This window comes from Streptomyces sp. NPDC026515, assembly GCF_055567595.1.
On the sequence record NZ_JBVHQD010000004.1, the window covers coordinates 464,733 to 521,114 of the forward strand.

The following is a 56,382-nucleotide window of genomic DNA, read 5'->3' on the forward strand; positions in this document are numbered from 1 at the left end:
ACCAGCTCTCCGCGTTCGCCGACGAGGTCACCCGGGTGGCCCGCGAGGTGGGCACCGAGGGCAACCTCGGCGGGCAGGCGATCGTGCCGGGCGTGTCGGGGACCTGGAAGGACCTCACCGACAACGTCAACGTGATGGCGTCCAACCTGACCGGGCAGGTCCGGTCCATCGCCCAGGTCGCCACCGCGGTCGCCCGCGGCGACCTGTCGCAGAAGATCACCGTGGAGGCCAAGGGCGAGGTCGCCGCGCTCGCGGACGTCATCAACACCATGGTCGACACGCTGTCCGCGTTCGCCGACGAGGTCACCCGGGTGGCCCGCGAGGTGGGCACCGAGGGCCGGCTGGGCGGCCAGGCCCATGTGCCGAACGTGGCCGGGACCTGGAAGGACCTGACGGACAACGTCAACTCCATGGCCAACAACCTCACCGGGCAGGTCCGCAACATCGCCCTGGTGACGACCGCGGTGGCGGGCGGCGACCTGTCGAAGAAGATCGACGTCGACGCCCGGGGCGAGATCCTGGAACTGAAGACCACCATCAACACGATGGTCGACCAGCTCTCGTCGTTCGCCGCCGAGGTCACCCGCGTCGCCCGCGAGGTCGGCAGCGAGGGCCGGCTGGGCGGCCAGGCCGAGGTGGAGGGCGTCGAGGGCACCTGGAAGCGGCTCACGGAGAACGTCAACGAGCTCGCCGGGAACCTCACCCGGCAGGTGCGGGCGATCGCCGAGGTCACCAGTGCCGTCGCGGAGGGCGATCTGACCCGCTCCATCACGGTGGTGGCCTCGGGCGAGGTCGCCGACCTCAAGGACAACATCAATTCCATGGTGGAGTCGCTGCGCGAGACCACCCGGGCCAACCAGGAACAGGACTGGCTCAAGACCAACCTCGCCCGCATCTCCGGTCTGATGCAGGGCCACCGCGACCTGCCCGTGGTCGCCGAGCTCATCATGGACGAGCTCACCCCGCTGGTGTCGGCCCAGTTCGGTGCCTTCTACCTGGCGGAGGACACCGAGCGCGGCCACGAACTGCGCCTGGTCGGCTCGTACGGCTATCCCGACGACACCGACCGGCCCACCCGTATCCCGGTCGGGCGTTCGCTGGTCGGACAGGCCGCGCGCAACCGCCGGATCATCACGGTCGAGGAGCTGCCGGAAGGCTACGTCACCATCTCCTCCGGTCTGGGACAGGCCGTGCCCAGTGCCCTGGTCGTGCTGCCCATCGTGGTCGAGGAACAGGTCCTCGGCGTCATCGAACTGGCCTCGCTGACCCGCTTCACCCAGATCCACCAGGACCTGCTCACCCAGCTGGTGCCGACCATCGGTGTCAACCTCAACACCATCGTGGCCAACGCGCGCACCGACGAGCTGCTCGGCGAGTCCCAGCGGCTCACCTCCGAACTGCAGGCCAGGTCCGAGGAGTTGCAGGTGCAGCAGGACGAACTGCAGCGCTCCAACGCCGAGCTGGAGGAGAAGGCGTCCCTGCTGGCCTCGCAGAACCGCGACATCGAGGCGAAGAACCTGCAGATCGAGCAGGCGAGGCAGGAACTGGAGACCCGCGCCCAGCAGCTGGCGCTCGCCTCCAAGTACAAGTCGGAGTTCCTGGCCAACATGAGCCACGAGCTGCGCACCCCCCTCAACAGCCTGCTGATCCTGGCCCAGTTGCTGGCCCAGAACCCCTCGCGCAACCTCACCCCGAAGCAGGTCGAGTACGCGGGCATCATCCACTCGGCGGGCTCGGACCTGCTGCAGCTGATCAACGACATCCTCGACCTCTCCAAGGTGGAGGCCGGCAAGATGGACGTGGCTCCCGAGCGGGTCCCGCTGCGCCAGCTGCTGGAGTACGTCGAGGCCACCTTCCGGCCGATGACCAGCCAGAAGAGCCTCGAGTTCACGGTGGCCACCGCGCCGGGCACACCCGCCGACCTGCTCACCGACGACTCCCGGCTGCGCCAGATCCTGCGCAACCTGCTGTCCAACGCGGTGAAGTTCACCGAGCAGGGCGGCGTCGAGCTGCGCATCGAGCCGGCCGCCGACCGCGAGGTGCCGCCGGGCGTGCTGCGCGGTGGACCGGTGGTGGCCTTCCGGGTCGTCGACACCGGCATCGGCATCCCCCACCAGCAGCTGGAGACGATCTTCGGCGCCTTCCAGCAGGCCGACGGGACCACCAGCCGCAAGTACGGCGGCACCGGTCTCGGCCTGTCCATCACCCGGGAGATCGCCCATCTGCTCGGTGGCGCGGTCACCGTCGACAGCGCCCCCGGCCAGGGCAGTACGTTCACGCTGTACCTGCCCGTCGCGCGCGCCGACTTCGAGGACCTCCTGGAGACCGGCGGCCGCTCGGTGGAGCAGCCCCGCGCCCTCACCGCGTCGTCGCAGGTACCGGCGCCCCGGCTGCTGCCCGCTTCCGTGCCGGCCCCCGAGCACCGCAGGCGCCGGCTCCTGGTGATCGAGGAGCGCCCGCGCGGTCTGCTGGCCCTGGTCGCCGAGCGGGCCGTGGCGGACCTCGCGCACGACCCGGGCGACCCGCACGGGGCGATCGACCTCATCACCGCCGTAGGGGCGCAGGAGGCGGCCAGTACGCTGGCGGCCGAGCCCTGCCACTGCGTCGTCCTCGAACTGGGCATGCCCGGCAAGGAGGGCGCGGACTTCCTGGAGGCCATGCGCGGCGACTCCGCGCTGGCCAGCGTGCCCGTCCTGGTGCACACCGGGCACCGGGTGGATCTGGCACAGGAGCAGGCGCTGCGTGCCCTCGCGGGCGGGCGGCCGCTGGACTTCCTGTCCAGTCTGGACGAGCTGCGCGAGCGCATCACCCTGCATCTGTCCGCCGAACAGCCCGGTGACGTGCTGTCGCTGGTGCGTGCCGAGGAGCCGCACCGTCCGGCCGCGCAGGTGGTGGACGACGCCTTCCTCGGCCGGACGGTCCTGGTGGTCGACGACGACGCCCGCAACCTCTTCGCCCTCAGCGGCGTCCTGGAACTGCACGGTTTCCAGGTCCTGCACGCCGACAACGGCCGCAAGGGCATCGAGATGCTGCTCGCCCACCCGGACGTCTGCCTGCTGCTGATGGACGTGATGATGCCGGAGATGGACGGCTACGCCGCCACCGCCGAGATCCGCGCCATGCCCCAGTACGCGGAGCTGCCCATCATCGCCGTCACCGCCAAGGCCATGCCGGGCGATCAGGAGAAGAGTCTCGCCTCGGGGGCCAACGACTACATCACCAAGCCCGTCGACACGAACGACCTCATCGCCCGCGTCCGTCGCTGGCTGGCCGTGTGACCACGCGCCGCCGCCACGGCGTCCACCAGCAGGCCGCACAACGCCCCGGGGCGTTCCAGCCCAGCCGAGAACAGGCCCACCGTGAGTGATCTCCGTCCATCGCCCGACCCCGCCGAACCGCCCGGTGCCGCCGACGGCACACGGCAGGCCGTCGCCGGTGAGCCGGACGAGCCCGGCCCGTCGTCCCCCCTCGGCAGGCTGGCGGCGACCGTGGAACGGCTGCGCCGCGAGGTGCGGGCGGCCCACGCCGAGGCGGACGGGCGGGCCCTGATCGAGCTGGCCAAGGGCATCCTCGTCGAACGGCTGGGATGCGGCCCGGCGCAGGCGGCCCGGCAGCTGGCCGAACTCGCCGAGCAGGCGGGGGTGACACCCCTGGAGCTCGCGGTCGACGTCATCAACCAGGCCGCGCGGGACCGCATGTCGGAGGTGACCGCCGCCTTCTTCGCGGCCACCGCGGCCGGTACCGAGGCCGTCGACCCCGCGGACAGCCACTCCTCCGCCGTACGGCTGCGGGCCGCCGAGAGCGGCGCGCTGGCCGCCCATGACACCCAGGCCGTGGCCGAGTCCCTGCTGGAGCACGCGCTGGCCCCCCTGGGGGCGGAGGCGGTCGCCATCTGGGCCCTGGGCGCCGACGGCTCGCTCACGCTGGCGGGCCACGCCGGTTTCTCCTCCGCCGAGGCGGGGCGCTGGCGGCATGTGCCGCCGGGGGTCGCGACGGTGGGCCGCCGCGGCCTCACCGAGCGCTCGGGGCACTGGATCAGGAGCCTGGCGGAGACCGGGCTGCCCTCCATCGGCCAGCACCACCATCCCGAGGGCGGCCGGGTGGCCGTGGCCGCCGGCACCGGCGGACGCATCCACGGTGTGCTGGAGATCGTCTGGCCCGTGCCGCTGGACACGCCTCCCGCGCCCGTCGTCCGGCAGGTCGAGGCCCTGGCCGAGCTGTGCGCGCACACCCTGGACACCGGATCCCCGGACCAGGCCCACGGCGGCACCGGCAGGACCGTCCTGCCCGGCGTCTCCGAGCTGATGGACCTGGCCGACGGACTCCACGACCCCGCGCTGGTGCTCGTGCCGCATCTGGACGCCGGCGGCGACCTCGTCGACTTCCGCGTCCACCACGTCAACGGCCGCTTCCTGGACCCCGGAGGCAGACCCCGGGCCGCCATCAACGGCGCCCTGCTGCTGGAGGCCTATCCGATGGCCGCCGGTCACAGCGAGCTCTTCGAGCGGATCGAGCGCGTCTACGCCACCGGGGAGCCCTACCGCGCCCACCGCATGCGGCTGACCGCCCTGGTCGACGACGTCCCCCTCGCGGCGGTCGCCGACATCAACATCAGCCGGCACGGGGCCTGCGTCCTGCTCATCTGGCGTATCGAGGACGAGACCGCCCGGCTGGCCAGCCTCCTCCAGCACGCCCAGCGACTGGGCCGTATCGGCGGTTTCGAGGAGAACCTCCTCACCGGCGAGATCACCTGGAACGGCCAGCTGTACCACCTCTACGGCAAGCCCGACTCCGGCGCCCCGGTGCCGCTGGAGGACCTGCCCGCCCATGCCCACCCCGACGACGCCGTCACCCTCGGCCGCTTCCTGCGTACCGTGCTGCACCACCAGCGGGCGGCGTCCACGGCCTTCCGCCTGCAGCGCCCCGACGGCGTGACCCGGCACATCCGGGTGGTGGCCGAACCGGTCCTCGACTCCGGCGGGCAGCTGTACGTCGTGCGCGGTGCCTACCAGGACATCTCCGCCCATCACTGGACCGAGGTCGCTCTCGCCGCGACCCGTGACCAGCTCGCCCACACCGAGCAGCAGGCCAGTGAACGCAACCGGCTCACCCTCCAGCTCCAGCACGCCATCATGCCGCCCGCGCAGGCCCCGCTGGCGGTCCCCGGGCTGAGCCTGGCCGTGCGCTACCGGCCCGCGGAGACCCAGCACCTGGTCGGCGGCGACTGGTACGACACGGTCGTGCTGCCGTCCGGGCTGGTGCTGGTGTGTGTCGGCGATGTCGCGGGACACGGCATCGAGGCGGCCACCAGCATGGTCGTCCTGCGCAACGCGCTGCGCGGGCTCGCCGTGACCGGCGCCGGACCGGGGCAGCTGCTGTCCTGGCTGAACATGGTCACCCACCATCTGACCGGCGCCGTCACCGCCACCGCGGTGTGCGGTCTCTACGACCCCGACCGCCACACCCTGCGCTGGGCGCGGGCCGGTCATCTGCCGCCGGTGCTGGTCCGCGGCGGTGAGGCGGAACCGCTGCCGCTGGTCAAGGGGCTGCTGCTGGGCGCCGTACCGGAGGCCGGGTACCAGGAGCACGAGGTGCAGCTCGCCGTGGACGACACGCTGCTGATGTACACGGACGGCCTGATCGAGCGCCGTGACCGGTCGGTGGAGGAGTCGCTGGCGCACATGCTGACAACCGCGCGCACGGTTCCCTCGACCCTTGACCAGCAGCTCGACCGTCTGCTGACCCACAGCAGGTCCGACACCGACGACGACACCTGCCTCGTGGGCATCCGGGTGGCGCAGCACTGACCGTCGACCTCGCGGCGGCCCACGGGCCGGACGGCGTCAACCGCCCGATCAGGGGTACCCGACCCGGTGGAGGTATCTGATGATCGAAGCAGGCGATATCCGAGAGTGGCGCGGTCACGACGTGGTCGACACCGGCGGGCACAAGGTAGGCGCCCTGGAGTCGGTCTACGTCGACACCGCGACCGACCTGCCCAGCTACGCGACCGTGACGGTCGGCCTGCCCACCCGGCGGCGCCTGGTGTTCGTCCCACTCGCGGACGCCACCGTCGGTCCGGGGTACCTGAAGGTCGCCTACGACAAGGACACGGTCAAGAAGGCTCCCGCGATCGACACGGACGGCGAACTGCCGGCCGAGCAGGAGCCCGCGGTCTTCGCGCACTACGCGATCGAATACACCCCGGGCGCCGGCGGTGAGCGGCGCCTGGCGCGCCGCTGACCCGGCGAGCCCACCCTCGATGGGAGAGCCGATGAGCCTGTTTCTGCTGCTGATCCTCGTGGCCCTCGTGCTGGGCATCATCGGGTTCACCGCCCACGGACTGTTCTACCTGCTGGTCATCGGAGCGGTGGTACTGCTCGCCGACCTCGTCTACGCCGGAGTCAGACTCCGGCACAGGGGACGCCGCGTGGTCCGCTGACTCTCACCCGCCGGTCTCCGTGACGGTGAACAGCCGGATGGCACCGGTGATCGTCAGGAGCCGGTGGACGGCCGGCCGCAGGGGGCCGACGAGCACCAGGTCGCGCCCGGCGGCCCGGTGGCGCAGCCGGGCCTCGATGAGGGCGTTGAGGAGCATGCTGTCGGCGAAGGTGACCTGCGTCAGGTCGACCGCCGTCACGGGCATCGCGGCGCGGTCGGCGGCCTCCCACGCCTGCTCGAAGCCCTCGGCCTGGGCGTAGTCGACATCGCCCCGCACGGTGATCACAAAGATCTGCTCGTCGCGGTCGATATGCGCTCTCAGTTCGGGAGCCGCGGGCATCGCGCCGTCCTCGTGTCACAGGGGTCCCGGAATTTTCGAGACATGTCGCACAGTTACCGCGAATCACGCCAGAACTAGGGTAGTCGGACGGGATGAGAGCGATATCCGTGACTGTTGTCGTTTGACAATAATAGCCATGAGGCAACAGAGTAGCCGAGTCGGGCGTACGCGTGGAAGGACCTGGAGCGGTGGTGGATCGGTGCCGTGAGGGTTTTTCAGGCGGTCCGGCTGTCGGCCTCGGGGGTCTCGTCGAGTATCTGTGTCGCCGCGGTGGCGCAGAACGCCTCGAGCCCCTCAAGGAGGGCGACCCGCTTGGCGACGGGCATGTCCGCCAGCACCTTCTGCAGCTCGCTCTCGCGGCGGACACGCAGATCGGCCAGGAAGGAGCGGCCTCGGCCGCTGAGATGCAGCCGTACCTCACGCCGGTCCTCCGCGCCCACCACACGCTCGATGAATCCCGCGGCCTGTAGCCGGTCGCACAGCCGGCTCGTGGACGGCGGGGTGGAGGCGAGGGACTCGGCGAGAGTGCGCAGGTTGATGCCGTCGTGGTGCTCCAGGATGTGCAGCACCCGCAGCTGGGAGGCGGAGGTGGGCGCGGTCGAGGCGCGGCCCCATACGACTTCCAGCAGCTCGACGGCCTTCGTGGTCACGCGTGCGACCTCATCGGGCTCTGGGCGGCGGCGGAAGGCAGTCACGATCACACTCTCGCAGGCACTGGGGCTTCTTTCAGCCTACTAGGAGCGCTCAGCCCACACGGACCCTCCTCGGAACGACCGACGCGGCTCTTCGCGAGCCCCCGCCTCCTCGGCCGGGCCCGCACGTTGGCGGGAGAAAGAATGGTGCATTCCTCATCGTGAACAGATTCCAGACCGCTGAGCGCGCCGTGCGCACGGCGGCTCCCCACGAGTTGCTCGACGCCGTCCGCGCCGTGCTGACGGAGCAGTACGGCGCGGAGGCCGTCGAGCTCTACATGGCCGACTACGGCCTGACGGCGCTGCAACCGGTGTCGGTGCGGCCTCACAACCTGGTCGCGGTTCCGGTGCACGGCAGCCCTGCCGGCCGGGCGTTCGGCTCGCAGGAGCCCTACTGCCAGGAGGGCCAGGACGGGCGGACGCGCGTGCACCTGCCGGTCAGCGTGCGCGGCGACCGGCTCGGCGTGCTGTCCGTGACGCTGCCCGGCGGCGACGCGGCCCGCGGATACGTGTCCGAACTGGCCGAGATCGCCGAGGTGCTGGCGCACGAGGTGCTCGTGGCCGAGCGCGACACGGACCTGTACCTCCAGGCCCGGCGCAAGGACCGGCTCACCCTGGCGGCCGAGATGCAGTGGCAGTTGCTGCCCGGCCGCTCCTGCACTCGGCCCGAGTACGACCTCGGTGGTCAGCTGGAGCCCGCCTACGCCGTCTTCGGCGACAACTTCGACTGGTCCGCGACCGCCGACCGTCTGATGCTCTATGTCACCAACGGCATGGGCGAGGGCATAGAGGCGGCACTGCTGACCAGCCTCGCCGTCAACGCGCTGCGCAACGCGCGCCGCGCCGGCATCTCCATCGCCGACCAGGCGGCCCTGGCCGACCAGGCTGTCTACGCCCACTACCGAGGCGACCGTTATCTGTCCGTCCTCATGCTGGACTTCGACCTGGACACCGGGCTGGTGAGCGTGGTGGACGCGGGCTCCCCGCAGCTCCTGCGGCTGCGTGGCGGCACCGTCGAACGCGTCCCCTTCGAGGCCCAACTGCCCCTGGGCATGTTCGAGGAGACGGACTACGTGGCGCAGGACTTCGATGTCGAGCCCGGGGACCGGCTCGTCTTCGTCAGCGACGGCGTCCACGCGGTGCACTCCCCGAAGGGCGAGGTGTACGGCGACCGGGCCCTGGCCCGCGCCATCCACTCCACCCGGCTGTTGCCCGCCGCCGAGGTACCCCGCGCCATCCTGCGTGAACTGTCGGGCTACCGCGGTGAGGCCGTCATGGCCGCCGACGACGCCGTGGTCGTCTGCGTGGACTGGCGCGGACGCTCCCTGTCGGCGTGAATCGCATCCCGTCGCGGCGGCGCCCACCACAGGAGCGCTGCCGCGACCGGCACCGCCGCGTTCCGGCCGACGGGTAATCGGGCCGTCCTGGTCCCGTTCGCCTTGCCCCACCGGTGCCGCCCGCCGGTGTCCCGGCGGCGCGCCGTCACCCGGCTGCGCGGTGGCGACGGGTTCAGGCTGCGGAGGGGCGCTGCGGCCGACCGGTGCTGACGCGTTCCGGCCGACCGGGGAACCGGGCCGTCCCGGCCCCGCGCGTCTCGTGTCTCACCGGCGCCGCCCGAACGGTGTCACGGCGGCGCGGGATGTCGGCCGGACGCGCGCCGTCACCCGGCTGCGCGGTGGCGCCGGTCAGGTGGCGCCGTCCGGGCGTTCTGGTGTCCCGCGGGCATGGGCGGCCAGAAACCCCCGGAGCCCCTGCCCGAGAGCCTCCCGCTCGACCGGCTCCATGGCCCCGAGCGCGACGGCCAGGGCGTGCGCTCTGCGCGAGGCCACCTCGTCGAGAATCCGGCGGCCCTGCTGGGTCAGGAGCAGCCGCACCTCACGTCGGTTGCGCGGATGCAGCTCGCGCTCCAGCAGACCGGCCGCTTCCAGCCGGTCGCACAGCCGGCTCGCGGTCGGCGGCCCGGTCCGCAGGGCCAGCGCCAGGGCGGTGAGGTTGAGCCCCGGATCCTCCCGCAGAATCCGCAGCGCCCGCAGCTGATGCGACGACAGGCGCGGGTTCGCGCTCTGCGCGGCTTCCGACCACAGATGGGCCAGACAGTCCACGGCGTCGTCCAGCGCCGACGCGAGGGGGAGGGGGCCGTCGCGCGGCCCGCCTGATCGGCCGTCCCCGGAGCCACTGAGACCAGTCACGGAGGCATCGCTTCCCGAATCCGAATCCGACTGCCATTGCAGGTACCACCTATCCAGACGCCGTACCCGAAGAGCCGCGGTGCAAGCACGTTCGACCAGCCTGGCCCGGCCCGGCAGTGGCCGCCGGCCCGGTTCAGGGCAGTCTGCTCCATGTGAGTTCAGCCGTGCGGTCCGCGCCCCACAGGCGGGTGGGGGTGGTGACGCGGAGCACGAGCAGGGGGCCGTCGAAGCTCACCTGCCGGACCTGGGACCGTCCGATCCAGTTCGGGAAGAGGCTGGTGGTGACGTGGTGCGCGACGGTGGTCGGCCCGAGGACCTCGAACGGGCCGCCGTAGGCGAGATAACCGGCCGCGGCCCGGGCGAGTTCGTCGTCCGCCGCGTCCTCCAGGCGCACCGACCGCAGGGGTGGTCGGTCGCCGCGGCCCAGTTGGGCGGACATGTATCCCTGGGGGGTGTAGACGATCAGTCCGTACGGCATGGGGCCCAGCGGACTGATGACCTCGCCGTCGGTGCTCGTGGCGGTGTACGACACGAGCCGCCAGGCGCCGAGCAGCCTTTCCCGGACCCGGTCACGCGCCGTGCGCGGGTTCTCCGTCCCCGTTCGGTCGGTGAGGGACATGGCAGGCCGCCTTTCGTTTCGGGAGAGCGGACGGGCTCCGCCTGGGTGGGTGGACGGAGCCCGTAGGGGGTTGGTCAGTGCCGACCGGGTTCGCCGTCGACGAGCCGCCAGACACGCAGCGGGTTCGCCTGGCGCAGCGACTCAGGCAGGAGGTCGTCCGGGAAGTTCTGGTAGGTGACCGGGCGGACGAACCGTTCGATCGCGCCCATGCCCACGGAGGTGAACCGGCTGTCGGAGGTCGCCGGGAACGGGCCGCCGTGGGTGGTGGCATGGGAGACCTCCTGCGGGATCGAGAAGGCGTTGAACACGATGCGTCCGGTGCGCCGTTCCAGGATCGGCAGGAGCCGTTCGGCCGCGGCGCGGTCGGCGCCGTCGGCGTGCAGGGTGGCCGAGAGCTGCCCGCGGAAGGCACGGGCCACCTCGAGCAACTGGTCGGCGTCGGTCAGCCTCACCAGCAGGACCGCCGGGCCGAAGACCTCCTCGCGCAGGGCGGGTTCGGCCAGCAGCCGCTCGCCGGTGACCTCGTACAGCAGGGCCTGGCCGTCCCCGGCGCGGGCCGGGTCCGTGCCCGTGCCGATCAGGGCGGCGCCGCCGTCCTCCATGCGCCGCGCGTTGCGGGTGTAGGAGTCGTGGATGCCGGGCGTGAGCATGGTCCGTGCAGCCGCCTTGCGCACCTCGGCGGTCGCGGCGTCCCGCAGTTCCCGGAAGCCGGGTCCGTCGACGGCGAGGAGGACGGCGGGCTTCAGGCAGGCCTGCCCGACGTTGTACATCGCGCGCTGCACCAGGCCGCCGCCGATCTCCGCGCCGCGGGCCGCCAGGGCCGCGGGCAGGACGAACGTCGGGTTGACGCTGGTCATCTCGGTGAAGACGGGAATGGGGTCGGGCCGCCGCTGGGCCCGGCGGTACAGGGCCATCCCGCCGCCCTCGGAGCCGGTGAAGGTGACCGCCCGGACCAGAGGGTGGTCGACCAGCGCCTCGCCGATCTCGTTGCCGGCGCCGCGGACGAGGGAGAAGACGCCTTCGTGCAGGCCCGCCTCGGCGACCGCCTGCTGGATGGCCCGGCCCTGGATCTCGGATCCCCCGGGGTGGGCGTTGTGGGCCTTGACGACGACGGGGCAGCCGGCGGCGAGAGCGGAGGCGGTGTCCCCGCCCGCCACGGAGTAGGAGATCGGGAAGTTGCTGGCGCCGAAGATCACCACCGGGCCGAGGGCCACCTTCTGCAGCCGGTGGTCCATGCGCGGCGTGGGCCGGCGGTCCGGCTGGGCGGTGTCGACGGCCGCCTGGAGGAAGCGGCCCGCACGGACGACGTCGGCGAACCTGCGGAAGACGCCGGCGGTCCGCGTCACCTCGCCTTCCAGCTGGCCGGCCGGCAGACCGGTCTCCAGCGCGGTACGGGCGGCGAGCTCGTCCCTGACCGACTCCAGTTTGTCCGCGACGAGGTCGAGGAACGCGGCCCGCTCGGCGAGTGAGGTGTGGCTGTAGCTGTCGAAGGCGTCGTCCGCGAGGCGGACCGCGCGGTCGACCTCGGCCACGCCGCCGAAGGCGAACTCGGGCTCGACGAGCCCCCCGGTGGCGGGGGCGAGCGCCTTCATGGTCCCGGCCGTGGCGGACACCCGGGCCGCGCCGATCAGCAGTTCTCCGGTCAGGGTCATGCGTGTGCTCCCTCGAACGCGGCGGTGAGCTCGTCCGCGGTGGTGATGGCGTGGGCGTAGGTGGGGCCGTTCAGCTCGTGCGCGGCGTGCATCATCTCGGCCTTGAAGGCGGCGGTGGCGTCGCGCACCAGCGTCACGTGGTAGCCGAGTTCCATGGCGAACCGGCCGGTGGACTCGATGCAGGTGTTCGCCAGGAGCCCGACCAGCACGACGTGGGTGATGCCGTGCTGCTTGAGCTGGAAGTCCAGGTCGGTGTTGGCGAACCCGCTCTGCCCCCAGTGCTCCGCGACGACGACGTCCGCCGCCTGCGGCTGGAGATCCGGGTGGAACTCACCGCCCCAGGTGCCGCGGGCGAAGCTGTGCCGCTCCATGATGCCGAGCTGGGTGGGGTTGGGGTGGTCCCACGTCTCGTAGTCACCCGGCTCCCAGCGGCGGTGCGGAACGAACACCACGCGTACGCCCGCCTCGCGGGCGGAACCGATGACGGAGCGCAGGTGGTCCAGCAGGCCGGTCTCGTGCGCCATGGACTCCAGGCGTGGCCAGATCTGGCCGCCCTCGGACAGGAAGTCGTTGTAGGGGTCGATCAGGAGAACGGCCGTGCGGTGTGGGTCGTAGGTCTGGGACATGGCTCCAGCTCCAATCTGGCTTATGGCTGACATCCAGATTCAGGATTATGTTCGTCATCCTGAAAGTCAAGTGAATGGCCCCCCACCTAGCCTTCGAGGTGCTGGCGTATGATGGCCGTCATCCAGATGTGTGAGGCGCACCGCGTCGATCCACGAGAGGCGGGGACGGCATGGGCCACTCCCAGGCGGAGAAGGCGGCGAGCCGCGAGCGAGTCCTGCGGATCGCCGCGCGCAAGGTCCGCACCGACGGCATCGGCGGCCTCGGCATCGCGGACCTCATGAAGGAGGCCGGGCTCACGCACGGCGGCTTCTACAAGCACTTCGCCTCTCGCGACGACCTCGTCACCCAGGCCGCCGCCGCTGCCCTCACCGAGGGCTCGGCGAAGATGGAGCGGGCCGCGCGGAAGAACGACCAGGACGCGCGGGCCGGCCTCGTCGACGCGTATCTCGGCAAGCAGCACCGCGACACACCGGCCACCGGCTGCGCGCTGGTCCCCCTCGGCGCCGCCGCGGGACGTGACGGCACCGGGGGCGACCTCCACCTCAAGGAGGCCTACGAGCGGCAGGTCCGCGCCTACCTGGACCTGATCGCGGGCCTGGACGATGACGCCGACGACGCCACGGACGCCAGGGCCGAGGCCGTGCTCACGCTCAGCGCCCTGGTCGGCGCCGTGCTCATGTCCCGGGCCGTCGCCGACGAGGGACTCTCCGACGAACTCCTGGAAACGGTCAACGCCCAGCTCAAGCGGCGCGGCAGGCCCCTGCCCCCGTCCGCCTGACCCGTCCGCGGGGACCGGCTCGCTCCGTTCGCGTGCGACGTGCTGAGGCGGTCCCCGAGGGGGACGCTCTCCACCGGCCGGTGAGGCGACGTACTCCCTGGACAGCGCCCTTTACCTGCAAGAGCGGGCAGGGGTCCGCTTTGCGGGGGACGTGCGATGCTGAGCCGGCGGCCCGGGGCGTCCCGGCCCGCCGACCGCGGCGGCGGACCTGAGCGCGAATGCCCGGCTCCCGCCCGGAGGCTGTCGGCACGGATCGACAACCCGTCCACGGTACGGGGGCGTTCGCCGAGAGCCGTGACGGCACCAGACCGACACGGTGCCGGGACTGCGTCTGACGGAGACGACGTACGGGAGCCGGACGTCCGGCTCCCGTGAGTCCCTCGCTCAAGTGCCTCATCGCCTGGCGAGTCCCTGGTCCGGTCGCCGCCGGGCCCCCGCAAGCGCGCCGACGACCTACTGCGCCGTCTCGTCGACGAGGAGCTCGGCGTCGGTCGCCGCCAGGACCTCCGCCACGGTGACTCCAGGAGCGGTCTCGACCAGTCGCAGACCCTCGGCCGTGACATCGATGACGGCCAGGTCGGTGATCACCCGGTCCACCACGCGGCGCCCCGTGGCGGGAAGGCTCAACTCCTCGACCACCTTGGGGCTGCCGTCCCTGGCCACGTGCTCCATGACGACCAGCAGCCGGCGAGCGCCGTGGACCAGGTCCATCGCGCCGCCCATGCCCTTGACCATCTTTCCGGGGATCATCCAGTTGGCCAGGTCACCGCGGGCCGAGACCTGCATGGCGCCGAGCACGGAGACGTCGATCCGGCCGGCCCGGATCATGCCGAAGGACAGCGCAGAGTCGAAGTAGGCGGTGCCGGGGACGATGGTCACCGTCTCCTTGCCGGCGTTGATCAGATCCGGGTGCTCCTCGCCGTCGTGCGGATACGGGCCGACGCCCAGAATGCCGTTCTCCGAGTGCAGCACCACGTGCACCCCGTCCGGCAGATGGCTGGGGATCAGAGTGGGCAGACCGATGCCCAGATTCACGTAGTGGCCGTCGCGCAGTTCCCGGGCAGCACGGGCGGCGAGCTGGTCGCGGTCGAGCGGCATGGTCAGTTCTCCCCGGAGTCGGTGCGCGACACGGCTGCTTCGGCGCGGGTGCGCGCGGGACGCACGGTGCGTCGCTCGACGCGTTTGTCCAGCGACGCGTCGACGACGACCACCCGGTCCACGTACACGCCCGGCAGATGGACGGCGTCCGGCGGCAGTTCACCGGCCTCGACGATGCGTTCGGCCTCCACGACGGTCACCCGCCCCGCCATCGCGCACAGCGGGTTGAAGTTGCGCGCGGCCGCGTGGAAGACGCAGTTTCCGTGCCGGTCGGCGACCGCGGCCCGCACCAGGGCGAAGTCGGCGGTGATGGCCTCCTCCAGCAGGTAGCGGCGGCCACCGAACTCCCGCGTCTCCTTGGGCGGGGAGGCCAGCGCGACACCGCCGTCAGGAGTGTGCCGCCAGGGCAGCCCGCCCTCCTCGACCTGGGTGCCCACGCCGGCCGGGGTGTAGAAGGCGGGGACACCGGTGCCGCCGGCCCGCAGCCGCTCGGCGAGCGTGCCCTGCGGGGTCAGCTCCACCTCCAGTTCGCCGGACAGGTACTGGCGGGCGAACTCCTTGTTCTCGCCCACGTAGGAGGAGGTCATCCGGGCGATGCGGCCGGCGCGCAGCAGGAGCCCCAGCCCCCAGTCGTCCACACCGCAGTTGTTGGACACGACCCGCAGGCCGGATGCGCCCGTCTCGGACAACGCGGCGATCAGCGTCGACGGGATGCCGCACAGCCCGAATCCGCCGACCGCGACGGTCGCACCGTCGGGGATGTCCGCCACTGCCCGCGCGGCCGCGGCCACCACTTTGTCCATGCCGGTTCCTTCTCCACAGGGGTACGTTCCGTTCGCCGGCCCGGCCCGCGCGCGACGTCACGAGGAGGACCGGGTGTTCCTCACCCTGGCCCGCACCTGCCGTCACGGGCCATGTGTGCCGGAGCTACGACCGGGCCGCAAAGAGCGGTGATCGGCCACATGCCGCCCGCCGTACGGCGCTTCTAGGGTTCCGGCCATCACGCAACGCGCCTTGGTTGTCGCGGACCGGTTCCGTCGTCCCGGACGAGACCGACGGAACCCGGCGGCGGGGCGCGACACACTGTCAGGAGCCGATCGCCATGCCTTCCAGCCTCACGTACGCCTTCACCAGCAGATCCCTTCGTGCGCTCACCCTCCTGGCCACCGGTGCCCTGGTCGCGGGATGCACCTCGGCCGGCACCGCGGGCACCGCGTCCGACAGCTCCGACGGCAAGGCGGCATCCGTGAAGGTGGGCCTGGTCTACTCCCGCAGCGGGCTCCTCGCCGCCTACGGCAAGCAGTACGAGGAAGGCTTCAAGGCGGGACTGGCCTATGCCACGCACGGTACGGACACGGTGGGCGGCCACCGGATCGAGGTCACCGAACAGGACGACGCGGGCGACCCGGCGAAGGCGGTGGCCGCGGCGAAGTCCCTGGTCGGCAAGGGGTGCAAAGTCCTCGCCGGCACCACCGACTCGGGTGTGGCGCTGCAGATGGCGCCGCTGGCCGCCCAGAACAAGGTGCTCTACGTAAGCGGTCCGGCCGCCACCGACGCGGTCACCGGCGTCAACTCCTACACCTTCCGCTCGGGGCGGCAGTCGTACCAGGACATCCTCACGGCCGGGACCCTGCTCGGTGACGCCAAGGGCAAGAAGGTCACCGTGCTCGCGCAGAACTCGGCGTTCGGCCAGGCCAATGTGGCCGCGGTGAAGGCGGTCCTCGGCAGGAAGGGCGCGGACGTCGGCTCCGTGCTGGCCCCGCCGAGCGCCACCGACCTGACGCCGTTCGCCCGCCGGACCAGAGCCGGCAAGCCGGACCTGGTCTTCGTCGCCTGGGCGGGCTCCAACGCCCCCGGCCTGTGGACCGCGCTGAGCCAGCAGGGCGTGCTGGACGCGAGCAAGGTCGTCACCGGACTCGCGGGCACCGCCTCGTACCCGGTTTTCGGCCCGTCCGGTTCCAAGGTCGCCTTCCTCGCGCACTACTTCCCGGGTGCCGGAGGAGGCAACCCGGTCGAGAAGGCCATGCTCGACGGCATCACGAAGGCGGGCGGCACGCCCGACCTGTTCAGCCCGGACGGCTTCACAGCCGCCCAGATGATCGTTCACGCGATCCGCTCCGGCAGCGCCACGGACACCGCCGCCATGGCGAAGGCGCTGGAGGGCTGGACCTTCGACGGGCCCAAGGGCAGGGAACGGATCCGGGCCACGGACCACGCCCTGCTGCAGCCGATGTTCACCGCCCGCCTCAAGGGCAGCGGCAGCGCCGCCCGGCCGGAGCTGACCGGCAGCGTCCCGATGGCCGAGGTCGCGCCACCGGTCGCCGGCACGGCGGGCTGAGCCGATGTCCTCCTCGAACACCGCGTCCACAAGCGCCGCCGACGCCTTGGGCGACCGGGAAGCCCCTGCCGTCCCGGCACCGGTGCTCCGGCTGCGCGACGTCGGCTGGACGGTCGGCGGCGCGACGATCGTCGACTCCGTTTCCCTCGACGTCCACCAGGGCGAGTTCCTCGCCTTCATCGGCCCGAACGGCGCGGGCAAGACATCGCTGTTCAACCTGGTCAGTGGCCTCAGCCCGGTCTCACGGGGCACGATCGAACTGGACGGCCACGACGTCACCGCCGAGGCCGCCTACGCCCGGGCCCGGCGTGGGCTCGGGCGCACCTTCCAGACCTCCAGCCTGTGGCCGGGGATGACGGTCGCCGACCATGTGCGGCTCGCGGCCCAGGCCGCCGAAGGCGGCTCGTACCGGATATGGCGCCGTGCCGGCACCTACCCGGAACTGGTCGACCGTGTGCTGGCGCGCACGCAGCTCGCCCATCGCGCCGAAGCCGGTGCCGACGCCCTCTCGCACGGCGAGAAACGCAAACTCGAACTCGCTGTGCTGCTCGTCGGCGAACCCCGGCTGATGCTGCTGGACGAGCCGATGGCCGGTGTGAGCGCCGAGGAGGTGCCCGCGCTGACCGAACTCATCCGGTCGCTGCACAAGGACGAGGGCCGCACCGTGCTGATGGTCGAGCACCACATGGACGTGCTGCTGGAGCTGGCGGGCCGGGTGGCCGTCATGCACCACGGCACGCTGCTCGCGCTGGACACCCCGCAGGCCGTGATGGCCGACCCCACGGTGCAGCAGGCCTACCTCGGGGAGGAGCTGTGACCCCGCCACCCCTGCTGACCGTGCGTGACCTGCGCGTCGTGATCGGGAGCAGGCACATCCTGCACGGCGTCGACCTGGAGGTGACAGCCTCGGGGACCACGGCCCTCCTGGGCCGCAACGGAGCCGGCAAGACGACCACGGTACGCGGCATCCTCGGCCTGGTCCCACGCACCGGCAGCGTGCTGCTGGCCGGCGAGGAGACGGTGCGCCTGGCCACCCACGCGCTGGTGCGCCGGGGCATCGGCTACGCACCCGAGGACCGCGGCGTCTTCGCCGCCCTCAGCGTCGCCGAGAACCTGCGCCTCGCCGAGCGGACCGGAGCCGGTGAACCCGACTACGACCTGGTGCACGAACTGTTCCCGGAGCTGAGGCGACGGGCCCGGCAGGCCGCGGGCACCCTCTCCGGGGGCCAGCAGCAGATGGTCGCCATCGCCCGGACCCTCCTCAACGGCAACCGGCTGATCATCGCGGACGAGCCCACCAAGGGGCTGGCCCCCAAGGTGGTCACGGAAGTCGCCCAGGCACTGGAGCGCGCGGCGGAGGCGGTGCCGGTGCTGCTGGTGGAACAGAACCTCGCCGTGGTGCGGCGCCTCGCCCGCGACTGCGTCGTCCTCGCCGACGGACGCACCGCGCACCGGGGCTCCACCGACGACCTGCTCGCCGACCCCGAGGCCGCCCGTCGGCTGCTCGGCGTCGGCGGCGCCGGCCTCGGCGGCGCCGCCGAGGCGCCCGCCGGTCGGTCCGTTCACATCGCGGCCCGCCCCGCCGCCCGGCTCCCGGAGGCCGACGCCTGATGCCCACCGTCGTACTGCTCGTCTTCACCGGACTGGGCCTGGGGGCCCTGTACTTTCTGGTCGCCTCCGGCCTGTCGCTGATCTTCGGACTGATGGACGTGCTCAACTTCGCCCACGGCGCCCTGTTGTCCGTCGGCGCGTACGGCACCTGGTGGGCCGCGTCCGGTCACCTGCCCGGGGCCGGATCCGGCGGGGCGGGGTTCGCTCTCGCCGTCGTCTTCGGCACCGCGGCGGGCACCGTCGCCGCCGTGCTGCTCGAACTCGCGGTGATCCGCCCGCTCTACACCCGCCCGCGCGAGCAGATCCTCGCCACGGTGGGCGTCGGCCTGGCCGTCCCGGCCCTGCTGTCCGCGATCTGGGGTTCCGACGCCCGGCCCTTCCCCGGCCCGAAGGCCCTCTCCGGTACCTTCGCCCTGCTGGGCGCCGAGGTGCCGCTCAACCGCCTGGTACTGATCGGCGCCGCCCTGCTCGTGCTGACCGCGCTCCGGCTGTTCCTCGGCCGCACCCGGCACGGACTGGTCGTCCGGGCGGGGGTGGAGGACCGGGCGATGGTCACCGCACTCGGCGTCGACGTGCGGAAGGCCTTCACGCTGGTCTTCGCCATCGGCGGCGGAGCGGCGGCCCTCGGAGGCGCCCTCGGCGGCCTCTACTTCGGCTCCGTGGACCCCGGACAGGGCACCTCCCTGCTCATCTTCGCCTTCGTGGTCGTCGTGACAGGCGGCACGGGCTCGCTCACCGGCGCCGCACTGGCCTCGGTGGCCGTGGGTCTCGTCCAGCAGTTCGCCAACTACTACACCACCGCAGGCCTCGGCGACCTCGCCGTCGTCGTCCTGCTCGCCGCCCTGCTGCTGGTCCGGCCGCGAGGGCTCACCAGGAGGCTCGCATGACCATCGTCACCCAGCCGCGCGGCCCGGCCCGCGCGGGGGACCACACCGTCGCCGGCCGCCTGGAACGGCTGCGGCACGCCTCCCGCTGGTGGCCCGCCCCGCTGCTGGTGGTGCTCCTCGTGGTGCCCTACAGCGCGCTGCCGTTGCCGGTCCTGCTCGACGGCCCGATCGGCAGTCCCGGCAACCTCCAGCTGCTCGCCCTCTGCCTGGTGTTCGGCGCCCTGGCCACCGGTTACGACCTGCTGCTCGGCCGCACGGGACTGCTGTCCTTCGGGCACGCGCTCTACTTCGCCGCGGGCACCTACGTCACCAACATCGTCATGCTCGAAGCGGGCCTGTCATTCGCAGTGTCCGCACTGCTGGGACTCCTGGCGGGCACGGCGCTCTCCGCGCTGCTGGGCGCGATCAGCCTGAGGGTCGAGGGGATCGCCTTCTCCATGGTGACCCTGGCCTTCGCGCAGGCCGCGTCGATCCTCGTGCAGCGCGACCCCGGCGGCGTCACCGGCGGCGAGGAGGGCAGGGCGGCTCCCGACGGTGGGCTGCCCGCCCCGCTGGTGGGCATCCAGCACACCGCGGGCCTGTACTGGACCGCCCTGGCCTACCTCGTCGTCGTGCTGGCCGTCGTGCAGTGGACCGTCCGCTCTCCCATCGGGCGGGTGTGGGAGGGCATCAAGGAGAACGAACGCCGGGTGGAGGTACTGGGTATGCGCCCCTACGGCTACAAACTGGCCGCCTTCGTCATGGCCGGCACCCTGGCCGCACTCGGCGGCATCGTGTACCTCCTGCTGACCGGCGGTGTCACTCCGCGGACGACCACCTCCGACTTCACCCTGTCCCTGCTGGTGATGGTGGTACTGGGCGGTTCGGGCACCCGATGGGGCCCCCTGATCGGCGGCATCCTCTACACCTGGGCCGACCAACGCCTCGGCGACCTGGCCGGATCGGAGACGGTCACCTCGCTGCCCACCGTGGTGCGGGCGCCGCTCTCGCAACCGTTGTTCCTGCTCGGGGCCCTGTTCGTCGCCGTCATCTATCTTCTTCCCGGGGGTGTGGTGAAACTGCCGGAGCGAATCCGCGCGGCCCGCAGACTCCGGGCCACCGCCGAGCGCGGAGAGGTCGTGCCGTCATGAGCCGCACTCCGAGGACTGCCGCGACGGGTCGTCCACGGGCCGCCGCACCGGCGCGCGAGGAACTGCGGGTGCCGGTGCGCGGCGGTGAACTGGCCGTGTCGCGCTGGCGTGCGGATGATCCGGCCGCGCCGGTGGCACTCGCGCTGCACGGCATCACGGCCAACGGCCTGAGCTGGGCCCGCGTCGCCCACCACCTGGCCGGACGGATGACCTTGGTGGCGCCGGACCTGCGCGGCCGGGGCGGCAGCGGGCGGTTGCCCGGCCCGTACGGCATCGCGGTCCACGCCGACGACACGGCCGCGGTGGCGGACACGCTGGGACTGGAGCGGGTGGTGCTGGCCGGCCACTCGATGGGGGCCTTCACCGCGGCCCTGACCGCCGTACGCCATCCGCGTCTGCCGACGGCCCTGCTGCTGGTGGACGGCGGGGTGGGCTTCCCCGTCCCGGCGGACCTGGACCCGGACGAGCTGCTCGACGCGGTGATCGGCCCGGCCGTGCGGCGGCTGTCGATGACGTTCCCGGACCGGGACGCCTACCGCGCCTTCTGGCAGCGGCATCCGGCCTTCGGCGACAGTTGGTCACCGTGGGTCGACGCCTACATCCAGCGCGATCTCGTGGGGGAGGAGAGCCGGCTGCGCTCCTCCTGCAACAGGGAGGCGGTCCGCATCGACGGCGTGGACCAACTCCGGGAGGAGGTGTCGGGCGCGGTGCACCGGTTGCCCTGCCCGGCCGTGCTCCTGTGGGCCGAGCGCGGTGTGATGGACGAGTCCCAGGGTCTGTACGACGAGCGTCGGCTCGCCGCCGCGCGCCTCGCCCCTGAACGGGTCCGCACGCAGCGCGTGTCCGGCACGAACCACTACACGATCCTCGTCGGTGACGAGGGCGCCCGGGTCGTGGCGCGGAACCTCCTGCACGCGGCGGGCGGGCGCGGAACGAGTGGGCCGGGCGCCGTCCCGTCGGGGTGACCGCGGCATCGGCTCGGGGGCGGCGGAGCACGCCGCGGTCGTGCGCCGGGCCGTGCCCGTGCGCACCCGCTCGCGCGTCAGGTACCCGACAGCAGATGCAGGCGCAGGGCGAGCTGGAGTTCCAGGGCCTGCTCGGGGGAGTTCCACCCGGCGCCGAGCAGCGCCTGGACGCGGTCGAGGCGCTGTACCACCGTGTTCACGTGCACGTGCAGTTCCTCCTTCGCCCGGGTGAGGCTTCCGCCGCAGTCGAAATAGGCGCGCAGCGTACGCACCAGTTGGGTACCGCGTTGGCTGTCGTACTCCAGCAGCGGGCCCAGGGCCGCGGTGACGAAGCCGTCCACGTCGTGGTTGTCGCCGAGCAGCACGCCGAGGAAGCCGAGTTCGGTGACGCCCGCTCCCTGCCCGGTGCGATCGAGTATGTGCAGGGCTCGCAGACAGCGCACGCCTTCGGCGTGCGCGTCGGCGACAGCCCGTGGCCCCGCTGCCGGGCCTGTGCCGGCCACGGTGACCGGCGCGCCGATCAGTTGGCCGAGCTGCCCGGCGGCGAGCCGGGCCGCCTCCCCCGGCGCCTTGCCTTCACCGGGAAGCAGCAGGACCACGGCGGCCTCGTGCTCCGCGCTGACGCCGCCGCTCCCGAAGAGGTACCGCACGGCCGCGTCGGCGAGTCGGCCCCGTGCCTCGTCGACGGTCCGGGCGACGAGCAGGACGTGTGGCCGGTCGAGGTCGAAGCCGAGGCGACGGCCGCGGGCCACGAGGCCGGCCGGATCGCGATCGGGCGCGGTGAGCAGATCGGTGATCAGATCGCCGCGGACCCGGTTCTCCGTCTCGGCGACCGACCGCCGCAGCAGGAGGAGCAGTGAGGTCACGACGCTGCTCCGCTCGAACAGGCGCTGGTCGGGGCCGTCGAGGTCCGGTCGCCCGTACAGGACCAGACAGCCCAGCAGTTCCTGCCCCGCGAGCATCGCGCAGACCCAGCGCCCGTCACGGAACACCGCGCGGGCGGCGGCGCGGGAGCTCTTCGCCGACGCGACCAGCGCCGCCGCCTCCGCGTGACCTGCCTCTGCGGACCCCTCGGCGAACGCGCCGCCTTGCTCGCCCACCGCGGTGAGCGGCCACCCGGACCCGTCGTGGACCGCGACGTCCCCCTTCAGCAGGCCGGCCACGGCGGTGGCGACATCGGACACGTCGCCACCCCGCAGCACGAGATCGGTGAGCCGGTCATGGGACTCCTCGGCACGCTGGATGGCGGCGGAATGCTCCCCGATCACGGCGTTGGCCTCGGCGAGTTCGGCCAGCGCGGTCCGCGCGTCGGCCATGGCCTTCGCGGTGTCGATCGCGATGGCCGCGTGGTCGGCCAGTGAGCACAGCAGGGCCACCTCGTCCGGCGCGAAGGTGCGGGGCGTGCGGTCGGCCGCGAAGAGGGCCCCGATGACCTGGCCACCGCTTCCCGATCCCAGCAGCAGCGGTACGCCGAGGATCGCGACCAGTCCCTCGTCCAGGACCCCGGCGTCGATACTGCCGGTGTGCACGAAGCGGTCGTCGGTGCGGTAGTCCGGGGTGGCGTAGGGACGTGCGGTCTGCGCGACCAGACCGCCGAGGCCCTCGCCCAGTTGCAGGCGCAGGTTCTGGAACAGTCCGGACACCGAGCCGTCGGTGACCCGCATGAACGTGTCCCCGGCGTCCTCGTCGGGCAGGGTGAGGTAGGCCGTGTCGGTACCCAGGAGCAGGCGGGCCCGCCGGACGATGGACCGCAGTACGGCGTCGAGGTCGCGCAGGGCGGCCAGATCGCCCGCGGTGTCGAAGAGCGCCGTCAACTCGGCTTCCCGGCGCCTGTGTTGTCTGAGCGTGCTCTGCACACGCAGCGCGGCCTCGGTGGCTTTCTCGACCTCCGCGAGGTCCTCGGCGGTGGCACCGTCGCGGCGCGCATCGGCTGCGACGGTGCCGAGCTCTTCGGCGGGGGCGCCCGCGGCGAGGAGCTCCAGCAGCCGCCGCAGATGACAGGTGACGGAGACGGGCGAGTGCGGCATGGGCGGGCTACCGTTGCGAAGTCGGTGGACGGTGGTGTCGGGACATGGCCTGGAGCGTACGGCCGATGAGGGCCGGTGTCCCCCCGGACCGGGAGGACACCGACCCTCGGTGAGCGGCCCGCGCCGTCAGGCGGATGTGGCCGACCGCTGTTCCCGGACGGGTTCGGCCGCCACGGAGCCGTCCGGCTCGATGGCCGCGAGGTCTCGGCCGCGGGTCTCGCGGGAGGCGACGACGGCCACCACGGTGATCAGCGCCGCCAGACCGATGTACACCGAGATCGGCGTGGAGTCGTCGTACGAGCTCAGCAGCGCGGTTGCGATCAGTGGAGCCGGCGCGCCGGCCGCCACCGAGGAGAGCTGGGCCCCTATGGACGCGCCGGTGTAGCGCATCCGCGTGGCGAACAGCTCCGAGAAGAACGCCGCCTGGGGCGCGTACATGGCGCTGTGGAAGATCAGCCCGACCGTGACGGCCAGCACCAGCGAGGGGAACGACCTGGTGTCCAGCAGGGCGAAGAAGGCCCACGACCACAGGCCCACGCCGACCGCGCCCACCAGGTACACGGGCTTCCGGCCGACCCGGTCCGAGAGCGCGCCGAACAGCGGGATCAGACAGAACTGCACGGCCGAGCCGATGAGCACGGCGTTCAGCGACGTCTGCTTGTCGATCTTGAGGTGTTCCACGCAGTAGGTGAGGACGAACGCGGTGATCACGTAGTAGGAGATGTTCTCCGCCATCCGCGCCCCCATCGCGACCAGGACGTCCCGCCAGTGGTGGCGCAGGACGGCGACGAACGGCGGCTGCTCGGCCCGCTCCTCCGCCTTGCGCCGTTCGGCCTTGGCCAGCGCCTCCTTGAACAGGGGCGACTCGTCGACGGACAGCCGGATCCACAGACCGATCATGACCAGGACGGCCGAGAGCAGGAACGGCACCCGCCAGCCCCAGGTGTTGAACGCGTCGTCGCTGAGCACGCCGGTCATCAGGGAGAGCACTCCGACGGCGACCAGGTTGCCGGCCGGAGCGCCGGCCTGCGGCCACGAGGCCCAGAACCCGCGCCTGCCGGCCTCACCGTGCTCGGAGACCAGCAGGACGGCGCCGCCCCACTCGCCGCCCAGGGCGAAACCCTGGATCAGACGCAGGGTGGTCAGCAGCAGGGGCGCCGCGACGCCGATCGTGTCGTAGCCGGGGACGCAGCCGATCAGGGCGGTGGAGAGCCCCATCATCAGCAGGCTGATCACCAGGAGCTTCTTGCGTCCGAGGCGGTCGCCGAAGTGACCGAAGACCACGGCGCCGATCGGCCGGGCGGCGAAGCCGATGGCGTAGGTGAGGAAGGACAGCAGTGTCCCGGTCAGCGGGTCCGACTCGGGGAAGAACACGCGGCCGAACACGAGGGCCGCGGCCGAGCCGTACAGGAAGTAGTCGTACCACTCGATCGTGGTGCCGATCAGGCTGGCGGCGACGATGCGCCTGAGGTTGTTCGGGGCCGGTGGAGCGGTTGCGGGCGACGACATCGGCACCACTTCCTGGGGTGTGACGGGGACGTTTGCGTGTCGCCACACCGTAGGAATCCACAGGTCAGGCGCACATGTGGCGGGGCAACACAGTTCGGGGGTTGGTTATGCGTGCGGCCACCATGCCGGCTCATGGAAAGCCGGTTCCGGGGATCGACGGTGGCCGGAACGGGTGCCGTCCGGGACGCGTGGTGCCGGGTGGTTGCGACGGTCCGGTGTTGACTCCCGTGCAGGTGCGGTGCGAAAAGCCCGTACGTCGTCCGCTCTTCGGGGCCCTGGTGCAGTTGGCGACGCTTCCTGAAACGTTGCGCCTCGGGTGAACCAATGTCTGTGCCCGGGAGATCAGATTTTGACGGACCGCGCGGTGGGAGTTTTTGCCGCCAAGAGCAGAGCGCAATTATCCAACGTACACGGGCCGTTCCGGCGTGCTACTGTCGATCTCGGTTGCAGTTGTGGTTCCCAAAATTTCAAGTGCCCCCACCAGGCTTCTGCCGGTCGGGAGTGTGCTTCTGTATTTCCGGTCATTTCCGGGCGGGGTAATCATCGCGGCGACGCGGCGTTCGCGCAGTGCGGATTCCGATGCATTGCCCCAAAGGAGATATGACATGGCTACCGGTACTGTGAAGTGGTTCAACGCGGAAAAGGGCTTCGGCTTCATCGAGCAGGACGGGGGCGGCCCCGACGTGTTCGCCCACTACTCGAACATCGCGGCGCAGGGCTTCCGCGAGCTGCTCGAAGGCCAGAAGGTGAACTTCGACATCGCGCAGGGCCAGAAGGGCCCCACTGCCGAGAACATCGTTTCCGCCTGACGCCCACGCATCATCCGTAGCTGGGGCCCGCGTCCTTCGGGGCGCGGGGCCCAGCTACACGCATCTTTCGCGGTGATTTCCCCCGCGGAGCGACTCGGAGGAATCCGCAGTCCCACCACGCGCGGCTCCTCCTGCAGAGCTGCGGGCGCATCCTGAAGAGCTGCACCGCAGTCGACGCCCGGATCTTACGCCCCCACCGCGCCACTCATTTCAGCACGTGCGCCCCGGAGATTTCCGCCGGCCAGATTGCTTTCATTGCCACCGGTCCATACTTGTAATTCTCCATGTCGCTCATCGCTGCGGGAATTCCTTGATATGTGCCATCGAGGAAGGTTCCGCATGAACCGCACACGTACGAACGACCGCTCCGCCCGCACCCGTCAGGGCGGTGCCGACGCGCCGAAGCGCGGCAGTCGCTTCGGCTCGCCGGCACCACGCCGTTCCCAGGGGCCTGCCCGTTCCGGCGGCCGTCGGCCCGCCCCGGTGCAGGGAGAGTTCGCGCTGCCCAGGACGATCACCCCCGCGCTTCCTGCCGTTGAGGGTTTTGCCGATCTCGGCATGCCCGAGCAGTTGCTGGCCGAACTCGGCAGGCAGGGCGTGACCGTGCCGTTCCCGATCCAGGGCGCCACGCTGCCGAACTCCCTGGCGGGCCGTGACGTCCTGGGCCGCGGGCGCACCGGTTCCGGCAAGACTCTCGCCTTCGGCCTCGCCCTGCTCGCCCGTTCGGCCGGACGGCGTGCTGAGCCCCGCCAGCCGCTGGGGCTGATCCTCGTACCGACGCGTGAACTGGCGCAGCAGGTGACCGACGCGCTCACTCCGTATGCCCGCTCCGTCAGGCTGCGGCTGGCCACGGTGGTGGGTGGCATGTCCATCGGCAGGCAGGCGGTCGCGCTGCGTGGCGGGGCCGAGATCGTCGTGGCGACCCCTGGCCGGCTCAAGGACCTCATCGACCGTGGCGAGTGCAGCCTGAACCAGGTGAGCGTCACGGTGCTGGACGAGGCCGACCAGATGGCCGACATGGGATTCATGCCGCAGGTCACCGCGCTGCTCGACCAGGTGCGCCCGGAGGGGCAACGGATGCTGTTCTCCGCCACCTTGGACCGCAATGTCGACCTGCTGGTGCGCCGTTATCTGACCGACCCCGTCGTGCATTCGGTCGACCCCTCGGCCGGTGCGGTCACGACGATGGAGCACCACGTCCTGCACGTCCACGGCGCTGACAAGCACGCCGCCACGACCGAGATCGCCGCTCGCGACGGCCGGGTGATCATGTTCCTGGACACCAAGCATGCCGTCGACCGGCTGACCCAGGACCTCCTCAACAGCGGAGTGCGCGCCGCCGCGCTGCACGGCGGCAAGTCGCAGCCGCAGCGCACCCGCACGCTGGCGCAGTTCAAGACGGGGCACGTCAGCGTGCTGGTGGCGACCAACGTCGCGGCGCGCGGCATCCACGTCGACAACCTCGACCTCGTCGTCAACGTCGACCCGCCGACCGACCACAAGGACTACCTCCACCGCGGCGGCCGTACCGCCCGCGCCGGCGAGTCCGGCAGTGTCGTCACCCTCGTCACACCGAACCAGCGCCGCAGTATGGTGCGCCTCATGGCGGACGCCGGGATCCGGCCGCAGACCACCCAGATCCACTCGGGCGACGAAGCCCTGCGCCGGATCACCGGCGCTCAGGCACCCTCCGGCATCCCGGTCGTCATCACCGCACCGGTGCCCGAACGCCCCAAGCGCAGCGCCACCTCCCGAGGCCGGCGACGCCCCGCTTCGGGACGCCGGCGCGCCCCCGTACGCAAGTCCGTCTCCGGCGCGGCGGCCTAGGACCTTCGTGATCAAAAAGCTGACCCATCTCTGCAGGAGGCACCTTTTGACGCTGGTTCAGATGCAGCCCCGCCCGGCGAGCGCCGGCCCCGTGCACAGGACGGCGGAGGAGGTCGTGGACGAGGCCGGACCGCAGGTCTGTGACGACATGAGCATCGAGGTCGCGCTGTCCGTCATGGCCGCAGCCCGCACGAGCCGACTGGTCGTCTGTGACCAGGACGACCAGCGCACCGGCCTGGTCACCCGGACGGACCTCACCACCGTCCGCGACAGCTCCGCCTACACGGACCGCCTCCGCCTGCGCGACATCCTCGGCGACCACGGCTCGTTCACCTCACCCGTGACCGCCATGGCCGAAGCCGAGGGCGCGCCGCGCACCCGTGGGCCAGGTCTCCTGCCGGTGGCCGACGCGCAGGGCGGCGCCCTGGACGTCCTCGCTCTCTCCCGCTGAGCCACCACACCCCGGTCGGACCGTTCTCCCCTTCTCCCCTGTGAGGCCCCATGCGCTGCGTCATCGCCCGCTTCCCCTTCGAGCTCACCAAGGGGGGCGTGCTGGAATCGATGAAGGGCATCAAGCCCGAACCGGTCACCGGCGATTTCGTGATCATTGGCCGTCGTCACTATCCCGTCAAGCAGGTCGGCCAGGTCGTCACGCGCCAGGACCGCCGTGACTTCAGCGTCCCCGAGGTCCTGCGCGCCATGACTCAGCTCGGCTTCACCTGCCGCGCCGTCCCCAAGGCCGTGCCCCTGGGCGCTCTCAGCCCGATGCAGCACGCCTCCTCGATGCTCGGCGCCCCAGCTTCCGTCTGACCCGGGAAACAGCACGAACCGACACCTGAACAGCGCTGTGGGCCCTACCGGTACGCCGGTCGGGCCCACACTGCGTGCGGCCGGTTCCTGTCGCCGTCGCTCCGTGACCGGAATGGCTGAGGCCGCCCATGGACCAGGCGCTGACGTCCTCGATCGCCGTCCTCCTTCCCCCCCCGGGGGGCGTCGAAGACGGCGGCGAACTCCCCGGGCGGGCGAAATCCGTCAGCACCTCCGACACCCTCTGCCTCCGCAGCGCTTCGGGAGCCGGGCGGCCGGCGATGAAGCGGACTGTGTTCGCGGGCCATCCGGCTGCTCGACTTGAGCGGTGACGCGGACACGACCAGGACCACGCTGTCCGCTTCGTCAGGGGCCATGGCGAGAGTGGCGAGTGGCCTCGGGACGAGGAAGCAGATCCTCGTCAAGGCGCTGAGGTGGAAGCAGGAGCGTCGACCGGTGGAGTTCCTCACGAGACGCGGTGTCGGCCGGTGCCCGCCGGCGGCAGCCGCGGCGCTTTCGGCGACGTCACGCCCCCCCGACGTGCGGCGCGGCGATGGGTCACTGCGAGCGCCTCACTGGGCTCGGAGCTCTTGAACCGTCCGTGGACCGGTCCAGCAGACAGGTCGGCACGGATTACGTCATCTTCGGGCGCGCGGAAATCTATGCCAGATGAAGTAGGTATTGGGCGGCGGTGTGGGTATAGTTTCTCTCGTAGCCGAGATCGAGCGGGTGCGGCAGAGATGAACTGCCGGGCAGCAGTACACGCAGTTGCAGTTCGCAGCGGCCGTACCCGTGAGTGACTAGTTGATCAAGAGGGAAGAACGGAGGAGCCGAGCGCCATCAGGATCGCCCGGGCGGAAGTCGTGGCCCGGGTACCGCAGGACATCGATAGTGAGGTGGTCTCCGGTCAGGCAATCGCGATCCCCGCGCCTCCGACAGCATGTCGGTGGGGTCTGCGGAAACACAGGGCCGGTTCAGTATCAGGGCCGGCAGATGGTGTAGTAGTTCCTTCGGGGCCCTGGTGCCAGTACGGCGCCAGGGCCCCTCGACGCGTTCCACAGAGAGGTGCGATGACAGCAGACGACACGTTCGGCCGTCTCGATGACGACGACTACCCCGCCTACACCATGGGCCGGGCCGCCGAGATGCTCGGCACCACACAGGGTTTCCTCCGCGCCATCGGCGAAGCCCGCCTCATCACCCCGCTGCGCTCCGCGGGCGGCCACCGCCGCTACTCCCGCTACCAGCTGCGCATTGCGGCCCGCGCCCGGGAGCTCGTCGACCAGGGGACCCCCATCGAGGCCGCCTGCCGCATCGTCATCCTCGAAGACCAACTGGATGAGGCCCAGCGCCTCAACGCCGAATATCGCCGTGCCGCCGAATCAGCGAACCCGTCGGCAGGGGCATGAGATGAGCGTGCCCGTCGGCGTCGGCGGGCACGCACGGTCTCGTGTGCGGCGTGATCACTTCCTCTGGTGACGCGGCGTGTGGGCGTGTAACGTCTGCGTCAGCTGTCGTGGTTCGGAATTCCCTCTTGCCCACGCCTTTGGTGTGGGCGTTTTGCTGTGCTGTGCCGCAGGAACCAGGGCGATCACCTCCGCCTGCCACACGGAGTGGCAGGCGTTCATCGACTGGAAGGCATGACCATGGCTACGGGAACTGTGAAGTGGTTCAACGCGGAGAAGGGCTTCGGCTTCATCGCCCAGGACGGCGGCGGCCCGGATGTCTTCGCGCACTACTCGGCGATCAACTCCACTGGCTTTCGTGAGCTCCAGGAGGGCCAGGCCGTGACGTTCGACGTCACCCAGGGCCAGAAGGGTCCGCAGGCCGAGAACATCAACCTGGCCTGACCTCGCAGACCCGCCCGGGGGAGCGCGCACGTCGCGTCCGTGGCCTCCGCCGGTGCGGGTCCTGTCGCCCACCTGGACGAAGTCGCCTGATCTGTGGAGGCCCGGGCCGATGCGACTTCGGCCCGGAACCTCCCGACCTCAGTCGCCGCGGGCGACGTCGGACACGGGAGCCGCGTGTCCTGCGCCGCGACCGTGCGGCTCGGAGGAGCCGACGTCAGGGCGTGCGCGGTCTCGCCGATATCCCGCACGACCTCCGCGTCCGGCGCCGCGGGCCCGAACCGACCGGGTCGCCGGTGAAGTCGGTGATGAAGAACGACACCGACGCGGCCCCGAGCTGCTTCTTGCGCATGCCCGCGACCACGTCGAGTGACTCGACGGGCTCCGTCGGCGCCAGCGTCCCCGCCACCGTCATGGCCTCCCTCGGCCGTCCCCGTTCTCCGAAGTGCGTCGCCACACCGGCCTGCCGGGGTGGCGACGCACTTCCGTGCCCGGCGTGGCTCAGGCGTCGATGATGACGGGGATGACGAGGGGCTTGCGACGGTGGGTGCGGAACGCCCAGTTCGCCACGGCGCGGGCGATGAGCTGTTCGAGTTGGCGCGCGTCCCCGACGCCTTCCGCGGCCGCGGTGGCCAGGGTCTTCTCGATGACCGGGATGACCGGCTCGAAGGTGGTGTCGTCGTGGACGAACCCCCGGGCCAGGAAGTCGGGGGCCTCGGCGAGGGCGCCGGTGTCCGCGTCGACGATCGCCACTACCGTGACCACGCCTTCGGCGGCGAGGGTGAGCCGGTCCTTGAGGGACGCTTCGGTTGCGCCGCCGACTTCCATGCCGTCCACGTAGACGTTGCCGGCGGGGACCTTGCCGGTGATGGACGCGCGTCCGTCGACCAGGTCGACGACGACGCCGTCCTCGGCGATGACGACCCGGTCGGGGCTGACACCCGTACGGATGGCGAGGTCGCCGTTGGCCCGCAGGTGGCGCCATTCGCCGTGCACGGGCATGACGTTGCGGGGCTTGACGATGTTGTAGCAATAGACGAGTTCGCCGGCGCTGGCGTGCCCGGAGACGTGCACCTTGGCGTTGCCCTTGTGGACCACGTGGGCGCCCCAACGGGTGAGTCCGTTGATCACCCGGTAGATGGCGTTCTCGTTGCCTGGGATGAGGGAGCTGGCGAGCAGGACGGTGTCGCCCTCGTCGATGCGGATCACGTGGTCCCGGTTGGCCATCCGTGACAGCGCGGCCATCGGTTCACCCTGGGAGCCGGTGCACACCAGGGTGATCTTGTGGTCCGGGAGCTTCTCCAGTTCCTTCGTGCTCACGACCAGACCGGACGGGACCTTCAGATATCCCAGGTCACGAGCGATGCCCATGTTGCGGACCATCGACCGGCCGACGAAGGCGACCTTGCGGCCGTGCTGGTGGGCGGCGTCCAGGACCTGCTGGATGCGGTGCACATGGCTGGCGAAGCTGGAGACGATGACCCGGCGCGGCGCGGTGCGCATCACCTGCTCGATCGCCGGGTTCAGCTCACGCTCGGAGGTGGTGAAGCCGGGTACTTCGGCGTTGGTGGAGTCGGTGAGGAAAAGGTCCACGCCCTCCTCGCCGAGGCGGGCGAAGGCGCGCAGATCGGTGATGCGGTCGTCGAGAGGGAACTGGTCCATCTTGAAGTCACCGGTGTGCAGCACCATCCCGGCCCGGGTGCGGATCGCGACCGCGAGGCTGTCGGGGATGGAGTGGTTGACCGCAACGAACTCGCAGTCGAAGGGCCCGAAGCCGCGCCGGTCGCCCTCCCGCACCCGCGTCGTGCGCGGCCGGATCCCGTGTTCCTTGAGCTTGGCCTCCAGGAACGCCAGCGTCAGCTTGGAACCGACGACGGGAATGTCGGACCGCTCACGGAGCAGGTACGGCACGCCGCCGATGTGGTCCTCGTGGCCATGGGTGAGGACCATGGCCACGACGTCGTCCAGCCGGTCCCGGATCGAGGTGAAGTCCGGCAGGATCACGTCCACGCCGGGCTGGGTCTCCTCGGGGAACAGCACACCGCAGTCGACGATGAGCAGTTTGCCGGCGTGTTCGAAGACGGTCATGTTGCGGCCGATCTCACCCAGGCCGCCCAGGGCGATGACCCGCAGCCCCCCTTCGGGCAGAGGCGGGGCGGCTTTCAGTTCGGGGTGCGGATGACTCATGCCTTGACGGTACCGGGAGAGGCACGCGACCCGCGCATGCGCTCCCGGCCGCCGGAGTATCGAGGTGGAACGTCATGTCGATCGCGGTCCGTCGTGCTCCGTCTGCCCTCGGGGCGCCGTGGGACGCCGAGGCGGTCCGGGACGGCGCACCGGCACTGCCGCGCGCATCGGCGCGGGCACGCGGCGATCGACCGGGAACGGTATGTCCCGCGCTCGTGGATCACGGGCGCGGGCCGCCGCCGGTCGGCCGGGATTCCTGAGGAGGTCGGCTTCGCCACGAAGCCCGCGCTCGCCCTCCGCATGATCGACCGGACCCCGGACACCGGGATTCGTGCAGCCCGGGTGGCAGCGGACGGGGTCTGCCAAGGCGATCCGCAGCTGCCGAGCGCTGGAATATCCCAGGTCGGCTACGTCCTCGCGGTCGCCCGCGATCACCGGATCGCCACCCTGGCGGGCAGGGCGCGGGCCGATGCACCGGCCGAGCGGTTGCCGGAAGGGGCCTTGCGGAAGCCCTCCGCCGACGCCGGGAGGCAGAAGGGGATCGCTTACGACCGGGTCCTGGCCGGCGTCGCCGACGACCAGCCCGGTCACCGCCGTCTCCTCGTTCGCCGCAACCGTGACAGCGGAGAACTCGCCTTCTGCCACTGCTGCCCGGCCGCTCCGGTGAGCTTGCGCAGACCTGCTGGTCGTGTGGAGCTGCCTGGGTCGGTCACGGCGTCGTGAGCGCTGGGCACGGTGGTCACCGTTGCGGATTCGAAGGGGAGCGGAACCGCCGAGACCGGTCGGCGTCGGGGACGGAAGGAAGGGGCCGGGGCTGGTGGTGCGGGACAGCGGCCGCGTGGCCGCGGTGCGGACCGCCGCCGTGGTGGGGAACGTCGACGGCCCCGTCCGAGAGCCGGTGTGACGGGCCTTCAGCGAGCGGTCCAGCCGCCGTCGAGAGGTATCGAGCTGCCGGTGATGTAGCCGCTGTCCTCGGTGCACAGCCACAGGGCCGCCGCGGCGACCTCGGCGGGCTCGATCAGACGTTTGATCGCGGTGCGGTCCAGGAACACCTGGTCCACCACGTCCGCGGCCGGGATGCCGTGGGCGAGTGCCTGGTCGGCGATCTGCTCCTCGACCAACGGTGTGCGGACGTAGCCCGGGTTGACGCAGTTGCTGGTCACACCGTACGGGGCGCCCTCCAGGGCGACGACCTTGCTCAGGCCCTCCAGCGCGTGCTTCGCCGTGACGTACGCGGACTTGTAGGCGCTGGCCCGGAGTCCGTGCACGGACGAGATGTTGACGACCCTGCCCCAACCGTTCGCGTACATGTGGGGCAGGGTGCGGCGCAGGATGCGAAACGGCGCTTCCACCATGACCCGCTGGATCAGCGCGAAGCGCGCGGGGGGGAACTCGTGCAGCGGGGCGACATGCTGCAGACCGGCGTTGTTGACCACGATGTCGGCGTCGTCCGGGAGCGCGTCGACGGCCTCTGCCTCGGAGAGGTCGGCCACGACAGCGGTGCCGCCGATCGACTCGGCCACCTCCTTGGCGGTCTCACCGGCCCGGTCCACCACGTACACCTCGGCACCGGCCGCGGCGAAGCCTTCCGCGCAGGCCCGGCCGATCCCGCTCGCGGCGCCGGTGACCAGAACCTTGCGGCCGGTCAGGAATCCGGTCGACGCCGGACCGCGCGCGGCGGTGTCACCGGGCCCGGGATGCTGGGGTGAGCTCTCGTCGGAGCTCTTGGTGCTGTCCATGGCCGAACACGGTAGGGAGCAACAGAGCAATGAGACATGTGCGCTGTCGACATACCTGCGAACCATGGGATGGGGACCGCCGCCATCCCAAGCCGGTCGGCCGGGGTTCCGGCGGCCGCAGCCGGCCCGCACCACCTGATATGTGCCGTTGGGCCGGCCCGCGCGACTCGTCGCATGTCACAGCGCCATCGCCGGCACCATGGGTGCGCGAGCCACGCCGGGCAGCGCGGTCCTGGGTGCCCCTCACATGTCGCGGCCGGGACCGCCGGTCGTACGGTCCGTCTCCAGCAGGTCGGTTCGACAGCGGGCGGGCCGCGGACGGGTGCCGCGGTGACGGTCCGAAGCGATGGGTGCGGGGCGTTGCCCGGGCGGGGTGGGACCGCAGGGCGGCGCGCCGGGCCCACGATCCCCCCTCCCCACCACTCATCGGAGTCGCATCATGCTTCACTCCACCTGGCGTGGACTGTTCCGGCGGACCGCACTGGCCGCCGCACTGGGCGCCCTCGCGACGGGCCTGGGCGTCGTCGCCCCCGTCGCGTCGAGCGCCGCGGCGGCCGGCACCCTCCAGCAGGTCACCAACTTCGGCTCGAACCCCGGCAACCTGGCGATGTACGAGTACGCACCGTCCGGGCTGGCCGCCGGCGCACCGCTGGTGGTCGCCCTGCACGGGTGCACCCAGTCGGCGAGCGACTACCACGCGCACTCCGGCTGGCAGAAGTTCGCCGACCAGTGGGGCTTCGCCGTGGTGTACCCGCAGACCGGCTCGGCCAACAACAGCTTGTCCTGCTTCAGCTGGTTCGACTCGGCCAAGGACACGCGGGGCAAGGGCGAGGCGGCCTCGATCAAGCAGATGGTCGACACCGCCGTGGCGCAGTACGGTTCGGACCGCGGCCGCGTCTTCGTCTCCGGGCTGTCCGCCGGCGGCGGCATGACCGCAGACCTGCTCGCCGACTACCCGGACGTGTTCGCCGGGGGAGCCGTCGACTCGGGTCTTCCCGCGCAGTGCGCCACCACACAGACCGCCGCCTCCGGCTGCCAGTACAGCGGTCAGAACCTCACCCCGAAGCAGTGGGGCGACAAGGTCCGCAACTCCTACCCGGGGTACGCGGGCCCGTGGCCGCGGGTGGCCATCTGGCAGGGTTCCTCCGACACCACCGTCGCCCCCGTCAACGGCACCGAGCTGCGCGACCAGTGGACCGACGTCTGGGGCATCGGCCAGACGGCCTCCAGCACCCGGAGCCTCACCGGCGGCACCACCGAGAGCATTTACGACGACACCACCGGCAAGGCCGCGGTCGCCCTGTTCTCCGTCTCCGGCATGGCGCACGGCCTGGCGGTGAACCCCGGTTCGGGAGCCGACCAGTGCGGCAGCACGGGGACGTACTACCTCAACTACATCTGCTCCAGCTACCACACCGCGAAGTTCTGGGGCCTGGACGGCGGCGGCGGCACCGGTTCCCTGCCGGCCCCTTCCGGCCTCACGGTCACCGGCACCACCAGTACCGGCGCCTCGCTGTCGTGGAACGCCGTGAGCGGCGCCACCACGTACAACGTCTACCGGGGCGGCTCGAAGGTGGGCTCCGCGACGGGCACCACGTACACGGACAGCGGCCTGTCAGCCGGCACCTTCTACAGCTACACCGTAGCGGCGGTCGATTCCTCGGGAGCCGTCGGCGCGTCCTCCGGGGCGGTCACGGCGACCACGACCGGCTCCGCACCGGCGTGCTACACCGCCAACAACTACCAGCAGGTTCAGGCCGGTCGTGCCCATCAGTCGGGTGGCTACACCTACGCCAACGGCTCCGCGCAGAACATGGGCCTGTACAACGTCGCGGTCACCCACACGCTCAAGGAGACCTCTCCGGGCTACTTCGTCATCGCCGACTCCGGCTGCTGAACCGCTGGCGGACCACGCCTGCGTCCGCGGCGCGGGGAACGGCAGGCGCAGGCTGTCAGCCGGGTCGGTGCGCAGGCCCCTCCCAGGTGACGGCGGCCGCGATACCCGCGGAGGCGGTCACCGGGTGCAGACCTCTGGGTATCGGTCCGCCGAGCTGCCTAGCGGGCCGGCCGAAGAGGCCGGCGGGCGGACGCTTCCGCCGAGTCCGGCCCGGATGATCAATGCCAGGGGATGCCTGCGGAGGATGTGGGGTCGGCGGCGGCCGAAGAGCCTGCGAGCCGGTCAGGAGTCAGGGTCGGCTTCGGGGTGCGTGAACCGCACGGGCTTGCCCAGCGACCGGGCGTAGCCGATTTCGGCTCGGGTGCTGTCTCCGATGTAGTCGCCGACTACGAGCACCTCGTCAGCGAGCCGGATCTTCGCCCGGTGCAGATCGTCGAGCCGGACCTTCAGCGCCTCGGCCTCGACGGGATCGGACCAGAGTCCGTGCGGCGACTTCATGTCACAGCCCGGGCTGACGACAATCCTTCCGGCTGTGGTCTCCCGCAGATCGGCCTCGTTCATCTCGGTCATGAAGCGGGTGGAGCCGCAGATCACGACGATACGCGGGAGGTTCAACAGCTGCTTCGCGTCGGCGAGCTTCTCCTCGGGGGTGAGCGGTTGCGGGTATGACACGGGTTCCTCCTGGTGGTGCGGTCCAAGGGCTGCCTGCGGCGACGAGAACGAGGGTGTCAGTGAAGGAGCATCCCGGCACGCCCCTGCACACCCGCGCCGCCTGTTCCCCTGCCTGCTCCGGCAGCCCGGTTACGACATGCGGCTGCGCAAGGCGGTCGGTCTGATGCGAGGCGTCAACCGGATCCCGGCCACCGTCACCGGCGGTGGCTTGGCGTCAGCCGCTCGCAGGTCCCCTTCGACCGCCTGATGCCCTGGGACCGGATGAGGCCCCGGGCTGCCGGGTGCGTGAACGCCGTCCGGGTCGGTGCGAAGGACGGCTCCGTACCGGACGAAGTGCGTTCCTGGCGCATCGTCGGGCAGGCCGGCATCCGGCCGGCCCGAGTCCTCGCACATTCCGCGGCAGGTGCTTGGCCGGGCGAGGGTGCGACAGCCTGGCCCGAGCGTCGGAGCAGGCGAGGAACCCTCCTGCCCGAACGAGATCGATGTTCCTCGAAATCTTCGGGTGACAGGAGTGCCGGTGTACAGTGGCGATGCCCCTGACCTGCAGAAAGCTGGCGGGGAGCCGTCTTCTGGGAGTCCATAGTGCTGCGCACCATGTTCAAGTCCAAGATCCATCGAGCCACCGTCACCCAGGCCGACCTGCACTACGTGGGATCGGTGACCATCGACGCCGACCTCCTCGACGCCGCCGACCTGCTCCCCGGTGAGCTGGTCCACATCGTCGACATCAGCAACGGCGCCCGGCTGGAGACGTACGTCATCGAGGGCGAGCGGGGTTCCGGCGTCGTCGGGATCAACGGAGCGGCCGCGCACCTCGTCCACCCCGGCGACCTGGTGATCATCATCAGCTACGCTCAGGTCACCGACGCCGAGGCGCGTACGCTTCGGCCGCGGGTCGTGCACGTGGACCACGACAACCGCGTCGTGGCGCTCGGCGCCGACCCGTCCGAGCCGGTACCCGGATCGGACCAGGAGCGCAGCCCGCAGGCCGTGTCGGCCTGACCGGCGGACCAGGAGGGCGACATGAGCGACATCGAGATCCGCGACGACCGGGCGGCGGGCCGTCTGGAGGCGGTCGCCGGCGACGAAGTCGTCGGCCACGTCGAGTACTTCGTGCTGGAGTCGCCCTCCCGGGCCCTGGTGCCGGTCCACACCATCGTGGAACCGGAGCACGAGGGGAAGGGCATCGCTGGCTCCCTCGCCCGCGAGCTGTACGCGATCGCCGAGCGCGAGGACACCCCGGTGGCCCCGCTCTGCCCGTACGTCGTCAGGTGGGCCGAACGTCACCCCGAGGTGGCTCCGGCGGCCGATCCCGAGCTGCTGCGTGCGGCAAAGGAGTGGCTGGTCGCCCACCCCGGCCGGTTCTGAGGTACAGCGCGTGCTCGCCCTGCTCCACACGTCCCCCCTCCACATCCCCGTCTTCGACGCCCTGCGCGACGAGGACCACCCGGGCCTGGAGCTACGACACCACGTGGCACCAAAACTCCTCGCCCGGGCCCGCCGGGAGGGGCCCGAGGCGGTGGCACCCGCGGTCGCGACGGCCCTGGAGCAGGCGGCGACGGACGGCGTACGGGCCGTGCTCTGCACCTGCTCGACGATCGGCGAGGTGGCGGAACGGGCCGCGGACAGGGTCGGTGTCCCGGTGGTCCGGGGCGACCGCCCGATGGCGGCCGCGGCGGTGACATCCGGACCGCGTGTCGCCGTCCTGGCCACGGTCGAGAGCACCCTGGCCCCCACCCTGGCCCTGATCGAGGACGAGGGCCGCCGCGCGGACCGCCCGGTCGCTGCCCGCGCCCAGGTCGTGACGGAGGCCTGGACCCGCTTCGAGGCGGGGGACATCGAGGGATGCGCCCGTCTGGTGGCGGCGGCCGCGGACGCCGTGACCGACGCCGACGTGATCGTCCTGGCCCAGGCGTCGATGACCCCGGCCCAGCGGCTGACGACGACCGCCGTGCCGGTTCTCTCCAGCCCGCGCCCCGGCCTCGCGGCGGCGGCGCGGGCGGCGGGGTGAGTGCGGGAGCCCCGTCCGGGTAGGTGGGAAGTACACCCCAGAGGTGAAGTCGAGCCACTGGCCGGAGGACGCCATGACGAACCCACAGCCCGCCCCGGTACCCCCTGACCCCAGCCCTCCGGACCCCTATCCCAGCCCGGTCCCCACCCCGGAACCACCGCCGGCCCCGGGCCCCGTGCCCACGCCACCGCCGCCGTCCCCCACCCCGACCCCCGTCCCCCCGAACCCGGACCCCACCCCCGTCCCGGAACCGGGCCCACCCCTCACCTGACTCCTCATAAGGGGCGCGGGGAACGGCGCGGATCCGCGAACCTCATAAGGGGCGCGGGGAACGGCGCGGATCCGCGAACCGACCGGCAACCCGAACACCGAGCCCAGCCGCCACGCCGCAGGGGGCGCGGGGAACTGCGCAATCCCGCAGCCCACCCGCACCCACGGCCAACGGCGACTTCCCCCTACGCGTCGACCTCGCTACGGTCCCCGCCCCACAGCGTGTGGAACGCGCCCTCCCGGTCCACCCGCCGGTAGGTGTGCGCCCCGAAGAAGTCCCGCTGCCCCTGCGTGAGCGCCGCGGGCAACCGCTCCGCCCGCAGCGCGTCGTAGTACGCCAGTGCCGCCGAGAAACCGGGCACGGCGACGCCCTCGCGCGTCGCCGCGACGACCACCTCACGCCAGTCGTCCTGCGCCCCGGCGATCTCCCGCGCGAACGTCTCGTCGGACAGCAGGCTCGGCAGGTCCGCCCGCGCGTCGTAGGCCGCCCGGATCCGGTCCAGGAACGCCGCCCGGATGATGCAGCCACCCCGCCAGATCGAGGACACGGCACCGAGGTCGACGTTCCAGTCGTACTCGTCGCTGCCCGCCTGGATCTCGTGGAAGCCCTGCGTGTACGACACGATCTTCGACGCGTACAGCGCCTGCTCCACCCGGTCCGCGAACGCCGCCGCCTCCGCCTCGGACAGCGCCTTCGGCTTCGGACCGGCCAGGTCCCGGGAGGCCGCCCGCAGGTCGGCGTGGCCGGACAGCGAGCGTGCGAAGACCGCCTCGGCGATCCCCGACACCGGCACGCCCAGGTCGAGCGCGATCTGGACGGTCCAGCGGCCGGTGCCCTTCTGCTCGGCCTGGTCCACCACCACGTCCACGAACGGCTTGCCGGTCGACGCGTCCACGTGCGCCAGCACTTCCGCCGTGATCTCGATCAGGTACGAGTCGAGCCGGCCCGTGTTCCAGGTCCGGAAGACTTCGGCGATCTGCGCGGGGGAGTACCCGGCGACGTCCCGCAGCAGCTGGTACGCCTCACCGATCAGCTGCATGTCGGCGTACTCGATGCCGTTGTGGACCATCTTCACGAAGTGCCCGGCGCCGTCGGGACCGATGTGCGTCACACACGGCGCGCCGTCGGCCGCCTTCGCCGAGATCTTCTCCAGCATCGGGCCCAGCGACTCGTACGACTCCTTCGGGCCGCCCGGCATGATGCTCGGCCCGTGCAGCGCGCCCTCCTCGCCGCCGGACACGCCCATGCCCACGAAGTGGATGCCCTGCTCGCGCAGCGCCTTCTCCCGGCGCCGGGTGTCCGCGAAGTGCGCGTTGCCACCGTCGATGATCATGTCGCCGGGCTCCAGGAGCGGTGCGAACTCCTCGATCACCGCGTCCGTCGGGCCGCCGGCCTTGACCATGATGACCAGCCGGCGGGGCCGCTCCAGGGCCTCCACGAACTCCTTGGCGGTCTCGGCCGCGATGAAGTCGCCCTCGTCCCCGAAGTTCTCCACCAGCTCGCGTGTCTTTGACACCGTGCGGTTGTGCAACGCCACCGTGTAGCCGTTGCGCGCGAAGTTCCGGGCGAGGTTGCGGCCCATGACCGCGAGACCCGTGACGCCGATCTGCGCCGAAGTGCTCATACCGCCTGCTCCTCAAAGATCAAGTCGATCCCGTAGAACGTGCAAGGGATGCTGCCGCCGCTCTGCCCGCCAGTATTGCCCAAAGGCCATCCTGACTCGCCGTTCGACCGGCCGCACTTGCAGATACGGACCACAGCCGCCGACGCCTCAGTAGCCTCGCGGGCCGCTTCGCCGACGAGTCGCGCGGGACCCCGGCTGACGGCCGGTCAAGTCGACCTCGGCCCGCGCGGCTTCACGGCGGGACAGCCGTTTCGCCAGGTGCGGGAGGCGGCTGATTGCTGTCTTGTCATGGCCTGTTCGCGGCGCTTACTTTTGGCCTTCCTGACGCGCGTGGCGAGGGGGCATTCAGACATGGCCGAACGCGGGCGGCACCGCCGGTACCAGCCGAACAGGATCAACCGCGCATCGCTCACCGTCACGGCGGGCGGCGCCGGGCTGGCGCTGCCGCTGGCCGCGGCCGGGAGCGCCGACGCGGCGTCCGTGTCCACCTGGGACAAGGTGGCCGCCTGCGAGTCCAGCGGCGACTGGGCCATCAACACCGGCAACGGCTACTACGGCGGACTCCAGTTCACCCAGTCGACCTGGGAGGCCTACGGCGGCACCCGGTACGCGCCGCGTGCCGACCTCGCCACCAAGGACCAGCAGATAGCCGTGGCCGAGAAGGCCCTGGGCGGGCAGGGGCCGGGCGCGTGGCCCGTCTGCTCGGTCCGGGCCGGGCTCACGCGCGGCGGCGCCACACCCGAGGTGCACACCGAGAGCGCCGCCACCCGCCCGGCGAAGAGTTCGGTACGGGACGTAAAGCCGCAGACCACACCGCAGTCCCGGGCCGGCAAGGCCGAGATGTACACGGTGGTGCACGGCGACACGCTGTCCGGGATCGCCGAGGAGCAGGACGTCACCGGCGGCTGGCACCGGCTCTACGCCGCCAACCGCGCGACGGTCGGCGCCGATCCCGACCTGATCCTGCCGGGCCAGCGGCTGACCCTGACCGGCCAGGCGGCCGGGGCCGCGAAGACCGGGCCGGCGGCCAAGAAGTCGACGGCCGGCACCAAGCCCAGGACCAAGCCCAGGTCCAAGCCGGCGGGCGGGACCGAGAAGGCCTCCACGCACAGCGGCCACTCCCTCGTCGCGCCCGTCGACGCCGCGATCGGCACGCCTTACCACGCGTCCGGCTCGCACTGGTCGAAGGGTTACCACACCGGCGTCGACTTCCTGGCGCCCACCGGCAGCTCCGTGCGGGCGGTCGAGACCGGGGAGGTCGTCACGGCCGGGTGGGGCGGTTCGTACGGCTACCAGGTGGTCATCCGGCACGCCGACGGCCGCTACACGCAGTACGGCCACCTTTCGGCCATCTCCGTGCGGGCCGGGCAGCACGTGTCCACGGGGCAGCGCATCGGCCGCTCGGGGTCCACCGGGAACGCCACGGGCCCGCATCTGCACTTCGAGGTGCGGACGGGGCCCGGTTTCGGCACGGACATCGACCCGGTCGCCTATCTCCGGGCCGGCGGCGTCAGGTTTTGACGCGCAGCCGGTGACGGTTGAGTACGGGAGCCGGGAGAACGACGTCGGCCACGGACGTGGTGCGCTGCTGGGGCATCTCGACCAGCCCCGGCCCCGTCCTCCCGGCGTCCACCGGCTCCCTCTCCACCGCACCGCCCGCGGCGAGCCCCGCACCGGCCGGCCCGGTGTGCGCCGGACTCGCCTCGGCCGGCCCGGCCTTCGCGGGACCTGCCCGCACCGGCCCGGCTTCCGCCGGACCGGTCAGGTCCGCCATTTCCGTCAGATCCGTCAGATCCGTCAGTTCGGCCTCCGCCGCACCGCCGACCGCCAGTGCCGCGTCCGCCAGTGCCGCGCCCGTCAGTCCCGCATCCGCGAGACCATCCCCTGCCGGACCCGTCCTGGTCACGGCGGCCGGCGTCAGGTCGCGCTCCTGCGGATCCTTTGGCAGGTCGGATTGGGCCAGGCCTGCCTCCGCCAGTTCGACGAGGGCCTCGATCAGCGGGTCGGGTGAGGTCTCGGGCCGCGGTGCGGTGCCCGCGGGGTGCGGCGTGCTCTCGATGCGTTCGGTCGTCAGCAGGATCAGGCCGCCCACCGCCACCACACCGCAGGCCAGCGCCAGCAGGGTGCCGGTCGTGCCGTAGCGGAACGTCTCGTCGAACATCGTGATGCCGACCGCCGCGGCCAGCACCGGGTTGACCACCGTCAGTGTGGCAAGCGGCGCGGCGAGACCACCGCCGCGGTACGCGGCCTGGGAGATCGTGACGCCGGCGACGGCGTAGACGGCGATCGCGGCCAGCCAGAGCAGGTCGGTCACGGCGATCCCGCCGTCCCAGTCGATCGCCACGACCTTGGTGAAGACGGAGGACATGCCGAAGGCTATGCCGGACGCGACGGCGAGCAGCACGCTGCGCACCGCCGGGTGCCGGTGCGCGGCCCGTCCCGCGGCCATCAGCCCGACGATCGCCGCGCCGGTGACCAGCGCGACCCCGGTCCGGCCGGCGGAGTCCAGGGTGTGGGAGTCGGACGAGCCCACCAGCGAGAGCAGGCCGGCCAGACCCACGGTGGCCATGACGGCCCCCCGCCAGGCGGTCGACCCGGCCCTGCGGCCGACGAACAGGGCCGCCATGGGCAGCGCGAACACGATGGTGAGCGCGCCCAGCGGCTGGACCAGGCTGAGTGGGCCGTAGGCCAGCGCGACGACATGCAGCAGGCCGCCGAGGCCGTTCAGTGCCATCGCCCCCCACCAGCTCGGGCGGCGCAGCGGCGCGTACCGCTCGTCGGGGGAGGTGACCGCGACCTGCTCCTGCACGATCGCTCCGCCGGCGTAGGCGACGGCGGACACGAAGGACAGCAGCACGGACAACGCGAGGGAACTCATGCAGGGCTCCTCTGCGTCAGGCGGATCCGCTGGGCGGTCCCGCACGGTGAACGGTCGGCTTCCATGAGCAACACTGTGCCGGTCCGATCGCTTCCCGTCGTCGTACCTGAGCACCCAATGACTCGTACTACCGATGGAGTAGGGGAGGTCTCCGATCATCCCCAGGGTGGGCATCGGCGGGTGGAGACCGGCGGCGCGCGGATCCTGAGAAGCCTGGTACTACTGCTCTTCGTGGACCTGGACCCCGATCTCGCCGCGCTCCGCCCGCTCGGCGGCTTCTTCGTCCTGCGGACACTCCGATCGGCGGCCGGAGGCCCGGAGGCGATGCGGATCAACGAACTGCCGAGCCTCGCAAAAGCTTACGAGAAAATAACATCGGATGTTTACGAGAATGTCCTGACTTTCCGTGTCGGGGTGGTCTCCGGCCGTCTCCGTGCTCCGGACCTCCGGGTCGCCGCCTCCATCGCCCATCAGGGGCTGGCCGCCCGGCTCTGGTCCGTCGCCCTCGGCTGCGCCGCCCGCTACGGCCGCCTCCCCGACCTGGACCCCGGGCTGCTCCGCTGGGACGCCGGGGCGGGCGCCCCGGACGACCTCCGGCTCACCGAGGTCCGCCCGCTGCCCGGGGATGCCGGACCGGACGCGCTCGCGGACGCCGTCGTACACGGCCATCTCGAACCCCTGGCCGAGGCGGTGCGGGCCCGCTACAACATCGCCGCCGGCCTGCTGTGGGGCAACGCGGCCTCCGCGCTGGCCGGCGCCGCCGGTGAGCTGGAGCGGTGGGCCCGTGCCGACGGCCGCCCCGAGGCCGCGGGGCGTACCCGTGCCGCCGTCGACGCGCTCTTCGGGCACCCCCTGCTCCGCCCCACCGGCATCCGTACGGGCCCGGCCTTCCGGCGGCGGAGCTGCTGTCTCTACTACCGGGTACCGGGCGGCGGGGTCTGCGGTGACTGTTGTTTCACACAACCACCGTGCTCTTCCCCGCGCGCCGCATCTGGGTGACCATGGAACAACCGGCCGTGGAGATCAGGGGGTTGCGGGTGCGAGTGGGACTGCTGACCCGGGAGTACCCTCCGGACGTCTACGGCGGCGCGGGTGTCCATGTCGAGTTCCTCGCCAGGGAACTGAGGCCTCTGGTCGACCTGGAGGTGCACTGCTGGGGCGAGGGCCGCGGGGTGGGTGTCGTCCGGCACCGTCCCTGGTCCGCGCTGGACACCGCCAATGACGCGCTGCGTACCTTCTCCGTGGACCTCGCCATGGCCGCCGGCCTGGAGGGCCGCGAACTCGTGCACTCCCACACCTGGTACGCCAACCTCGCCGGTCATGTGGCCAAGCTGCTGTACGGCGTCCCGCACGTGGTGACCGCGCACTCCCTGGAGCCGCTGCGCCCCTGGAAGGCCGAGCAACTCGGCGGCGGGTACGCCCTGTCGAGCTGGGCCGAACGCAGCGCGATCGAGGCCGCCGACGCGGTGATCGCGGTCTCCGGGGCCATGCGCGCGGACATCCTCGGCTGCTATCCCGCCCTGGACCCGGCGAAGGTGCACGTCGTGCACAACGGCATCGACACCGCCCTCTACCAGCCGGACCGCGGCACCGACGTCCTCGCCAGGACCGGCATCGACGCGGAGCGGCCCTACGTGCTGTTCGTCGGCCGCATCACCCGCCAGAAGGGCGTCCCGCATCTGCTGCGCGCCGTCCGGGACATCGACCCCGGCGTGCAGGTGGTGCTGTGCGCCGGAGCGCCCGACACCCCGGAGATCGACAGGGAGTTCCGGGAGCTGTTCGAGGAGCTGCGCCGGGTCCGCGAGGGCGTGCACTGGATCCCGCAGATGCTGCCGCGCGCGGACGTCATCCAACTCCTCACCCACGCAGCCGTGTTCGCCTGCCCCTCGGTGTACGAACCGCTGGGCATCGTCAACCTGGAGGCGATGGCCTGCGGTACGCCCGTGGTGGCGTCCCGGGTCGGTGGCATCCCGGAGGTCGTCGAGGACGGCAAGACGGGGCTGCTGGTCGATCTCGACGACGACTTCGAGGCGGGCCTGGCCCGGGCGCTGGACGCCGTCGTCGGCGACCGGGAGACGGCGCGGCGGATGGGCGAGGCCGGACGGGAGCGCGCCGTGGGGGAGTTCGGCTGGGACGCGGTGGCCCGGCGCACGGCCGGGCTCTACGGGGAGATCCTCAAGCAGTCGTAACTGGCAGGCCGCTTGTTCGACGTGATCCGGGTACAGGCTTAGCGGGAGTGCTTCGAGGGCAGGCATGGAGCACCAGGGTGAGGGGAGCGGCCATGCGTCGTGGTGGGCCTTCGGTACTCGGGATCGTGCTTGCGGGTGGGGAAGGCAAACGCCTGATGCCCCTGACCGCCGACCGGGCCAAACCAGCTGTCACGTTCGGCGGGACGTACCGTCTGGTCGACTTCGTGCTGTCCAACCTCGTCAACGCGGACGTGCTGCGGATCTGCGTGCTGACCCAGTACAAGTCGCACTCGCTGGACCGGCACATCACCACCACCTGGCGGATGTCCAGCCTGCTCGGCAACTACGTCACCCCGGTCCCGGCCCAGCAGCGGCTCGGCCCGCGCTGGTACCTCGGCAGCGCCGACGCCATCCTGCAGTCCCTCAACCTGGTCCATGACGAACAGCCCGAGTACGTCGCGGTGTTCGGTGCCGACCACGTCTACCGCATGGACCCCCGGCAGATGCTCCAGCAGCACATCGAGAGCGGTGCCGGGGTCACCGTCGCGGGGATCCGCATCCCGCGCGTGGAGTCCTCGTCGTTCGGTGTGATCACCCCGCGTTCGGACGGGCAGACGATCGAGACCTTCCTGGAGAAGCCCGCCGACCCGCCGGGGCTGCCGGACGCCCCGGACTGCGTCTTCGCCTCCATGGGCAACTACCTCTTCACCACCAAGGCCCTCGTCGAGTCCCTGCACCGGGACGCCGAGGACGACGACTCGGTGCACGACATGGGCGGCTCGATACTGCCTCAGCTCACCGCCCGCGGCGAGGCGCAGCTCTACGACTTCGGCACCAACCACATACCCGGCGAGACCAGCCGCGACCGCGGCTACTGGCGGGACGTCGGCACCCTCGACGCGTACTACGACGCGCACATGGACCTGATCGCCGAGCGGCCCGCCTTCAACCTCTTCAACCGCAGCTGGCCCATCTACACGCACTCCAACCAGCTCTCCCCGGCCCGCTTCAACGCCGGCGGCATGGCGAGCGAGTCCATCATCAGCGCCGGCTGCCTGATCCGGGGCCAGGTCACCCGGTCGGTGCTGTCACCGGGCGTGCGCGTCGACCCCGGTGCGGTGGTCCAGGGGTCGATCCTGCACGACAACGTGGTCGTGGGCCGGGGCGCGGTGGTGCGGGGCGCGGTCCTGGACAAGAACGTCGAGGTCCCGCCGGGCGCCACCATCGGCGTCAACCCGGACCGGGACGCGGAGCTGTACACCGTCTCCAAGGGCGGGGTGATCGCCCTCGGGAAGGGGCAACCGGTCTCGTAGCCCTCTTCCCGAAACCGGGCCCGGCGCCGTTCCCGCGCCGGGCCCGACTCGTTGGCCGTCTCGTACCGCCTCGTCCCTTTCTGCGACGCGCTGCGCGTGAAAACCCCCAGGTGCCGGTCTTTGCGGCCTTTCCCCCTCACGATGCAGACAACGACGTCGAAGCTTCGGAGGTCATCCGACATGAGAGGGACCCGGCGCACACGGCTGTGTCTGGCCGGGGTACTGACAGCGTCCGCGCTGCTCACCGCCCCCGCCACAGGAGCCGCCGAACCGACCGACGGCCACCTCGCCGACCTGGTCAACCCCTTCATCGGGACCCAGAACGAGGGCAACACCTTCCCCGGCGCGGCCGTGCCCTTCGGCATGGTGCAGCTCTCCCCGGACACCGGGCACAGCACCGGATACGACTACGCGCAGCACCGGATCCGCGGCTTCTCCCTGGTCCACCTCTCGGGCGTCGGCTGCCGCATCGGCGGCGACCTGCCCGTCCTGCCCACCACCGGGGACGTCACGCAGACGGACTACGCCCGGTACGCGGCCGGGTTCGACCACGCCGACGAGCAGGCGAGCCCCGGCTACTACCGCGTCGGCCTCGACTCCGGTGTCCGCGCCGAGTTGACCGCGACCGCCCGCACCGGCGTCCAGCGCTACACCTTCCCGGCCACCGACAAGGCCAACGTCCTGCTCAACGCGGGCCAGGCGCTGCACAAGCCGGTGCGCAGCGAGGTCGAGATCCTCGACGACCACACCGTCCGTACGAAGATCACGGGCCATGGCTTCTGCCGGGAGACCGCCCCCTACACGGTGTACACGGTCACCCGCTTCAGCCGCCCGTTCACCGCCCACGGCACCTGGAACGGCACCGCGGTCACCCCCGGGGCCCGTACCGGGGCCGACGGCGCCTACGTCCGCTTCGACACCACCCGGGACCGTACCGTCGAGGCGACCACCGCCCTGTCGTACGTCGACGCGCGAGGCGCCGAGGTCAATCTGCGGGCCGAGGGCGGCCGTTCGTTCGACACGGTACGACGGCAGGCCCGGGAGGCCTGGGAGCGGCGGCTCGGGGGCATCCGCGTCCAGGGCGGCTCCCCGACCCTGCGCCGCACCTTCTACTCGTCGCTGTACCGCGCCTTCCTGGCACCCAACGTCGGCGACGACGCGGACGGCCGCTACACCGGCTGGGACCGGAGGATCCACCGCCCCGCCGGGTTCACCTACTACCAGAACTGGTCGCTCTGGGACACCTACCGCACCCAGGCCCAGCTGCTCGCCCTGCTCGCCCCGCGCGAGGCACGGGACATGGCGCTGTCGGTGCTGAAGGTCGACGAGGAGGGCGGCTGGCTGCCCAAGTGGGGCTACGGCCCGGTCGAGACGAACATCATGACCGGCGACCCCGTCACCCCGTTCCTGACCACCGCCTACCAGGCGGGGCTGCTCAAGGGGGACGAGGAGCGGACCTACCGGGCGCTGCGGAAGAACGCCGACGGCGTACCCCCGGCCGCCAACCCGGGCGTCGGCCGCGAGGCCAACGCCGAATACCTCGCCGGCGGCTTCGCGCCCTACGCCAAGGGCCGCCCGCACACCAAGGTCGGCGACTCCGACTACGACCACGGCGCCTCGGTCACCCTCGAGTACGCGCTGTCCGACGCGATGCTCGCCCAGATGGCCCGGAACCTCGGCCACGGCGCGGACGCGGCCCGTTATGCCACCAGGGCCCAGAACTACCGCAACGTCTTCGACCCCTCCACCGGCTTCTTCCGTGCCCGTGACGCCTCCGGCGCCTTCACCGGCGACCCCGACCCGGGCCGCGGCATCGGCTTCCACGAGGGCACCGCCTGGCAGTACCAGTGGCTGGTCCCGCAGGACCTGCCGGGTGTGATCTCCCTCATCGGCGGCGAGCACGCCGCCAACCGGCGGCTCGACTCCTTCTTCGCCTACGACCAGCTCCTCGCCGACCCGGAGAAGACCGCGCGCGAGGTGTGGGTGCACGGCAACGCCTATGACTACTACCACGCGGCCGTCTACAACCCCATGAACGAGCCCGACCTCACTGCCCCGTACACCTACCTCTCCACCGGCCAGCCCTGGAAGACCACCGACGTGGTGCACGCGGCGCTCACCCTCTTCACCGACGGGCCGACCGGGATGACCGGCAACGACGACCTCGGCACCATGTCCGCCTGGAACGTGCTGTCGTCCATCGGCCTCTTCCCCGTCCAGCCGGGATACGGCACGTGGGGTCTGTCGACGCCTGTCTTCGACCGGGCCGACGTCCGCCTGGACCGCCGCTACTGGCCGAGCGGCGGCTTCACGGTGACCGCGCCCGGCACCTCGGCCGCCGACCGGTACGTGCAGACCGCCCGGATCGACGGATCCGGCTACGGCCGGACCTATCTGACGAACGGTTCACTGCGCACCCTGCGCTCGCTGGCGTTCACGGTCGGCCCGCGCCCGTCAGAGTGGGGTACGTCACCCCAGGCGGCGCCGCCGGCGCTGAGGTGACCTCAGGTTTCCCATGAGTCCCGCCTCTTTGCGGGGAGGCGGGGCTTAATCTGCTGTTAACTGTGTGTAGCGTGATCGTACTTGACCGTAATCAGGTGTCGGCGTTTGACTGCTGATTCCCCCTCCGTCGACGCGAGGCACCCTTCGTGATGACTGCGACTGCTGACCTGCTGGCCCCTCTCGATCTGGCGTTCTGGAACATCGAGTCCGACCGCCATCCGATGCACCTCGGCGCGCTGGGCGTCTTCTCGGCGCACTCGCCGACCGCCGGCGCCCACGCGGCCGACCTGCTCGCGGCCCGTGCCGCCGCCGTGCCCGGACTGCGCATGCGCATCAAGGACGTCTGGCAGCCGCTCGCGTTCGGCGGCGCCGCCCGCGAGAGCGCCCCGGACTTCGATCCCCTCGACCACGTCCGGCTGCACGCCCCGACCGACGACTTCCAGGCCGTCGCCGGCCGGCTGATGCAACGGCCGCTGGAGCGCGGCCGGCCCCCGTGGGAGGCGCATGTACTGCCGGGCGAGGACGGGGTCTCCTTCGCGGTGCTGTTCAAGTTCCACCACGCCCTCGCCGACGGGCTGCGCGCCCTCAAGCTGGCCGCCGGCGTCATGGACCCGCTCGACCTGCCCGAGCGTGCCCCCCGCCCGATCGAGGCACCGCGCACGCTGCCGGCGCTGCCGGACCTGCGCAAGGTGCCCGAGCTGGTGCGCGGCGCGCTCTCGGACGTCGGCCGGGCCCTGGACATCGGCGCGTCCGTCGCCCTGTCCGCCCTCGGGGTGAGCTCCTCCGCCGCACTGCGGTCCGAGCCCACCGGCACCCGCAGCATCGCCGGCGTCGACCTCGACATCGACGATGTGCACCGGGTCCGCAAGGCCGTCGGCGGCACCGTCAACGACGTGCTCATCGCCGTCGTCGCCGGCGCGCTGCGCCGCTGGCTGGAGGAGCGCGGCGACCCCACCCAGGGTGTCGCCCCGCGCGCGCTGATCCCGGTCTCCAAGCGCCGTCCGCGCACCTCCACCCCACAGGGCAACCGGCTCTCCGGCTACCTGATACGGCTTCCGGTCGACAACCCCGACCCGCTCGCCCGCCTCGACCGCGTCCGCACGGCGATGGTCCGCAACAAGGACGCCGGCCCCAACCGGGGCGCCGGTGCCGTCGCGCTGCTCGCCGACCACGTGCCCGCCCTCGGGCACCGGCTCGGCGGACCGCTCGTCGGCCAGGCGGCCCGGCTCTGGTTCGACATCCTGGTCACCAGCGTGCCGCTGCCCGGCCTCGGCCTGCGCCTGGGCGGTCACCCGCTGACGGCCGTCTACCCGCTGGCCCCGCTCGCGCCCGGCCAGTCCCTCGCGGTCGCCATCTCCACCTACCGCAACCAGGTCCACTACGGCCTTGTCGCGGACGCGGCGGCCGTCCCGGACCTCGACGTGCTGGCCCGCGCGGTGACCGACGAGGTCGACTCGCTGATCTCGGTCTGCGATCCATGATGCGGTCGGGTTTGGAGGTAGGGCCCGGCGCTCCGTAAAATCCCCTGTTCGAAAGCGGGCGCGAGTCGGAGCGCCGCTGGTGGATCAGGGAAGCGGCAGCGCGATGACGGTGACACAGGACGGCCCGACGGCCGAGGACCAGGTGGTCTACGGCCCGGGCATCGACCCGGAGCGGCTCGCCGTCTGCCTCAGCGTGCTCGACGAGCTGGACGAGCTGGACGTCGACCACCCGGACGCCATCGCGGTGCGCCGGGCCACGGCGGGCGTCTACCGCACGGTCAAGCAGCGCCGCCGCCAGGAGCGCCGGGCCGCCAAGACCGCGCACGACAAGGCGGTCACCGAGGCCACCGCGACCGGCTCCGCCCAGCGCATCGACGACGAGACCGAGGGCCTGCTGCCCTCCTCGCGGACCGAGGAGGGCAGGATCGCGGGGATACTCCAGCGCCCGCGCTCCTGCTACACCTGCAAGAGCCGCTACGTCGAGGTCGACTACTTCTACCACCAGCTCTGTCCGGACTGCGCCGCCCTGAACCGCGCCAAGCGGGACGTCCGCGCCGACCTGAGCGGCAAGCGAGCCCTGCTCACCGGCGGCCGCGCCAAGATCGGCATGTACATCGCGCTGCGGCTGCTGCGGGACGGCGCGCACACCACGATCACCACGCGCTTCCCGAAGGACGCCATCCGCCGCTTCAAGGCGATGGAGGACTCCGCGGACTGGCTGCACCGCCTGGAGGTCGTCGGCATCGACCTGCGCGACCCGGCCCAGGCCGTCGCCCTGGCGGAGCAGGTCGCCGCGGCGGGCCCGCTCGACATCCTGATCAACAACGCGACCCAGACCGTACGCCGGCTGCCCTCGGCCTACGCGGCCCTGGTCGAGGGCGAGAGCGCCCCGCTGCCCGCCGGTGAACTCCCCGCCCACCAGGTCATCGGCGCCTTCAACTCCGGTGCCGTGGACGGCCTCGCCGCGCTGCCGCTCGGCACCAGCGGGCTCGACGCCCAGCAGGTCGCCGATCTCGCGCTGGTCGCGGGCAATGCCAGCGTCGCCCGGCACCTCGACGGCACCGCCATCGACGCGGGCGGTCTCGTCCCGGACGTCGTCGACTCCAACACCTGGGTGCAGACCATCGACCAGATCTCCCCGGTCGAGCTCCTGGAGACCCAGCTCTGCAACTACACCTCGCCGTTCATTCTGATCAGCGCGCTGCGGCCGGCCATGGCCGCGGCGGCGAAGCGGGCGGCGCGCGGACGGGCGTACGTCGTCAACGTCTCCGCGATGGAAGGCGTCTTCGGCCGCGGCTACAAGGGCGCCGGGCACCCGAACACCAACGCGGCCAAGGCCGCCATGAACATGGTCACCCGGACCAGCGCGGTGGAGATGTTCGAGACCGACGGAATCCTGATGACCTCCGTGGACACCGGCTGGATCACCGACGAGCGCCCGCACTACGACAAGCTGCGCCTGGCCGAGGCCGGCTTCCACGCGCCGCTCGACCTGATCGACGGCGCGGCCCGGGTCTACGACCCGGTCGTGCGCGGCGAGCAGGGCGAGGACGTGTACGGGGTCTTCCTGAAGGACTACGAGCCGGGCAAGTGGTAAGCCCCGCTTGACCGTCGTCGGCGCCCTGCGACCGGGTTCCGGGGGGCGTCGGGCGGGCGCGGGCCGTGCGGGAGGGGGCTGGTCGCGCGGTTCCCCGCGCCCCTGGGGGCCGTGCGGCGGATCATGCCGCGGACGCGGGGTCTGCCATGCCTCCCCCGGAGGGGGACCACCATCCGCCGGACTGGCGCTAGGCCGACGTGCGTGCCGCTCGTACCCGGGTTCCGCCGTCGACGACCAGGTCGGCTCCGGTCACCCATCCCGCGGCGTCCGAGCACAGCCACAGCACCGCCCCGGCCACGTCCTCCGGCTCCCCGATCCGCCCCATCGGCAGCCCTTCCGCGATCTCGCGCTCACGCGGTTCCCACATGAACCGGGCCATCTCCGTGCGTACCAGGCCCGGGGAGACCGAGTTGACCCGGACCCGGGGGGCCAGTTCGCCCGCCAGCTGCTGGGTCAGGTGCAGCAGGGCCGCCTTGCTGGTGCCGTAGGCGCCCACGTCGGGGCCGACGTGGGCCGCGCCCTCCGTGCAGATGTTGACCACCGACCCGCCGTGCTCCCGCATCCAGCCGCGCCACGCGCACTGCGTGAGCCGCAGCGGTGCCTCCACGTTGACCGCGAACGCCTCCCGCCACAGGCCCAGGTCGGCGTCCATGAGCGGGCCGTACGGGCGGTTGGTCGCCGCGTTGTTGACGAGGATGTCCAGCCGCCCGAACTCGGTCAGCGCCAGCCGGGTCAGCTCCCGGGCGTGCTGCGGCTCGGCGACGCTGCCGGCCAGGCCGGTCCCGCCCAGCTCCGCGGCCGTACGCCGGACCTCGGCCGTGTCCCGCGCGCTCACGCACACCAGCGCCCCGGCCGCCGAGAGCGCCCCGGCGACCGCACGCCCGATCCCGCGGGTGCCGCCGGTGACGACGGCCGCCCTGCCCCTGAGCCCGTACGACGTCATCGCCGTACCGTCTCATGACGAGCCGTCAGTCGACAGCCCCGAGGCGGGAGTTGCGGGTGGCGACCAGTTCGAGGACGGTCCGCCAGTCCTCCAGGACGCCCGCGTCGAACCCCGTGGAGCGGCTCTCCTCGTCGGCCTGCCGAAGCCGCAGCACGTCGTCGTCGGCGGGGGCGCCGTCCCCGCGTACCAGGCGGTAGACGCGCTCCCCGAGCAGGCGCCGTACCGCCTGTGCGGCGCCGTCGGCGTGGCCCAGGAGTTCCACGATGCCGTGCACCAGGCCCGCGACCTGGAGTTCCTTGTCGGCGGGGCGGCCGCGACGCAGCAGCGCCGCGGTGCGCAGGGCGCGCTGGTGACGGCAGGCGTACAGCAGATCCATCAGCTCCTCGACGCTGCGCAGCTCCATGCGTCAGTCCTTCCGCGAGACAGCCGTTGTCCTGCGCCATCGGATCATGTCGAGTTTTCGACCCGGCCAACGCAACCTGAACTGCGCAGCCGGTGAGGGCGGCGGAACTTACTCGTTCGGTCATATGTTCGAGTCCCTAGGTCGAGCGGGTGGGACATGAACGGTGCATCATGTTACGAAAAGGTGTATTTGCGGGCGAGGGGAGCACGGAGCGACTCGCGATAGTTACACCTTGTTTGCACTCCCTATCGAGCGGGGCTGCGCTCATTTGGTTAATCTAGAGAGGACGGGCAGCAGCAAGGGGTCCCACCCACACCCACGGTCCGTCCCGGGACGAGCTGGTCGACAACGGCCTGCTCCCTTGTGAGTTACCGGCGCCACCGCGTCCGAACCTGCTTTCCATCCAGACCCGAGCGGGCGCCAAGCACCGGAACGCAGACCGTCCGGCACGCCCCGAGGGTGACCGACACATAAGGAGTGCGCGGTGACACCGGAGAAGACGAATATCGAGCAGCGCCCCAAGGAACGCACGGAGCGCTCGGGCAGGCGGCCCGGACAGCTCGGCAGCCTCGACGTGTGGGCCCGGTCCGCCCCGATCCGCCTCGCGGGTTACGAGGAGGACCTCGCCGAGCCCCACATCCTGCCGAGCGTGGACTGACCTCCGGCCGGTGATCCGCGATCGCCGACGCATGGGCGTGCGAGACTCACGCCCATGCCGATCAGAGCAGCAACCGCGGCCGACTGGCCGCAGATCTGGCCCTTCTGGCACCGGATCGTCGCCGCCGCCGAGACGTACGGCTGGGACCCCGACACTTCGGAGGAGGCGGCCCGCGCCCTGTGGATGAGCCCGGCGAAACGTGTCTACGTCGCCGAGGACGCCACCGGAGCCGTCGTCGGCTCCGCCTACCTCACCCCCAACTACGGCGGACCCGCCGCGGGCGTCGCCAACGCCGGTTTCATGGTCGACCCCGACCGGGCGGGCCAGGGCATCGGGCGGGCCCTGGCGGAACACGTCCTGGCCGAGGCCCGTGCGCACGGCTACCGGTCCATGGTGTTCAACGCCGTCGTCGAGACCAACCCCGCCGTCGCCCTGTGGACCTCTCTCGGCTTCACGGTCATCGGCACGGTCCCGGAAGCCTTCGACCATCCCCGGCACGGACCGGTCGGCCTGCACATCATGTACCGCGCGCTCTGAGCACGGTCACGCCACGAGTGCCGCGGGCGCGCTCCCGGGCCGGGGCGCACGGCGCGACCCCGCCGACCGTACCGGCGCGCTCGGCGACCGGCGCGGCCCGGGCGCGGTCCTCGCAGCGGCGGCCCGTGACGCCCGCCACCGCCGGGGAGGCGGCCGGCGGGCCCTCTAGCCGACGGGCGCGGTGCGCTGCCAGGGGCGCAGGGTCTCCAGCGTCCTGGCCACGGCCAGCAGGACCGCCTCCGAGCCCGGCCGCCCCACCAGCTGTACCGCGCACGGAGCGCCCGACGGCAGCGTGCCGAACGGCACCGACATCGCCGGCCAGCCGGTGAGGTTCCAGGCCGGGGTCAGCGGCGAGTAGGTGGAGCCGGCCAACGCGTTGCGCAGCCAGCCCCGCTCGTGCCAGGGGGCCGCCCGCGGGGCGCGGCGGGCCAGCGCCGGGGTGAGCAGTACGTCGTACTCGGCGAAGAACGGCGTCAGCCGGGCGCGCAGCCGGTCGCGGGAGTCGCTCACCCGGACCCCGTTCAGGAACCGGCGGCCGATCGCCGCGTGCACCCGGGTCCGCCGGGTCAGCAGCGCCGGGTCCAGATCGGCCGCGTCCACGGCCGTCCCCGCCGTCCAGTGCCGCAGCGCGGTGACGCCGATCGACGCCGGGTACGGCGGCTCCGCCCGCCGCACCTGGTGCCCGGCGGCCGCCAGCAGTCCGGCCGCCTGCGCCACCGCGTTCGTATACGGCCTGCTCACGGTCGTCCCGGCCAGCGGGCTGCGCCGCGAGAAGGCGATCTTCAGCGCGGTGCCGTCCGTGGTGCTCCCGAACTCCTGGTCGGCGAGGACCGAGAGCATCAGCCGGACGTCCTCGACGGAGGTGGCCAGCGGCCCGTTCTCCGACATGCCGAACCAGTCGCCGTGGCCGATCCCGGCCGGGACCACCCCGAACCCCGGCTTGATGGTGACCAGACCGCAGTTGGCCGCCGGGATGCGCAGCGAGCCCATGCCGTCGTTGCCGAGGGCGATCGGCGCCAGCCCGGCGGCGACCGCGGCCGCGCTGCCGCCCGAGGAGCCGCCCGCGCTGCGCAGCGTGTCCCACGGGTTGCGGGAGATGCCGTGGATCCCGTCGGTCGTCCCGAAGACGCACAGCTCGGGCACGTTCGTCAGCCCCACGACCACCGCGCCCGCCGCCCGCAGCCGGGCCACGGTGGCATGGTCGGCGTCGGCGGGCGTGTCCGGTGTCGCCGCCGAACCGTCCAGATGCGCCTCGCCACGCACCGCCAGATTGTCCTTCACGGCCAA

Annotated in this window: 51 protein-coding genes (1 of these 51 cut by a window edge); 32 read left to right on the forward strand and 19 right to left on the reverse strand. The window is 71.7% G+C overall.

Going from position 1 to position 56,382, the window contains the following annotated elements:
• From ACZ4O3_RS10570 to ACZ4O3_RS10585, 4 genes are all read left to right on the forward strand, one after another.
• On the forward strand, positions 1–3,278 hold a 3,278-nt coding region (locus ACZ4O3_RS10570; RefSeq protein ID WP_467721887.1), incomplete at its 5' end, for a response regulator.
• 81 nt (positions 3,279–3,359) lie between these two features.
• On the forward strand, positions 3,360–5,807 hold the full coding sequence (locus ACZ4O3_RS10575) for a SpoIIE family protein phosphatase (RefSeq protein ID WP_467721888.1): 2,448 nt from the start codon (positions 3,360–3,362) through the stop codon (positions 5,805–5,807).
• 79 nt (positions 5,808–5,886) lie between these two features.
• Entirely contained in the window at positions 5,887–6,243 is a 357-nt protein-coding gene (locus ACZ4O3_RS10580) for a PRC-barrel domain-containing protein (protein WP_467721889.1), read from the forward strand.
• Between the two features lie 31 nt (positions 6,244–6,274).
• A complete protein-coding gene (locus ACZ4O3_RS10585) occupies positions 6,275–6,442 on the forward strand; it encodes a hypothetical protein (RefSeq protein ID WP_362719024.1) in 168 nt (55 codons plus the stop codon).
• A 3-nt stretch (positions 6,443–6,445) separates the two neighbouring features.
• Here the strand turns inward: ACZ4O3_RS10585 and ACZ4O3_RS10590 are convergent, their stop codons facing one another.
• The gene (locus ACZ4O3_RS10590; RefSeq protein ID WP_362719021.1) at positions 6,446–6,781 is read right to left on the reverse strand and encodes an STAS domain-containing protein; all 336 of its coding nucleotides are present in this window, start codon (positions 6,779–6,781) and stop codon (positions 6,446–6,448) included.
• A gap of 215 nt (positions 6,782–6,996) precedes the next feature.
• A complete protein-coding gene (locus ACZ4O3_RS10595; RefSeq protein WP_362719019.1) occupies positions 6,997–7,431 on the reverse strand; it encodes a MarR family transcriptional regulator in 435 nt (144 codons plus the stop codon).
• A gap of 203 nt (positions 7,432–7,634) precedes the next feature.
• On the opposite strand from ACZ4O3_RS10595, the gene ACZ4O3_RS10600 reads away from it, so the two are divergent.
• Complete coding sequence (locus ACZ4O3_RS10600; RefSeq protein WP_467721890.1) at positions 7,635–8,810, forward strand: PP2C family protein-serine/threonine phosphatase; 1,176 nt, start codon at positions 7,635–7,637, stop codon at positions 8,808–8,810.
• A gap of 348 nt (positions 8,811–9,158) precedes the next feature.
• On the opposite strand, the gene ACZ4O3_RS10605 is transcribed toward ACZ4O3_RS10600, so the two are convergent.
• The 4 genes from ACZ4O3_RS10605 to ACZ4O3_RS10620 all read right to left on the reverse strand — a co-directional run bounded on the left by ACZ4O3_RS10605 (position 9,159) and on the right by ACZ4O3_RS10620 (position 12,559).
• On the reverse strand, positions 9,159–9,662 hold the full coding sequence (locus ACZ4O3_RS10605; protein WP_362719014.1) for a MarR family winged helix-turn-helix transcriptional regulator: 504 nt from the start codon (positions 9,660–9,662) through the stop codon (positions 9,159–9,161).
• A gap of 133 nt (positions 9,663–9,795) precedes the next feature.
• Positions 9,796–10,281, reverse strand: coding sequence for a lipocalin-like domain-containing protein (locus ACZ4O3_RS10610; RefSeq protein WP_362719011.1), 486 nt, complete (start codon positions 10,279–10,281; stop codon positions 9,796–9,798).
• 74 nt (positions 10,282–10,355) lie between these two features.
• Positions 10,356–11,933, reverse strand: coding sequence for an aldehyde dehydrogenase (NADP(+)) (locus ACZ4O3_RS10615; RefSeq protein ID WP_467721891.1), 1,578 nt, complete (start codon positions 11,931–11,933; stop codon positions 10,356–10,358).
• Positions 11,930–12,559, reverse strand: a complete 630-nt coding sequence (locus tag ACZ4O3_RS10620; RefSeq protein ID WP_362719005.1) for a cysteine hydrolase family protein — start codon at positions 12,557–12,559, stop codon at positions 11,930–11,932. The genes ACZ4O3_RS10615 and ACZ4O3_RS10620 overlap by 4 nt, the downstream gene beginning before the upstream one ends.
• 170 nt (positions 12,560–12,729) lie before the next feature.
• Here ACZ4O3_RS10620 and ACZ4O3_RS10625 point away from each other — a divergent pair, with 170 nt between their 5' ends.
• Positions 12,730–13,338, forward strand: coding sequence for a TetR/AcrR family transcriptional regulator (locus ACZ4O3_RS10625; RefSeq protein WP_362719003.1), 609 nt, complete (start codon positions 12,730–12,732; stop codon positions 13,336–13,338).
• Between the two features lie 453 nt (positions 13,339–13,791).
• On the opposite strand, the gene ACZ4O3_RS10630 is transcribed toward ACZ4O3_RS10625, so the two are convergent.
• Entirely contained in the window at positions 13,792–14,436 is a 645-nt protein-coding gene (locus tag ACZ4O3_RS10630; protein ID WP_467721892.1) for a 3-oxoacid CoA-transferase subunit B, read from the reverse strand.
• 2 nt (positions 14,437–14,438) lie between these two features.
• Positions 14,439–15,239 (reverse strand): CoA transferase subunit A, encoded by an 801-nt coding sequence (locus ACZ4O3_RS10635; RefSeq protein ID WP_362727874.1) that lies wholly within the window; start codon positions 15,237–15,239, stop codon positions 14,439–14,441.
• Positions 15,240–15,538: 299 nt separating this feature from the next.
• Between ACZ4O3_RS10635 and ACZ4O3_RS10640 the strand changes: the two genes are divergently transcribed.
• From ACZ4O3_RS10640 to ACZ4O3_RS10665, 6 genes are read left to right on the forward strand one after another with little or no spacing between them, the layout of a single operon-like run.
• Complete coding sequence (locus ACZ4O3_RS10640; protein WP_467721893.1) at positions 15,539–16,774, forward strand: substrate-binding domain-containing protein; 1,236 nt, start codon at positions 15,539–15,541, stop codon at positions 16,772–16,774.
• A 4-nt stretch (positions 16,775–16,778) separates the two neighbouring features.
• On the forward strand, positions 16,779–17,591 hold the full coding sequence (locus ACZ4O3_RS10645; protein ID WP_362727878.1) for an ABC transporter ATP-binding protein: 813 nt from the start codon (positions 16,779–16,781) through the stop codon (positions 17,589–17,591).
• On the forward strand, positions 17,588–18,385 hold the full coding sequence (locus ACZ4O3_RS10650; protein ID WP_467721894.1) for an ABC transporter ATP-binding protein: 798 nt from the start codon (positions 17,588–17,590) through the stop codon (positions 18,383–18,385). Before ACZ4O3_RS10645 ends, ACZ4O3_RS10650 begins: the two co-directional genes overlap by 4 nt.
• Positions 18,385–19,272 (forward strand): branched-chain amino acid ABC transporter permease, encoded by an 888-nt coding sequence (locus tag ACZ4O3_RS10655; RefSeq protein ID WP_362730045.1) that lies wholly within the window; start codon positions 18,385–18,387, stop codon positions 19,270–19,272. Before ACZ4O3_RS10650 ends, ACZ4O3_RS10655 begins: the two co-directional genes overlap by 1 nt.
• Positions 19,269–20,402 carry a branched-chain amino acid ABC transporter permease gene (locus ACZ4O3_RS10660; protein ID WP_362730042.1) on the forward strand — a complete coding sequence of 378 codons (1,134 nt, stop codon included), beginning with the start codon at positions 19,269–19,271 and terminating at the stop codon, positions 20,400–20,402. Before ACZ4O3_RS10655 ends, ACZ4O3_RS10660 begins: the two co-directional genes overlap by 4 nt.
• Positions 20,399–21,367, forward strand: a complete 969-nt coding sequence (locus ACZ4O3_RS10665; protein ID WP_362730039.1) for an alpha/beta hydrolase — start codon at positions 20,399–20,401, stop codon at positions 21,365–21,367. The genes ACZ4O3_RS10660 and ACZ4O3_RS10665 overlap by 4 nt, the downstream gene beginning before the upstream one ends.
• Positions 21,368–21,444: 77 nt before the next feature.
• Here the strand turns inward: ACZ4O3_RS10665 and ACZ4O3_RS10670 are convergent, their stop codons facing one another.
• On the reverse strand, positions 21,445–23,394 hold the full coding sequence (locus ACZ4O3_RS10670) for a helix-turn-helix domain-containing protein (RefSeq protein ID WP_467721895.1): 1,950 nt from the start codon (positions 23,392–23,394) through the stop codon (positions 21,445–21,447).
• 126 nt (positions 23,395–23,520) lie between these two features.
• Positions 23,521–24,903, reverse strand: a complete 1,383-nt coding sequence (locus ACZ4O3_RS10675; RefSeq protein ID WP_467721896.1) for an MFS transporter — start codon at positions 24,901–24,903, stop codon at positions 23,521–23,523.
• Positions 24,904–25,508: 605 nt separating this feature from the next.
• On the opposite strand from ACZ4O3_RS10675, the gene ACZ4O3_RS10680 reads away from it, so the two are divergent.
• The 6 genes from ACZ4O3_RS10680 (at position 25,509) to ACZ4O3_RS10705 (ending at position 30,196) form a co-directional block, all read left to right on the forward strand.
• Positions 25,509–25,712, forward strand: a complete 204-nt coding sequence (locus ACZ4O3_RS10680; protein ID WP_362723809.1) for a cold-shock protein — start codon at positions 25,509–25,511, stop codon at positions 25,710–25,712.
• 339 nt (positions 25,713–26,051) lie between these two features.
• On the forward strand, positions 26,052–27,539 hold the full coding sequence (locus ACZ4O3_RS10685; protein WP_467721897.1) for a DEAD/DEAH box helicase: 1,488 nt from the start codon (positions 26,052–26,054) through the stop codon (positions 27,537–27,539).
• Between the two features lie 46 nt (positions 27,540–27,585).
• A complete protein-coding gene (locus ACZ4O3_RS10690; RefSeq protein ID WP_467721898.1) occupies positions 27,586–27,990 on the forward strand; it encodes a CBS domain-containing protein in 405 nt (134 codons plus the stop codon).
• A gap of 50 nt (positions 27,991–28,040) precedes the next feature.
• Positions 28,041–28,349, forward strand: a complete 309-nt coding sequence (locus tag ACZ4O3_RS10695) for an SCO5918 family protein (protein WP_362723800.1) — start codon at positions 28,041–28,043, stop codon at positions 28,347–28,349.
• A 1,067-nt stretch (positions 28,350–29,416) separates the two neighbouring features.
• Positions 29,417–29,755 carry a MerR family transcriptional regulator gene (locus tag ACZ4O3_RS10700; RefSeq protein ID WP_467721899.1) on the forward strand — a complete coding sequence of 113 codons (339 nt, stop codon included), beginning with the start codon at positions 29,417–29,419 and terminating at the stop codon, positions 29,753–29,755.
• 237 nt (positions 29,756–29,992) lie between these two features.
• Entirely contained in the window at positions 29,993–30,196 is a 204-nt protein-coding gene (locus tag ACZ4O3_RS10705; protein WP_030052720.1) for a cold-shock protein, read from the forward strand.
• Positions 30,197–30,410: 214 nt separating this feature from the next.
• Here the strand turns inward: ACZ4O3_RS10705 and ACZ4O3_RS10710 are convergent, their stop codons facing one another.
• Both ACZ4O3_RS10710 and ACZ4O3_RS10715 read right to left on the reverse strand, forming a co-directional pair.
• A complete protein-coding gene (locus ACZ4O3_RS10710) occupies positions 30,411–30,608 on the reverse strand; it encodes a hypothetical protein (RefSeq protein WP_467721900.1) in 198 nt (65 codons plus the stop codon).
• A gap of 86 nt (positions 30,609–30,694) precedes the next feature.
• Complete coding sequence (locus tag ACZ4O3_RS10715) at positions 30,695–32,380, reverse strand: ribonuclease J (protein ID WP_467721901.1); 1,686 nt, start codon at positions 32,378–32,380, stop codon at positions 30,695–30,697.
• 36 nt (positions 32,381–32,416) lie between these two features.
• Here ACZ4O3_RS10715 and ACZ4O3_RS10720 point away from each other — a divergent pair, with 36 nt between their 5' ends.
• Entirely contained in the window at positions 32,417–33,103 is a 687-nt protein-coding gene (locus tag ACZ4O3_RS10720; protein WP_467721920.1) for a transposase, read from the forward strand.
• A 188-nt stretch (positions 33,104–33,291) separates the two neighbouring features.
• Here the strand turns inward: ACZ4O3_RS10720 and ACZ4O3_RS10725 are convergent, their stop codons facing one another.
• Positions 33,292–34,119, reverse strand: coding sequence for a 3-hydroxybutyrate dehydrogenase (locus ACZ4O3_RS10725; RefSeq protein WP_362722723.1), 828 nt, complete (start codon positions 34,117–34,119; stop codon positions 33,292–33,294).
• A 439-nt stretch (positions 34,120–34,558) separates the two neighbouring features.
• On the opposite strand from ACZ4O3_RS10725, the gene ACZ4O3_RS10730 reads away from it, so the two are divergent.
• Entirely contained in the window at positions 34,559–36,016 is a 1,458-nt protein-coding gene (locus ACZ4O3_RS10730) for an extracellular catalytic domain type 1 short-chain-length polyhydroxyalkanoate depolymerase (RefSeq protein WP_467721902.1), read from the forward strand.
• Positions 36,017–36,298: 282 nt separating this feature from the next.
• Here the strand turns inward: ACZ4O3_RS10730 and ACZ4O3_RS10735 are convergent, their stop codons facing one another.
• Positions 36,299–36,688: a hypothetical protein gene (locus ACZ4O3_RS10735; protein ID WP_362722717.1), complete on the reverse strand. Its 390-nt coding sequence runs from the start codon at positions 36,686–36,688 to the stop codon at positions 36,299–36,301.
• Positions 36,689–37,270: 582 nt separating this feature from the next.
• Here ACZ4O3_RS10735 and panD point away from each other — a divergent pair.
• The 3 genes from panD to ACZ4O3_RS10750 are packed head-to-tail and all read left to right on the forward strand — an operon-like array spanning position 37,271 to position 38,699.
• Positions 37,271–37,690: an aspartate 1-decarboxylase gene (gene panD / locus ACZ4O3_RS10740; RefSeq protein ID WP_362722714.1), complete on the forward strand. Its 420-nt coding sequence runs from the start codon at positions 37,271–37,273 to the stop codon at positions 37,688–37,690.
• Positions 37,691–37,711: 21 nt separating this feature from the next.
• Positions 37,712–38,056 (forward strand): GNAT family N-acetyltransferase, encoded by a 345-nt coding sequence (locus ACZ4O3_RS10745; RefSeq protein ID WP_362722711.1) that lies wholly within the window; start codon positions 37,712–37,714, stop codon positions 38,054–38,056.
• Between the two features lie 10 nt (positions 38,057–38,066).
• A complete protein-coding gene (locus ACZ4O3_RS10750) occupies positions 38,067–38,699 on the forward strand; it encodes an aspartate/glutamate racemase family protein (RefSeq protein ID WP_467721903.1) in 633 nt (210 codons plus the stop codon).
• Between the two features lie 455 nt (positions 38,700–39,154).
• Here the strand turns inward: ACZ4O3_RS10750 and gndA are convergent, their stop codons facing one another.
• A complete protein-coding gene (gndA, locus tag ACZ4O3_RS10755) occupies positions 39,155–40,594 on the reverse strand; it encodes an NADP-dependent phosphogluconate dehydrogenase (RefSeq protein WP_467721904.1) in 1,440 nt (479 codons plus the stop codon).
• A gap of 351 nt (positions 40,595–40,945) precedes the next feature.
• Between gndA and ACZ4O3_RS10760 the strand changes: the two genes are divergently transcribed.
• A complete protein-coding gene (locus ACZ4O3_RS10760) occupies positions 40,946–42,115 on the forward strand; it encodes a transglycosylase family protein (protein WP_467721905.1) in 1,170 nt (389 codons plus the stop codon).
• Here ACZ4O3_RS10760 and ACZ4O3_RS10765 read toward each other — a convergent pair.
• Positions 42,105–43,472 carry a DMT family transporter gene (locus ACZ4O3_RS10765; protein ID WP_467721906.1) on the reverse strand — a complete coding sequence of 456 codons (1,368 nt, stop codon included), beginning with the start codon at positions 43,470–43,472 and terminating at the stop codon, positions 42,105–42,107. The two genes, ACZ4O3_RS10760 and ACZ4O3_RS10765, sit on opposite strands and share 11 nt — an antisense overlap.
• A 213-nt stretch (positions 43,473–43,685) precedes the next feature.
• On the opposite strand from ACZ4O3_RS10765, the gene ACZ4O3_RS10770 reads away from it, so the two are divergent.
• The 6 genes from ACZ4O3_RS10770 (at position 43,686) to ACZ4O3_RS10795 (ending at position 52,554) form a co-directional block, all read left to right on the forward strand.
• Positions 43,686–44,471: a (2Fe-2S)-binding protein gene (locus ACZ4O3_RS10770; protein WP_362721861.1), complete on the forward strand. Its 786-nt coding sequence runs from the start codon at positions 43,686–43,688 to the stop codon at positions 44,469–44,471.
• 38 nt (positions 44,472–44,509) lie between these two features.
• Positions 44,510–45,661 (forward strand): glycogen synthase, encoded by a 1,152-nt coding sequence (gene glgA / locus ACZ4O3_RS10775; protein ID WP_362721858.1) that lies wholly within the window; start codon positions 44,510–44,512, stop codon positions 45,659–45,661.
• Between the two features lie 92 nt (positions 45,662–45,753).
• Complete coding sequence (gene glgC, locus ACZ4O3_RS10780) at positions 45,754–46,974, forward strand: glucose-1-phosphate adenylyltransferase (protein WP_362721848.1); 1,221 nt, start codon at positions 45,754–45,756, stop codon at positions 46,972–46,974.
• A 180-nt stretch (positions 46,975–47,154) separates the two neighbouring features.
• Positions 47,155–49,476, forward strand: coding sequence for a GH92 family glycosyl hydrolase (locus ACZ4O3_RS10785; RefSeq protein ID WP_362721845.1), 2,322 nt, complete (start codon positions 47,155–47,157; stop codon positions 49,474–49,476).
• Between the two features lie 149 nt (positions 49,477–49,625).
• Complete coding sequence (locus ACZ4O3_RS10790; protein ID WP_467721907.1) at positions 49,626–50,957, forward strand: wax ester/triacylglycerol synthase family O-acyltransferase; 1,332 nt, start codon at positions 49,626–49,628, stop codon at positions 50,955–50,957.
• Positions 50,958–51,060: 103 nt separating this feature from the next.
• Complete coding sequence (locus ACZ4O3_RS10795; RefSeq protein ID WP_384996315.1) at positions 51,061–52,554, forward strand: SDR family NAD(P)-dependent oxidoreductase; 1,494 nt, start codon at positions 51,061–51,063, stop codon at positions 52,552–52,554.
• Positions 52,555–52,741: 187 nt separating this feature from the next.
• On the opposite strand, the gene ACZ4O3_RS10800 is transcribed toward ACZ4O3_RS10795, so the two are convergent.
• Positions 52,742–53,497, reverse strand: coding sequence for an SDR family oxidoreductase (locus ACZ4O3_RS10800; RefSeq protein WP_467721908.1), 756 nt, complete (start codon positions 53,495–53,497; stop codon positions 52,742–52,744).
• Positions 53,498–53,522: 25 nt separating this feature from the next.
• Positions 53,523–53,900 carry a hypothetical protein gene (locus tag ACZ4O3_RS10805; protein ID WP_362732400.1) on the reverse strand — a complete coding sequence of 126 codons (378 nt, stop codon included), beginning with the start codon at positions 53,898–53,900 and terminating at the stop codon, positions 53,523–53,525.
• 484 nt (positions 53,901–54,384) lie between these two features.
• On the opposite strand from ACZ4O3_RS10805, the gene ACZ4O3_RS10810 reads away from it, so the two are divergent.
• Positions 54,385–54,558, forward strand: coding sequence for a hypothetical protein (locus ACZ4O3_RS10810; RefSeq protein WP_362732398.1), 174 nt, complete (start codon positions 54,385–54,387; stop codon positions 54,556–54,558).
• Positions 54,559–54,612: 54 nt separating this feature from the next.
• A complete protein-coding gene (locus ACZ4O3_RS10815) occupies positions 54,613–55,095 on the forward strand; it encodes a GNAT family N-acetyltransferase (RefSeq protein WP_467721909.1) in 483 nt (160 codons plus the stop codon).
• 165 nt (positions 55,096–55,260) lie between these two features.
• Here the strand turns inward: ACZ4O3_RS10815 and ACZ4O3_RS10820 are convergent, their stop codons facing one another.
• Positions 55,261–56,382 carry the 3' portion of an amidase gene (locus tag ACZ4O3_RS10820; RefSeq protein WP_467721910.1) on the reverse strand. The gene runs 222 nt beyond the window's last position, so 1,122 of the gene's 1,344 nt are visible here — the last part of the coding sequence; its start codon lies beyond the right edge, outside the window — the gene reads right to left on this strand; its stop codon occupies positions 55,261–55,263.

Excerpts from the sequence above, each read along its gene's own strand:
- ACZ4O3_RS10580 (WP_467721889.1), top strand. The coding sequence starts at position 5,887 with ATGATCGAAGCAGGCGATATCCGAGAGTGGCGCGGTCACGACGTGGTC.
- ACZ4O3_RS10585 (WP_362719024.1), top strand. The coding sequence starts at position 6,275 with ATGAGCCTGTTTCTGCTGCTGATCCTCGTGGCCCTCGTGCTGGGCATC.
- ACZ4O3_RS10590 (WP_362719021.1), bottom strand. The coding sequence starts at position 6,781 with ATGCCCGCGGCTCCCGAACTGAGAGCGCATATCGACCGCGACGAGCAG.
- ACZ4O3_RS10610 (WP_362719011.1), bottom strand. The coding sequence starts at position 10,281 with ATGTCCCTCACCGACCGAACGGGGACGGAGAACCCGCGCACGGCGCGT.
- ACZ4O3_RS10615 (WP_467721891.1), bottom strand. The coding sequence starts at position 11,933 with ATGACCCTGACCGGAGAACTGCTGATCGGCGCGGCCCGGGTGTCCGCC.
- ACZ4O3_RS10620 (WP_362719005.1), bottom strand. The coding sequence starts at position 12,559 with ATGTCCCAGACCTACGACCCACACCGCACGGCCGTTCTCCTGATCGAC.
- ACZ4O3_RS10625 (WP_362719003.1), top strand. The coding sequence starts at position 12,730 with ATGGGCCACTCCCAGGCGGAGAAGGCGGCGAGCCGCGAGCGAGTCCTG.
- ACZ4O3_RS10630 (WP_467721892.1), bottom strand. The coding sequence starts at position 14,436 with ATGCCGCTCGACCGCGACCAGCTCGCCGCCCGTGCTGCCCGGGAACTG.
- ACZ4O3_RS10635 (WP_362727874.1), bottom strand. The coding sequence starts at position 15,239 with ATGGACAAAGTGGTGGCCGCGGCCGCGCGGGCAGTGGCGGACATCCCC.
- ACZ4O3_RS10640 (WP_467721893.1), top strand. The coding sequence starts at position 15,539 with ATGCCTTCCAGCCTCACGTACGCCTTCACCAGCAGATCCCTTCGTGCG.
- ACZ4O3_RS10645 (WP_362727878.1), top strand. The coding sequence starts at position 16,779 with ATGTCCTCCTCGAACACCGCGTCCACAAGCGCCGCCGACGCCTTGGGC.
- ACZ4O3_RS10655 (WP_362730045.1), top strand. The coding sequence starts at position 18,385 with ATGCCCACCGTCGTACTGCTCGTCTTCACCGGACTGGGCCTGGGGGCC.
- ACZ4O3_RS10660 (WP_362730042.1), top strand. The coding sequence starts at position 19,269 with ATGACCATCGTCACCCAGCCGCGCGGCCCGGCCCGCGCGGGGGACCAC.
- ACZ4O3_RS10665 (WP_362730039.1), top strand. The coding sequence starts at position 20,399 with ATGAGCCGCACTCCGAGGACTGCCGCGACGGGTCGTCCACGGGCCGCC.
- ACZ4O3_RS10670 (WP_467721895.1), bottom strand. The coding sequence starts at position 23,394 with ATGCCGCACTCGCCCGTCTCCGTCACCTGTCATCTGCGGCGGCTGCTG.
- ACZ4O3_RS10675 (WP_467721896.1), bottom strand. The coding sequence starts at position 24,903 with ATGTCGTCGCCCGCAACCGCTCCACCGGCCCCGAACAACCTCAGGCGC.
- ACZ4O3_RS10680 (WP_362723809.1), top strand. The coding sequence starts at position 25,509 with ATGGCTACCGGTACTGTGAAGTGGTTCAACGCGGAAAAGGGCTTCGGC.
- ACZ4O3_RS10685 (WP_467721897.1), top strand. The coding sequence starts at position 26,052 with ATGAACCGCACACGTACGAACGACCGCTCCGCCCGCACCCGTCAGGGC.
- ACZ4O3_RS10695 (WP_362723800.1), top strand. The coding sequence starts at position 28,041 with ATGCGCTGCGTCATCGCCCGCTTCCCCTTCGAGCTCACCAAGGGGGGC.
- ACZ4O3_RS10700 (WP_467721899.1), top strand. The coding sequence starts at position 29,417 with ATGACAGCAGACGACACGTTCGGCCGTCTCGATGACGACGACTACCCC.
- ACZ4O3_RS10705 (WP_030052720.1), top strand. The coding sequence starts at position 29,993 with ATGGCTACGGGAACTGTGAAGTGGTTCAACGCGGAGAAGGGCTTCGGC.
- ACZ4O3_RS10710 (WP_467721900.1), bottom strand. The coding sequence starts at position 30,608 with ATGACGGTGGCGGGGACGCTGGCGCCGACGGAGCCCGTCGAGTCACTC.
- ACZ4O3_RS10715 (WP_467721901.1), bottom strand. The coding sequence starts at position 32,380 with ATGAGTCATCCGCACCCCGAACTGAAAGCCGCCCCGCCTCTGCCCGAA.
- ACZ4O3_RS10720 (WP_467721920.1), top strand. The coding sequence starts at position 32,417 with ATGCGCTCCCGGCCGCCGGAGTATCGAGGTGGAACGTCATGTCGATCG.
- ACZ4O3_RS10725 (WP_362722723.1), bottom strand. The coding sequence starts at position 34,119 with ATGGACAGCACCAAGAGCTCCGACGAGAGCTCACCCCAGCATCCCGGG.
- ACZ4O3_RS10730 (WP_467721902.1), top strand. The coding sequence starts at position 34,559 with ATGCTTCACTCCACCTGGCGTGGACTGTTCCGGCGGACCGCACTGGCC.
- ACZ4O3_RS10745 (WP_362722711.1), top strand. The coding sequence starts at position 37,712 with ATGAGCGACATCGAGATCCGCGACGACCGGGCGGCGGGCCGTCTGGAG.
- gndA (WP_467721904.1), bottom strand. The coding sequence starts at position 40,594 with ATGAGCACTTCGGCGCAGATCGGCGTCACGGGTCTCGCGGTCATGGGC.
- ACZ4O3_RS10760 (WP_467721905.1), top strand. The coding sequence starts at position 40,946 with ATGGCCGAACGCGGGCGGCACCGCCGGTACCAGCCGAACAGGATCAAC.
- ACZ4O3_RS10765 (WP_467721906.1), bottom strand. The coding sequence starts at position 43,472 with ATGAGTTCCCTCGCGTTGTCCGTGCTGCTGTCCTTCGTGTCCGCCGTC.
- glgC (WP_362721848.1), top strand. The coding sequence starts at position 45,754 with ATGCGTCGTGGTGGGCCTTCGGTACTCGGGATCGTGCTTGCGGGTGGG.
- ACZ4O3_RS10785 (WP_362721845.1), top strand. The coding sequence starts at position 47,155 with ATGAGAGGGACCCGGCGCACACGGCTGTGTCTGGCCGGGGTACTGACA.
- ACZ4O3_RS10790 (WP_467721907.1), top strand. The coding sequence starts at position 49,626 with ATGACTGCGACTGCTGACCTGCTGGCCCCTCTCGATCTGGCGTTCTGG.
- ACZ4O3_RS10795 (WP_384996315.1), top strand. The coding sequence starts at position 51,061 with ATGACGGTGACACAGGACGGCCCGACGGCCGAGGACCAGGTGGTCTAC.
- ACZ4O3_RS10800 (WP_467721908.1), bottom strand. The coding sequence starts at position 53,497 with ATGACGTCGTACGGGCTCAGGGGCAGGGCGGCCGTCGTCACCGGCGGC.
- ACZ4O3_RS10805 (WP_362732400.1), bottom strand. The coding sequence starts at position 53,900 with ATGGAGCTGCGCAGCGTCGAGGAGCTGATGGATCTGCTGTACGCCTGC.
- ACZ4O3_RS10815 (WP_467721909.1), top strand. The coding sequence starts at position 54,613 with ATGCCGATCAGAGCAGCAACCGCGGCCGACTGGCCGCAGATCTGGCCC.